Source organism: Roseovarius maritimus, from assembly GCF_043355895.2.
Lineage (GTDB): Bacteria > Pseudomonadota > Alphaproteobacteria > Rhodobacterales > Rhodobacteraceae > Roseovarius > Roseovarius maritimus.
Map to the genome: position 1 here is coordinate 898,157 of NZ_JBHFPF020000001.1, position 54,981 is coordinate 953,137.

Sequence of the window (54,981 nt, forward strand, 5' to 3'; positions counted from 1 at the left end):
CGGCAACCGTGTCGTGACGCTGGGCGATGTGGCGCGGATCAACCTGACCTTCGAGGACCGCCTCGGCACCGCCCGGTTCAACGGGCAGAACACCGTCGCGCTGCAGGTGGTCAAGCGCAAGGGCTTCAACATCATCGACACCGCCGAGTTGGTCCGCGCCACCGTGGCCAAGGCGCGCAGCCGCTGGCCCGAAGGGCTGAAGGCCGCCGTCGAGGTGGGCACCTCGAACGATCAGTCGCGCACCGTGGATTCGATGGTCAGCCAGTTGGAGGGATCGGTTCTAACCGCCATCGCATTGGTGATGATCGTGATGCTTGCGACCCTTGGGATCCGCCCGGCGCTTCTGGTGGGGTTTGCCATTCCCACGTCATTCCTGCTTTGTTTTGCACTGATGGCCGTCATGGGCATTACAATTTCGAACATCGTGATGTTCGGCCTCATCCTTGCTGTCGGGATGCTGGTCGATGGTGCCATCGTCGTCGTCGAATATGCCGATCGCCGGATCGACGAAGGGTCGGGGCCGATGACGGCCTATGTGGAGGCGGCCAAGCGCATGTTCTGGCCAGTCGTCAGTTCGACCGCGACGACGCTTTGTGCATTCCTGCCCATGCTCTTCTGGCCAGGCGTTCCGGGGCAGTTCATGGGGATGCTGCCCGTCACCCTGATCTTCGTGCTCTCGGCCTCGCTGCTCGTCGCGCTGGTCTATCTGCCGGTGCTGGGCGGCGTCACGGGTCGGCTGGAAAACTGGGTCGCCGCGCGACTCGATCAGATCGCCACCGGCTGGTGGGTCTGGCATTTGGCGCTCTTTCCGCTTGCCGTACTGGCGGTGGGGGCGGCAGGGGCTGGCATACCCTCCCTCCTGGACCTGATCCGTGGAATGTTCGGCACGCTCGACATGAACGCGATCCTCGGCTCGGTCGTGCCGACGCTGGCGTGGGCGTTTCTTCTGGCGCTTGCCACTGCCGTGCTGGCGGGGATGGGAGTGGCCGGGGTGACGGCGATCCTGCTGGGCCTCATGGCGCTGTGGCGGCGCATCGCCAATGGCGCACGCTGGCTGGGACGCAGCATGACGCCCCGCGCCTTCCGCCGTGCGCCGCGCGCCGTGCGCTCGGGCCATCGGCGCAGCCCGTTCGGCTGGGTGATCCATGCTATCGTCGCCAATCCGGTGATGCCCCTGGTGGCTTTCGGCACCATCTTCGTCATCGTCGGCACCACGCTGATCTTCTACATCAAGAACAACAATGGCACCGAGTTCTTCGTCGAATCCGAACCCGAGCAGGCCATCGTCTATGTCCGCGCGCGCGGGAATCTTTCGATCGAGCAGAACGATGCTCTGGTTGGCCAGGTCGAGGATATCGTGCTGGCGCAGACGGGCGTCGCGTCGGCCTTTGCCTTTGCCGGCGATGGCGGGCTGAACAACAACACCGGCGGCGCGCAACCGCCGCTCGACACGATCGGGCAGGTCCAGTTCGAGACAACCCCCTGGGACGAGCGCGGCACGATCACGCAGCCGTGGCTCTGGGGTCTGTGGGACCGCGAGATCAGCGACCCGGCGGTGGACGGCGACAAGATCATCGAGGAGCTGACCGCCAAGCTGGCCCGCATCCCCGGCATCAAGACCGAGATCCTCGGCCAGACCGGTGGCCCGGCCTCGGCCAAGCCCGTGCATCTGCGCCTCAAGGGCGACAACTGGCAGGATCTGCAGGCCGCGACCGCGCTGGCACGCGCGAAGTTCGAACGCACACCCGGCCTGACCCTGATCGAGGATACGCTGCCCCTGCCCGGCATCGACTGGCAGATAGACGTGGATGTCGAGAAGGCAGGCCAGTTCGGCGCGGATGTGGCGACAGTGGGCGCGATGGTGCAACTGGTCACGCGCGGCCTGACGCTGGGCGAGATGCGCGTGCCTTCCTCTGACGAGGAGATCGACATCCGCGTGCGCCTGCCCGAGGCCGACCGGGTGCTCAGCACGCTCGATTCGCTAAAGGTGCGCACGAATGAGGGGCTGGTGCCGCTCTCCAACTTCATCGCCCGTCAGCCGGTGCCCAAGCTGGCCCAGATCGACCGGATCGACCAGACGCGCTATTTCGACGTCAAGGCCGGCGTCGTGGCGGGCGGGACGGTCACCCGCTTCGGGGCCGATGGCACCGAGACCACGCGGCCACTGACTGCAAATGAGCGGATCGAGTTTCTGACCGAATGGCTCGAGTCGGACGCGCTGCCGGCCTCGGTCAGCTATGAATGGACCGGTGATCAGGAGGATCAGGAGGAATCCGGCGCCTTCCTGATGAAGGCTTTTGCAGGCGCGCTCGGCCTCATGTTCATCATCCTCTTGGCGCAGTTCAACAGCGTCTATAACGCGGTACTGGTCCTGCTGGCGGTGATCCTCAGCACCACGGGCGTTCTGATCGGGATGCTGGTGATGGGTCAGACCTTCTCGATCATCATGACCGGCACGGGCATCGTCGCACTGGCGGGGATCGTGGTGAACAACAACATCGTTCTCATTGATACCTATCAGGAATTCAGCCGCTACATGCCCCGGATCGAGGCGATCACGCGCACCGCAGAGGCGCGGATCAGGCCGGTTCTTCTGACGACGATCACCACCATGGCGGGCCTCGCGCCGATGATGTTCGGCCTCAGTCTCGATTTCGCAAATGGCGGCTACAGCTTTGACAGCCCCACCGCGCTCTGGTGGAAGCAGCTGGCGACGGCGGTGGTTTTCGGCCTCGGCATCGCCACGGTGCTGACGCTGATCTTCACCCCCTCGATGCTGGCGCTGCGGGTCTGGCTGGGCACCTATGCGGGCTGGCTGGCGCGGGCGCTGGCAGCCCTCTCGATGGGGCGGGCCAGCCGCGCGGCGCAAGACTGGTCCCTGCAACGTGCGGCGCGCCGTGTGCGTGCGCCCGAGATCATCTGGGAAGAGAATGGCAGCGCCACCGACCCCCTTGATGACAGCTATATGGAGACCGCCGAGAGCGATCTGAGCCTTGACGATCTCAAGCGTATCATCTCAGTGCGTGATGCTGGCGATAGTGACGCTGAGAGCGATCCGAACGATGATGCAAACAACACACGCAAACCATTGCGCGCGGCGGAATAACCCGCGTGCCATTGGCCTCTCGCACTCCGAACCAAGCCGATTCGGCCTTACCCGCGTGGATCTGAAGCGTTTCGACCCGCATGTAGATACGCCGCTGGCTCGGAATTACGGCACAATCGCGCCCTATTGTCTGCATGGACAAGACATTTCCAGCTTAGCGGCCCGGCTGTTTCCAATCCGGGCTGCAAAATGGAAAAAATGTGGCGCAAATGTGCAAATGCTTGTATCAGCTATAGGTGTTTCCTGGTTCCGAGGTGTGGTGATGAAATCTCTGTATAAAATCGTTCCGGCCTCGGCCGCTTTCTTGATGTTCAGCTCAGTCTCCGCCTCCGCGCAGGATCGCCGCTCGTGGTTCAACAACTGGCTGGAAAATATTCTGGGTCAGATCGGATGGGGAAATCAGACACCTGCCCATAACGTACCGGAAATCGACGCATCGTCGGGCCTGATGGCGGTGGCGGCCGTGCTGGCCGCTTTGCTGCTTACATGGGAAATTCGCCGTCGCAGAGGCTGACGCATCGGATGCGTCGAACTTTCAAGGCCGCCCTTCGGAGGCGGCCTTTTGCTTTACTAAAGATCAGATCAGCGACCAGTCTCCATACCAGAGCGCAGCCGCCGCGATGACACTGTTCGCCGCCGCATGGGCGACCACCGCATCCACCAGGCAACGGCGGCGCAGATAGATCAGGCCAAAGACGACGCCCGCCAGCCCCGCCGCGACCCAGCGTCCATGCAGCAAGGCAAAAAGCGCCGACGATACGGCGATGCCCGCGATTTTCCACAGCACGCTGTCATTCGCGAGCCGTGCCAACACGTAGCCGCGAAAGAACGCCTCCTCGATAATGGGCACGAACAGTGCCGTGCCGATCACGCGCAGCGCCACCCAAACTGCCAGCGCACCCCCAACGAGCGCGGGGGTAGACCCACCCCCGGTCCGCCAGCGCCAGCCAGATCGCGCCGACCGCCAGACCCGCGCCGATGCTAAGGGCCGAGGGCGCGCAGACCATCGCCGCCAAGGGCCGCCGCATCCACCAGAGCGCAGCCGCCATCGCTGCTACCTGCCAGGGGTAGGCCAGCGCGGGATCGGTCCAGAATGTTTGCGCCACGACCCCCGAGGCCATGAAGATCACGAAGGGCAGGATCAGCGCCGCCATCTCATCGCCCGATAGCAGGGTTCCGCGCTCCTGCCCCGCCGCGCGGTGTAACCAGCGCAGCCGCGAGGAGGTGACCAGCACCACCAGCGCCAGCGCAGTGAAGAAAAGCCACCCGGCAAAGCTGTGAAACCCGCCTACCGCCAGATCGGGCGATACATGCGCGCCGATCCAGATCAACGCCGCAATGCGCAGCACATTGAGCACCCAGCTGAGCAGCAGCGCCACGGGCCAGATGATGGCCCAGAACCGTCCCATGCGAAGCATATCGCGAAAAAGCCAGGCATATAGGGCCAGAAACGCGGTGATCAGCGCAAATCCCTCGACGCCCGAACAGCTGTCGGCAATCGCCACGACAAACCCGCCGACGCCCAGTATCTGGGTCGATGGATCGCCCACCGGCGTCTCGCCCAGCAGCCACAAGAGGGCGGCGACACCGGCAAAGGTGATTTCCGTCAGGCGCTGCCAATACCAGAGAGGGCCCGCCGCATCGGCCAACATGGGCAGTAACAACGCCCCGGCGACCAGCATCGCCAGAACGCGCGCGCGGCCGCGCATCCAGTCGCGCCATGCCTGCGCCGGGGCCAGCCAGAACAGTGCCCCGATAGCGGCGATGACCCCGCCCACCGCAAGAAAAGCGAATACCACCGCAAACGCATCGTTGAACGCGGTTTGCGGGAGGATCAGCAAAGGCAGCACCATCAGCGTCGCCCCTGCCCCGTGCAGAATAAGCCAGCGCGCATCCTGCGCAGGCCGGCTCAGCATCTGGCCAAGCGCCCGGCGTGCGGGCGTGGCGGCCCACAGATAGATCCCCAGCAGCGCGGCGAGGCAGATCAGGCTGATCGCCGCACCCCGCAGGCCGCGGCAGGCAGCTTCCATGCCGGTGAGGCGGCACTCGATCGGCGTTGCCAGTTGGAAAATTAGCGCCAGTGCGATCAGTTCGCCAACGAACAATGCGGGCAAGAGCAGCGCGCGCGCGGTCATTTGCGGCACGCACGGCGCCCTGAATGTATCGTCACCGGAGACTGGATCGTTGGACATACGTCATCCATGCCACAGATATCTGCCCAAAACATGGCAAAGTGGCAAAAAATCGTGGGTGTTCTGGCTACACGGCACGGTCTAGCTCCCGCGCTGGCGATCTGCTTTGCTCAGTGCATTCCACCAGTCCGCGTAGCTGGAGTTCTTGGGGTTAAACCCTCCCTCATCGGGTGCCTCATCACTCCACCAGACAGGGCCACGCTCGCCCAGCGCGCGCTTGGCCGCGTCCACGCCCGCGCGGGCGTCCGCCTCGGCCGCGGCATCATCTTTAGCGAGCTGAACGGCGCGGCGCGCCCTCATCAGCGCCTTGATCGCCGCGCGCCTTTCGCTGTCGCCCAGCGACGGATCCGTGCAGCGCCAGAGCCGTCCGCGCGATACGAAATAGCGCCCGTCCGGCGTCTGTGGATAATCCTTTTGCGGCATCAGGCGGCCTCGTCCGATTGCTGCCGCGCCCAGAGGCCCGCATAGCGCCCGTCCCTTTCAAGCAGCTCGGCATGGCTGCCCTGCTCGACGATGCGGCCATCATCCAACACGACGATCCGGTCGGCATCCGCCACGGTGCTGAGCCGATGCGCGATGATCAGAACGGTGCGTCCCTGCCCCGCGCGGGCCAGCGCACCTTGAATGTCGCGCTCGGTCGCCGTGTCGAGGGCGCTGGTCGCCTCGTCCAGCAAGAGGATGGGCGGATCCTTGAGCAGCGTGCGCGCGATGCCGACGCGCTGCTTTTCCCCGCCCGACAGTTTCAGCCCCCGCTCGCCCACCGGGGTGTCATAGCCATCGGGCAACGAGGTGATGAAGTCATGAATCGATGCCGCCTTGGCCGCCGCAATCACCTCATCCTGGGCGGCGCCGCCGCGCCCATAGGCGATGTTGTAGCCGATGGTATCGTTGAAAAGGACGGTATCCTGCGGCACCACGCCGATGGCGTCATGGAGGCTCTGCTGCGTTACGCCGCGAATGTCCTGCCCGTCAATACAGAACGCGCCGGCGCTGACATCGTAGAAGCGAAAGAGCAGCCGTCCGATAGTGGATTTACCCGACCCTGTGGGGCCAACTATGGCGACGGTCTGGCCCGGCTCGGCGGTGAGGGTGATGCCCTTGAGGATCTCGCGGGCGGAATCATAGCCAAAATGCACGTCGCGCAGCTCGATCCTGCCACCATTCACCTCCAACGGCGCCGCATCCGACTTGTCCGTGACGTCCGGCGCCTGATCCAGCAGGCCGAACATCTCGCCCATATCGACGAGCGACTGACGTATCTCGCGGTAGACGGTGCCGAGGAAGTTGAGCGGCATGGTGATCTGGATCATGTAGGCGTTAACCATAACGAAATCGCCCACAGTCAGCGTTCCGTTCTGCACGCCGATGGCGGCCATCACCATGACGATGACAAGCCCCGAGGTGATCAGCAGCGACTGACCGAAATTCAGAAAGGACAGCGAATAGGAGGTGCGGATCGCCGCGCGTTCATATCCCTCCATGGCGGCATCATAGCGATCGGCCTCGCGATCCTCGGCACCGAAATACTTGACCGTCTCGTAATTCAGCAGGCTGTCGATCGCCTTTTGATTGGCGTCGGTATCGCTCTCATTCATCTGGCGGCGCAGTTTCACGCGCCACTCGGTCACCTTGAAGGTGAAGGCCACATAAAGCGCGATGACAACAACGACGACGACAAGATACCAGAAATCAAATGCGGCCCAAAGGACAACGCCGACGAGGAACAGCTCGAGGATGAGCGGGAAAATCGAGAAGATCAGGAAGCGCAGCAGGAAGTCGACGCCCTTGACGCCCCGCTCGATGATGCGGCTGAGCCCTCCGGTCTTGCGCGTGATATGGTAGCGCATCGACATGCGGTGGATGTGCCGGAAGGTACGCAGCGCCACCTTGCGCAGCGCCCGCTGGCCCACGGGCGCGAAAAGCGCATCACGCATCTGTTGCAGACCGGTATTCATCAGGCGCGCAATGCCATACGCCACCGTCAGCCCGATCGCCCCCGCGCCCAGTGTCCAGGCCGCGTCCGCCGTCCCCTCGCCCGAGAGTGTATCGACCGCCGCCTTGTAGAAAAACGGCGTGGCCACCGCGATCAGCTTGGCCGCGACCAGTGCGACCAGCGCCAGGATCACGCGCCGTTTGACCCAGCCGCCCCCCTCCTTGGGCCAGATGTAGGGCGCAACGCGGATAATGGTCGCCCAGCCGGAGGCGGAATTCTGAGTGTCGGGCTGTGATGTCTGGCGCATGAAGGCCCCTTGCAGATGGCGAGGCGCTATATCTAGGCCGGGCCGGGCGAGATATCCAGTCAGGACGCGCAGGCGGCTGGCCGCAATGCACGGATTGCAACGGTGGGATCGAGTATTTTTGGAACCGTGAAAGCCTATTGCGGCAGCGTGAAGACCTGACCGGGATAGATCAGATCGGGGTCGCGGATACGGTCGGCGTTGGCCTCGAACACGCGCACATAGAGGATGCCCTCTCCATATGTCTCGCGCGAAATGGCCCAAAGCGTATTGCCCGGCTGCACCGTGACAGCGCGCACGGCTGGCTCGGGGACGGTGGTATCGGGCGCGGTGGCAGTCGGTGGCCCGGACGGCGGGTCGAGAGGATCGGCGGTACCGGCGGGCGCGGCGTCACCGGTCTGGTTCTGCAGCTGCGCCAGCAGGGCGCGGTCCTCGCGTTTGAACGGCGTCTCGACCCTGCTGGTGACGGTGCCCTCGGGGCTGACCTCGTCGATGCGCAGGGTATAGACGCCGGTATCGACCTGCGGCAACTGGGTGCGCCATGTGCCGGACCCGCTGATGCGCGAGGTCGTGATCGGCGTATTGTCCAGATAGACACGCACGAAGCCGCTGCCAGCCGCGCGACCCGAAAGCTGCACCTCGCCCGCACTCGAATAGCTGATCGCATCCAGGGCGACGCTGGACATGACCTGAGGCGCGGTGGCCAGTGTGCCGGGCGATTGCAGAACACGCACACCGCCAGCATCGGACATGAGGACCGTGGGGGTTGCGATGGCGCTTTTCTCGATCGGCTGAGGCTGGCCAAGCGCTGCCGCGACTTGCCCCGTCTCGGGGTTGGGGCCAGCGGCGATATCATCGGTGCCAGCAGGAGGCGGCGCTGCAGGGGCCGAGGCGCCAAGCTCGGGCGTCTCGCGGGAGGGCGGGCTTGCCTCACGGGTGTCTGCCGACGCTGTCTCGGCGCTGAACTCAGCGCTCTTCGGCGCATCCGGAGCGGCCTTGCGCGGCGTCCTCTCAGGCGCCCTTTGGGCAACCATATCGAGGTCAGGCTGACGCTCGGGCGCGGTTTGCGGAATAGGCGCGATGATAATCTCGGTTTCACCGATGACGGGCGCACCGCCCTCGGGGCTTGTCATGCGCAATGACAGCACCTGGGGCGCGGCACTCTGCGGCACGTCCACGAACTGCGCAAAGGCACCATCCGCGCCGGGCCGCGCTGCGGCAAGAGGCGCCCCGTCGAGCAGTAGCGCGACCTCCCAGCCGGCGGCGGCACGGCCTGCGACCAGGGCGCTGCCATCAGGCTCGAGCCGAAAGACGTCGATGCGGGGGGCGGCGGGCACGTCCGGCCCGGCCTGCGCCGGATCGGCTTCGGTGGTCTGGGCTTCGGTGGCCTGCTTATCCGCCGCTGGCGCCATCTCGGGCTGTGGCTGCGCGGCGGTGGCGTCAGGGTCAGGCGCGGGGGCAACCTCATCCGCGCGCGTCTCGGGCGGCACGCCATCCGTGCCACGTTGACCGATCACGCCCAGAAAGAGCGCGGCGAGAAACATAGCCACCAGCGCGCCCGCGCCGGCCCCCAACCAGACGCCAGAGCGTTTGCTTGCAGCGATGCTCATCCCCGGACCTCTTTCAAACGCACGATCGCATCCCTTCCATCCGGTATCTGACGCGCCGATATGGCCCGGACGCGGCTGCGCGCGGGTTGCCCGAGCGTAGCAACATGGGTAACACCCGTCAAAACTCTCCTGCGCGAAAGGGCCTTCCTGCCATGACCAGCCTCTCCATCTGTGTCTTTTGCGGCGCACGCGAAGGTGCGCGCCCGTCCTATGGCGCCGCCGCCGAAGCCATGGGCGCGGGTATCGCGCAGGCGGGCTGGCGATTGGTCTACGGGGCGGGCGATATCGGGCTGATGGGCCGCTGTGCGCGCGCGGCACTGGCCGAGGGGGGCGATCTGCTTGGCGTGATCCCGCAGCATCTGGTCGGGCTGGAGGCCAACGCCGATATCGCTGGCACCCGCGTGGTGACCGAGACGATGCATGAGCGCAAGAAGGTGATGTTCATGAATTGCGACGCCATCGCGCTGCTGCCGGGCGGGGGCGGATCGCTGGACGAACTTTTCGAGGTGCTGACTTGGCGGCAGCTGGGCCTGCACGACAAGCCGGTCGTGCTGATCGACGTTGACGGCTATTGGCAGCCGTTGATCGCGCTGCTCGAGCATGTGGTGCGCGAGGGTTTCGCCGGGTTGGACCTGTCGGAGGGCTATGTCGCCGTGCCCGACGTGCCCGCGGCCCTTGCCGCCCTGCGCGCGGCCCTGCCGCGGCGCAAGGACGTCGCGGTATAGATCGCCAGCGCGGTCCAGATGAGCGCAAAGGCCATCGCGTGCCAGAGGGTGAAGGCCTCGCGAAAGATCAGCGTCGCCACGAGGAACTGCAAGGTCGGGTTGAGGTATTGAACCAGCCCGACCGTGGCCAGCGACACCCGGCGCGTCGCGTAGGAAAAGAGGATCAGCGGGATCGCGGTGACGACCCCGGCAAAGATCAGCATGAAGGTGGTAAGGACATCCGTGCCAAAATGGCCCTGCCCCTGTGAGTGCACCACGGCAAGCCATGTCAGCGCGAAGGGCGAGAGCAACGCAACCTCGGCTGTGACGGAGACGACCGGGCCGGTCGCAAGGCTTTTCTTGACCACGCCATAAACGGCAAAGGACACCGCCAGCACCAGCGCGACCCAAGGCGCGACCTGCAGCCCGACCGACAGGATCGTGACCGCCAGCGTCGCCAGTCCGACCGAGATCAGCTGCGGGCGGTTCAGTTTCTCTCGGTAGAACACCGCACCGGCCAGAACGGCGGCGAGCGGAAAGATATAGTAGCCCAGTGAAGCCTGTGTCGCGTATCCAAAATGGATCGACGAGATGAAGACGAACCAGTTGAGTGAGATGACCAGCGCGGCAAGCGCCACGATGCCAAAGGTGCGTGGGGTATTCATCGCCGCAGGAAGTGCGCGCAAACGCCCCTGAACAGCGAGGATACCGAGGAAGAAGATTAAGCCCCAGAACGTGCGATGGCTGAGAATTTCGATGGGGGGCACATGATCGAGCAGCTTGTAATAGATGCCCGACAGGCCCCAAACCGTACAGGCCCCGATCATGGCCAGGACGCCCTTGGCCTCGTCAGTCATTGGATCGGCCCTTTCCGGCTTTGGCTTACCGGTGATGCATAGCCGAGCGCGCGAGCGTACGGAAGGGGGCGAAATGCAGGCGACACTTGGGCCGCCTGCACCTCGGGGCTTACATCTTGGCCAGATCCGCCTTGACCATCTGTTCGACCTTGTCGAGCGGATGGTTCGTCAGATCCTTGTCGATCTCGGCGATCACCTTGTTCGTCACTTCTTGGTGCAACTCGCTGCGCAGCGCGCCAAGTGTCTTGGCTGCCGCGACGATCACGATTTGATCGAACGCGCCGCGATGCGCCTGCTTGTAAAGGCGATCGGCAAGGTCCGAGGCAAAGCGTTCCTTGGCCAGCTCGTGCCAGTCGGTGTCGTCGAAGGCCGAGCGATGGCCCACGCCATCGTCCTTCATGCGACCGGGCCGATTGGCCGATTGGTCGATATCCTTGGGATTGTCCTGCTCGTCGATGCGCACAACGTTGAGGTCGGGTGCCTCGGCATCGCCGTCATTGCGCAAAAACAGCGCCTTTTCCCCGTCGCAGATCAGCACCCATGTGCCTGGTTTGAGTTCGGCCATTTACCTATTCTCCTCGGGGGCGTGTCCGGTTTCGCGGCTGTCCTGCCCGGTGACGCGGGTCGCGCCAGCCGGCTTTTCCTTGGCGCGTTTTTCCTCGTCGCGGGTGGCGACGCGGCGCTCGATATCGCCACCCTGGCGACCTTTCTGGTCGATGTCGGCGGCTTCGCCGATAATCTCCTCGGTTTCGCGGGTTCCATCCTTGGAGCGATGACGCTCTGCCATGGTATCCTCCTTTCGCGTTGACGTCTGTAAGAAAACGGAGGGGTGCGGGCGCGGGTTCCGCGCGGCGGACGAAAAAGCCCCCGGCGGAGCGATCCACCGGGGGCTGACTGATTTCGCGATGTCGCCGGGATTACATGCGGCTTGCGACGTTTTCCCAGTTCACCAGCTTGTTCAGGAAGTTGTCGAGATAGGCCGGACGCTTGTTGCGGAAGTCGATGTAATAGGAATGCTCCCACACATCGCAACCCAGAAGCGCGGTCTGACCGAAGCAGACGGGGTTCACACCGTTCTCGGTCTTGGTCACCTTGAGGCTGCCATCCTTGTCTTTGACCAGCCATGCCCAGCCCGAGCCGAACTGACCGGCGCCTGCGGCAGAGAATTCCTTCTTGAAGTCATCGACGCTGCCGAAGCTGTCCTTCAGGGCCTTTTCGACCTCGGAGGGCATCTTGCTCTCGCCGGGGCTCATCATTTCCCAGAACTGGTTGTGGTTCCACAGCTGGCTGATGTTGTTGAAGATCCCCGACTGCGCAACGGCGTTCTTGTCGTAGGTGCCCTTGATGATTTCCTCGAGGGTCTTTCCCTCCCACTCGGTGCCCGAAATCGCCTTGTTGCCGTTGTCGACATAGGCCTTGTGGTGGATGTCGTGGTGGTATTCCAGCGTTTCGCGGCTCATGCCGTTATCGGCCAGTGCGTCGTGCGAATAAGGAAGATCGGGAAGTTGGAATGTCATGGGTCTGCCCCCTTTAAGTGGAAAATCTCTACGGCCCCTAGATGGTAGCCTTGGAGGGAGAACGTCAAGGGCGCGGCGCGAGTTCCGCGCCGCGCCCCATCAGATAACTGCCCCGGCGCAAAGGCGCGCAGGGTGGTGCATCACTCGGCGAAATAGCGCACTTCGCTGCCCGGCGCCGCGGCGCCCTTGAGCAGGTCGAACACATATTGCGCGACCGAGCGGAAGCAGACGACACGCGCCTCGCCGTCGCCCGCCATCCAGACCGCTGCCGCCACCTGCGCCATGCGCGAGCGGCGGAACTGGCCCACCTTGAAGGCTGAGGAGCTGAAATCCACCGGCATCAGCTTGGCCAATGCCTCGCGCACCAGCGCATCCTCGCCTGTTATGCTGAACATGCAGCGCGCGTCCGACACATCGACCGCCATATGATGCATATCGCCGAGGCCGGAAGCGATCTCGTCCAGTTTGGTCTTGACCTGCGCATAGGGCACGATGATCAGCAATTCATCGGGCGACATCCAGGCAGAGTGGCCGCCATCGCTGACGTTGATATGGCCCGCGCCGGGCATCTCGCCGCCGATCGCGCCAAAGATGCCCTTCTTAAGCTTGGGCGCCGAGAGATCGCCGCGCAGGGTAATCATGCCTTGCAAGCCCATATCGCGGATCTGAACAAACCCCGACGCGCTGACGCCATTCAAGGCGCTGACTGTATTAGACATTCTGCTTCTCCCCATCGCGGTCAAAGAATACCGGATCGACAATCTTGGCCCGCATCACGGTGCCATCGACACGCGGGAATTCCAGCACCTCCCCCATCCGGTCCGGCCCGTTCAGCACGAGGCCCATGGCGATGCCGCGGTCCAAAGTGGGTGAATGGTAGGTCGAGGTAACCCGTCCTTGCGTCTCGCGCTGGCCGTTATCATTAGTACCCTCGGCAGTGGCATAGGCCCCATCGGGCAGCACCTTGCCATCCACCGTCTCAAGGCCGACCAGCTTCCAACGCTTGGGATCGGTCATATGGCTGCGCGCCTGCGCCCGCTTGCCGATATAGTCGTCCTTCTTCTTGGAGATTGCCCAGTTGAGGCCCAGATCCTGCGGGATGACCGTGCCGTCTGTCTCGTCCCCGATCATGATAAAGCCCTTCTCGGCGCGCATGATATGCAGCGCCTCCGTGCCGTAGGGGGTGATGTTGGCGGGCTGCCCCGCCGCCAGCAGCGCATCCCAAAGGGCGCGGCCCTCAGAGGCCTTGACCGCAATCTCGTAGCTCAGCTCACCCGAGAAGGAGATGCGATAGGCCCGCGCCTGCATCCCCGCCAGGGTGATGTCCTTCCAGGCCATGAAGGGCAGCGCCTCGGCGCTGATGTCGTCGCTGGTCAGCTTTTCCAGCGTCTCGCGCGCCTTGGGGCCCACGACAGCAATCTGGGCATACTCCTCGGTCAGGTTGGCGACATAGACGTTCCAGTCCCACCATTCGGTCTGGAGCCATTCCTCCATGTGACCGTGGATCGATTCCGCCCCGCCCGTGGTGGTGTGGCAAAGGAAGGCATCCTCGGCCACCCGCGCCACGACACCATCGTCCACGAGAAAGCCGTTCTCGCTGCACATCAGGCCATAGCGACAGCGACCCACCTTCAGCGTACTCATCATGTTGGTGTAGAGCATGTCCAGGAATTTGCCCGCATCCGGACCTTTGACCAAGAGCTTGCCCAGCGTCGAGGCGTCCAGCATGCCAAGGCTGGCGCGCGTCGCCTTGACCTCGCGCGCGACGGCCTCCTCGATGGTTTCCGGACCGCGCTGATAGGTATAGGGGCGGCGCCACTGGCCGACCGGCTCGAAATACGCACCATTCTCGACATGCCAGTCATACAGCGGCGTGCGGCGGATCGGCTGGAACCGCTCGTCGCGCGCTTCGCCTGCAATGGAGGCCATCGAGATAGGCGTGTAGGGCGGGCGGAAGGTGGTCGTGCCGGTCTGCGGAATGGGCTGACCCAAAGCATCAGAAAGGATGGCGAGGCCGTTGATATTGCTCAGCTTGCCCTGATCGGTCGCCATGCCCAGCGTCGTGTAACGCTTGGCATGCTCGACAGATTCGAAGCCCTCTTGCGCAGCCAGCTGAACGTCCGACACTTTGACGTCGTTCTGGTAATCCAGCCACGCCTTCTGGCGCTTCTTGGCGCCCGCGCCTTGCGGCATCATCCATACGGGCGACATCGGCGCCTCGTCGGCGGCCTCGACCCCGGGTGCCTTGGGTGTATCTCCCTTGTGGCCCGCGGCGCCTGCCGCCTTGACCCCGGCACTGGCCGCATCGCCAAGGATATCGGCCAGATGATAGTCCCCATTCGCCGCGCCTGCGGGCGTGACGAAGGCGTTTCCATCCGCGCCTGTCGGTGCTTTCTCCGCGTCCGGACGGAAGGCCGCCTGCGCCTCGTCCCAGATCAGCTTGCCACCGCAATGGGACCACAGATGCACCACGGGCGACCAGCCACCCGACATGGCGACCACGTCACAGGCGACCTCCTCCAGAACCGCGCCCTCGCCCGCCTGGCTGCAGATGCCGACACCAGTCACGCGCTTGCCGCCCTGAACCGAGGAAATACCGTGCCCCATCAGCACGCGGATGCCCATGGATTTCGCCTTTGCCATCAAGGGGCTGTCCTGCGCGGTGACGCGCGCATCCAGGATTACCGGCACGTCGAGGCCGTTTTCCTTGAGCGTGATCGCGGTGCGGTAGGCATCGTCGTTGTTCGTCACGATCACGGTGCGGTCGCCGACCGACACGCCGTAATCGACCACATAATCGCGCACCGCGGATGCCAGCATGACCCCGGGAATGTCATTGCCCGCAAAGCTGAGTGGCCGCTCGATCGCGCCGGTCGCGGTCACGATCTGTGCAGCGCGGATGCGCCAGAGGCGGTGGCGCGGGCCCTGCGCCTTGGGGTTGTGATCGGTAACACGCTCGTATCCGAGCACATAGCCGTGATCATAAACCCCGGCCCCCATGGTGCGGCTGCGCATTGTGACATTGTCCATCGCGGAAAGTTCCACGACAAGGCTGTCAATATAGTCGGCCACCGGCTTGCCATCCACCGTGCCTCCATCGACGGGCGCCCGCCCGCCCCAATGAGCCGTCTGTTCCAGCACTATCACCTTGGCGCCCGTGGCCGCAGCCGAGCGCGCGGCCATGAGGCCCGCGATACCGCCGCCGATGATCAACACGTCGCAGAACGCGTAGAAATGCTCATACGTGTCATTGTCGCGCTGATCGGGCGCGGCTCCAAGACCCGCAGATTGGCGGATGATCGGCTCATAGACATGCTTCCAGAACGAGCGCGGGTGCTTGAACGTCTTGTAGTAGAAGCCCGCAGGCAAGAAACGGCTGAGCTTGGTGTTGATCGCGCCGACATCGAAATCGAGGCTCGGCCAGTGGTTCTGGCTGGTGCAGCTCAGCCCGTCGAAAAGCTCGGTCGTGGTGACGCGCTGGTTCGGCTCAAAGCTGGCGCCAGCCCCCATGCCGACGAGGCCGTTCGGCTCCTCTGCTCCGCTCGCGACCACGCCGCGCGGGCGGTGATACTTGAACGAGCGCCCGATCAGCATCTGGTCATTGGCCAGAAGCGCCGAGGCGAGCGTGTCGCCGGCATAGCCCTTCAGCCGCTTGCCGTTGAAGGTGAAATCCATCCGCCGCGCCTTGTCCAGAAGGCGGCCGCCATTAGCCAGACGTGTGCTCATGCCCGTGCCTCCGCGCGTGTGATCGGCGTCGATTGAGTGTTTTTCGAACGATGAAAAGTCATGCGAATTCCCTCCAGGACCAGCCGGGCCGCTTGGCCGTTATCGCATCCTTGATTTCCTGCGGCGGCTCGGTCGTCTGGGCCTTGTAGGTTCCGTAAACCTCAAGTGTCACTGTATCGCGCGCAGCGTGAAACCACTTGCCGCAACCGTTGTTGTGGCGCCAGCGCTCCAGATGAACGCCCTTGGGATTCACCTTCGAGAAGAGGTAGTCGTGAAACTGCTCATCGGTCGAGCCGGGGCCGAAGCGCTTGAGATGCGCCTCGCCGCCGCCGTGAAATTCGGTTTCCTCGCCGGTCACGCCGCAGCAGGGGCAGGTCAGGATCAGCATGTGCAGAACTCCTTGTTGATTGCACTCGCGTCGGCGGCCATACTCCACGCATGGATATCTTGATCGGCGTATGCACCGTGATTGGAACGATCATCGTTATCGCGCTGGTCGTCTTTGCCGTATTTCGCCATGAAATCCGAAAGGAAGGTCTCCAGAAACCGCATCGCAGAACCATGCACGACACCGCCTACGGCAAGGACGAGGCCGTGACCGGCCCCGCGACGGACGCCGGTATCGGATCCGATTGACGCCGCGCGCATCAATGCGCCACCCCGGCCGCTACGCTTTCGTCGATGAAGCGGCCCTCGTGGAAGCGATCTAGCCCAAACGCGTCGGTCAGCGGCGAGTGGCCTTTGGCCATCAGTTCGGCAAAGCCCCAGCCCGAGCCGGGAATCGCCTTGAAGCCGCCCGTGCCCCAGCCGCAATTGACGAAGATGCCATCGACCGGCGTTTTGCTGAGGATCGGCGAGCGGTCGCCCGTCACGTCCACGATGCCGCCCCAATGGCGCAGCATCTTGAGGCGTGCGATCATCGGGAACGTCTCGACCAGGGCACGCACCGTTTCCTCGATATGGTGGAAAGCGCCGCGCTGGGTGTAGTTGTTGTAGCCGTCCGTGCCGCCGCCGATCACCATCTCGCCCTTGTCGGACTGGCTCATGTAGCCATGCACGGTATTGGCCATCACGACCACGTCCATGCAGGGCTTGATCGGCTCGGAGACCAGCGCCTGGAGGGACACCGATTCAATCGGCAGGCGAAAGCCGGCCATGTCGGCCAGGTGGCCCGAATGGCCCGCAACGACCATGCCCAGCTTGTCACAGCCGATCGTGCCGCGATTGGTGTTGACGCCCGTGACCTTACCATCCGACTGCTCGATGCCCGTCACTTCGCATTTCTGGATGATGTGCATGCCCATGTCCGAGCAGGCGCGCGCATAGGCCCAGGCAACCGCGTCATGGCGCGCGGTTCCGCCGCGCGCCTGCCAGAGCGCGCCCAGCACCGGGTAGCGCGGCCCGTCGATATTGATGATCGGGACCAGTTGCTTGACGCGCTGGGGGCCGATGAACTCGGTCTTGACGCCTTGCAGGGCGTTGGCATGCGCCGTGCGCTCGTAGCCGCGGATCTCGTGCTGGGTCTGGGCCAGCATCATCACGCCCCGCGGGCTGAACATCACGTTGTAATTCAGATCCTGGCTCATCGTTTCGTAGAGCGAGCGGGATTTCTCGTAGATCGCCGCCGAGGGGTCCTGCAGATAGTTCGAGCGGATGATCGTGGTGTTGCGCCCCGTATTGCCGCCGCCAAGCCAGCCTTTCTCAAGGACAGCCACATTGGTGATCCCGAAATTCTTGCCCAGGTAATAGGCCGTGGCAAGGCCATGGCCGCCCGCGCCGATGATGATCACATCGTATTTCTTCTTTGGCTCGGGCGAGGCCCAGGCGCGTTCCCACCCGGTGTGGTTACGAAACGCCTCTCGGGCGACGGCAAAGGCGGAGTAGCGTTTCATGCGCGGTCTCACTCTGGTCATGGATTCGCGGGGATGCGCGGGATGGCTCAGGGTATGCGCCGATCCGGCAAATCGCAACATACGCGGTGCGGCGCAGCCTGCCCGGTTTGCGACATTGCGGCGGCTCCGCGAACCGTATCGGCCCGCCGCCGGGTAGCCCCTGCGACATGAACGCCGTGCATCGCCCCTTTCGCCGGAGACGCTGCGCCGTTATGTGGTTTGCGACAGCAGGAGTGCCTTAATGATGTTCTGGATCATCGCCGCCGCCTTGGCATTGGGAACCAGCGCGCTGGTCGTCGCCGCGCTTTTGCGTGGCCGCGTCAGCGCGGCGCCGCCTGCGGCCTATGACCTTGAAATTTACCGGGTGCAGCTGGCCGGCGTCGAAAAGGACCTGGCCCGAGGCGTCATCACCGAGACCGAGGCGGGTCGGCTGCGCGCCGAAGTGTCGCGCCGCATTCTGGCCGCCGATACGCAGGTGCGTGCCCATGGTGCGGATGGCGGGCAGCCGCGACGCGCGGGAGTGGCCCTCTCGGCCCTTCTGGTGGCGGGGATCACGGGCGGGGCTCTTTGGGGCTACTGGTCGCTGGGGGCGCCGGGCTATCCGGATCAGCCGCGCGCTGGCCGGCTGGCCGCCTCGGATGCCGCGCGCGCCGATCGTCTCAGCCAGGCCGAGGCGCAGGAGCGGTTCGGACCCGAAGAGCAGGCTATCACGCCGCCCGAGGATTTCGCGCAGCTTATGGTGCAACTGCGCGCCGCCGTCGAGGCGCGCCCGGACGATGTGCGCGGCCTTGCCCTCCTGGCGCGCAACGAGGCGAGCCTTGGCAATACCGCCGCCGCGCGCAGCGCGCAGGAGCGGCTGATCGCGGCCAAGGGCGATGCGGCTACCGCCGCCGATCACGCCTTCCTCGCCGATCTGCTGATCACGGCGGCGGGCGGCTATGTCTCGTCCGAGGCGGAGGCGAGCCTGCGCACCGCGCTGTCGATGGACCCCGGCCAGCTTGAGGCGCGCTATTACCTTGGCGTCTATTACGCGCAGGTCGACCGGCCCGATGCCGCCTTCCGCACATGGGAGTCGCTGCTGCAGGACAGCCCGGAGGATGCGCCGTGGATCGAGCCCCTGCGCGCCCAGATCCAGGATGCGGCGGACCGCGCCGGCATCAATTACACCCTGCCGGACGCCCCTCCGTCCCTTTCACGCGGTCCTACGCAGGAGCAGATGGAGGCCGCCGAAGGCATGTCCGAGGAGGGCCGCCAGGACTTTATCCGCAGCATGGTCGACAGCCTCATGTCGCGCCTCGCCGACGAGGGCGGGCCGCCCGAGGATTGGGCACAGCTGATCGTGGCGCTTGGCGTTCTGGGCGAGACCGAGCGCGCCGGTGACATTTTGGACGAGGCGCGCGTGAACTTTGCCGACAGCCCCGAGGCGATATCCATGCTGGACGCCGCCGCCGCCCGCGCGGGTATTGACGGGAACGCAGAATGATCTTTGAGGATATCGCCGATTTTGCCGCCGCCCTGCCCCCGATGCGCGCGCTGATGGGGCTGGATCTGGGTGACAAGACGATCGGCGTCGCGGTGTCCGATGGCCTCTGGTCCGTCGCCAGCCCCATCGAGACGGTGCGCCGCCGCAAGTTCGGCCTGGATGCCGCGCGCCTTCTGGAGATCATCGAGGCGCGGCAGATCGGGGGGCTGATCCTGGGCCTGCCGCGCAACATGGACGGAAGCGAGGGGCCGCGCTGTCAGTCGACGCGCGCCTTTGCCCGCAACCTGACCCGGCTGACCGACCTGCCCATCGGCTATTGGGACGAGCGTTTGTCGACCGTTGCCGCCGAACGCGCCCTTCTGGAGGCGGATACGTCTCGCAAACGTCGCGCCGAGGTGATCGACAACATCGCCGCCTCGTATATCCTGCAAGGGGTGCTGGACCGTTTGGGCCATATGAGGAACGCGCAATGATGGATGGAACAGAGCTTCCGGGCGAGCCGCCGGTATGGACGCGCGACGAGGTGCAATCGCCCTGCATCCGTGTCTGCGTGGTGCATCCCGAGGCGCGCATCTGCACCGGCTGTCTGCGCAGCATCGACGAGATCACGCGCTGGTCCAAGATGAGCAATGACGAGCGCGCCGCCATCGTGGAAGAACTGCCGGGTCGTGCCGGCCTCTTGCGCAAGCGGCGCGGCGGACGCGCTGCCCGGCTGAAGCGCGGCAGTTAGACCCGCGCACAAGGCCCGGTGCTATTTCTTCGCGGCGGCGGTGCAGGTGATCGGCTTTGCATCGCTCATCTCGTCGCCCATGCGCGCCTCATCGCCCTTGGTCCACCATTCGGACGCACCCGAGACATAGCGCGCCCCCGAGCCAGAGATGACGCCGACGAAAATCCGCGTCTCACCCTTGAGCGGGATCAGCGCGAGGGTGTTCGAGCCTGCATTGACATATTGCACCAACAGATCGGTCCCATCGGCGCAGCTATAGGCCACCGAATTGACCGACCCGTCCGCGCCCAGCGTCAGGGGCAGCGAGAGACCCGCCTGCGCCTGCGCCACGCCGACGGCGCAAGCCAGCCCCAGCGATGCCGAAATCACGGCGACAGCGTTGTTGAAGATGTGGCGGCCAAGCATATCGATCCTCCTTGGAAAAGCTGCAATCAAGCCTAAGCACGGCGCGGTGGCGGGGCAAGAGCATGTGTCAGACTGCACTCAGCCAATCATCGCCGAGGCCACGGAATTCGGGGCGGAAATAGGCGATCATGCGGCCCTCCGGCGGGGCCACTGCCCCCTCTTGCCACGGCGCGACGCCATGCAGTGCCAGCCGGTGCACCAGCACCGCCTCGCCCGGCTGGGCGAGCAAGGTGACGCGCGCGCAGCGCTCGAACACATCGCGGCGGGCTGCCTTGTAGATTTCGGTCAGATCGACCTCGCCCCATGCCTCGGAGGCAATGCCGCCAAGCGCCTTGGCGAAGGCGCTGCGCATCACCTCGTGGCTGCCCTCCCAAACTGTCAGAGGGCTGGCCCCCTCGCCCACCGCGGTCAGAGGCAGGCCGAGGATATAGGCGTGCCGCTCTTTCAGCATCCGGGCGCGGGCCGCCCCGATCGCCAGAAGGCCGTCAACATGCGCCGCATCGCGTCGCTGGCGATAGCGAAAGGCCGCCTCACCCTCATCCTTGCGCGGTTTGGGATAGCCCGGCCATGTCACCGACACCTGCCCCGCGTGCAGCGGCAGATCCCCGTAAAGGCCCCGCGCCGCATCATATCCAGGCCCGGTCAGCGCCCCACTGCCCGCGACCGCGCCGCGCGCGTCATTTGGCAGGGTATCGACGCCCACGAACCAGGTGCCGCCGCATTGCAGCCATTGGGCGCGGTGCGCGGGATCGGCCATGCGCTCCAGCGCCGCAGCTTTCGCGGCCTCGGTCCAGCGCGCCAACCCGGCATCGTGGGCGAAGCGCACCCAGCCCGTTCGGGACAGCGTATCCGCCGCCGCGCTCACCAGCCCAGCGCCTTGCGCAGCATGTTGAGCGCGATCAGCGTAAGGAAAAGGCCGAAGACCCGTTTCAGCGGTTTGGGGTCCATCGCATGGGCCAGCCTTGCGCCCAGCGGTGCGGTGATCAGCGTCATTGCGATCACGATCAGAAACGCCGGCCCGTTGACCGCACCTAGCGTGTAGAGCGGCCGCCCCTCGGGCGCGATATCCACCATCAGAAATCCGATAACCGAGGGCACGGCAATGGCCGCGCCAAAGCCCGCTGCAGTGGCCACAGCGCGGTGAATGGGCACCGCATGCAGGCTCATCAGCGGCACACCGAAACTGCCGCCGCCGATGCCCATCAGCACCGACAGGAAGCCGACGACAGGCGACATGACGGCGCGCATAATCCCTCCGGGCATCGCCGGACCCAGCCGCCAATAGGACCGCCCGAAAGTCATGTAGATCCCGACGCAAAATGCCAAACCACCAAAAATGCCCTGCAGCGTGCTGGACCGCAGGCTGGAAGCCACGACCACGCCCAGCACCGCCCCAATGGCGATGCCCGGCGCCCATGTGCGCAGGATCGTCCAGTCGACTGCACCTTTGCGGTGATGCGCCAGAACCGAGCGCACGGAGGTAACGATGATCGTCGCCAAAGACGTGGCAAGACAGACCTGCATCAGCTGCGGCCCGCCATAGCCCAGAACGGTAAAGGCGTAGAAAAACGCCGGGACCAGGATGATGCCGCCGCCCACACCCAAGAGCCCTGCCAGCACGCCCGCAAAGGCGCCGATGGCCAGAAGCATCGCCGTCATGGCCAGCAGCAGGATGAGATCGGGCATGGCGGCGGCTCCTCGCTTGGGACGTCAGGCTTTGGGTGTTGGCGCGGACTAGACCGGGTTTGCCGGACGGGCGCAAACGGAATTTCAGACGCGCTGCGCCTCGTCCACGCGGGCCAGCGCCGCCTCGATCAGTTCAGGGCCGGCACCGGGCAGATGCGCGCCCTCGGACAGCATCCGCCGCCACGCGCGCGCGCCAGGGCGCCCGGCGAAGAGGCCCAGCATGTGCCGCGTGATCTGGTTCAGCCGCCCGCCTGACGCCAGATGCGCCTCAGCGTAATCCATCATCGCGCGCGCCGCGTCCTCGGGGCGTGTGTCGGGGCCACATTCGCCAAAGATGCGGCGATCCGCGGCGCAGAGGATCTGCGCGGGCGCGTGATAGGCCGCCCGGCCCACCATCACCCCGTCCATCCCGGCCCCGAGATGCGCCTCTACGGCATCGAGGCTGTCGATGCCGCCATTGACCGACAGGTGCAGCGCGGGGAACCGCGCCTTCATCTCATGTACCAGCTGATAATCCAGCGGGGGAATATCGCGGTTTTCCTTGGGACTCAGCCCCTGAAGCCATGCCATGCGGGCATGGATCGTCATGCGGCTCACGCCCGCCCCTGCCACGCGTTCGATGAAATCGGGCAAGATCTGTCGCGGGTCCTGATCGTCGACGCCGATGCGGCATTTCACCGTCACCGGCAGGGGTGTAACCGCCCGCATCGCGGCACAGCATTCGGCCACGAGGTCGGGTGATTTCATCAGCACCGCGCCGAACGTGCCCGACTGGACCCGGTCGCTGGGACAGCCGACATTGAGGTTGATCTCGCGATAGCCCGCTGCATCGCCCAGCCGCGCCGCCTCGGCCAACTCCACCGGGTCCGAGCCCCCCAGTTGCAACGCGACAGGATGCTCGGCCGGCCCGTGCTCCAGCAGATGCACGGCGCCGCCACGCACCAGCGCGGGCGCGGTCACCATCTCGGTGTAGAGCAGCGCATGGCGACTGAGCAGACGATGCAGATGGCGGCAATGACGATCAGTCCAATCCATCATCGGGGCAATGGACAGGCGAGAGGCTTTTGAAAGCTCAATATTTATCGTGTTATCAGTCACTTATGAGCTCGCCATTTCTGTCTCATTTGCGCCAGTTTAGCATCAGGAGCGAAGATTCTGACACTGGGCTTGATAGAATGTACCCAACAGAATTCCCATGTACCAAACGAAGAGGCAATCATGGGTTAGATCACCACATACAAGCGCAAGGATGGCAGCGCAGGTCACCTTGCACGTTTGCGAATGATGCAAGAGGCTACCTATCACGAGACGAAGATCTTTGACAGACGATCGGCGGCGGTCGCCTGGACAAAAGAGCGCGAAGGAGAACTCGCAAAACAGATGTGAGGCTTTCCGTTCGACGATCGGGACGTGAGTAATGCGATCACGGTTGCGCGCCGTTCGGGCATCATCTCGCGCTCGGCGCAGCGCGATCGAAGATGATCATACACGTTTCGGGTCGCGCTTTTCCCCAACTCGTGCGACATCCCGGGTCGTCTCGCAAAACAGATCACCGACAGGGCGCCCTTGGACACCGCCTTTCTCATCGCGCAGGAGGATAAGGGCGTCGAGACCCTGTTGTCTGGCAAGCGCCGCGCCCCGGTCGGTGCCGAGGACCATGAGCGCTGTTGCCCAAGCATCTGCCTCGGCACAGGTGCGGGCCACGACGGTGACGGAGGCAGGTGACGCGATCAAGGGTTGGCCGCGGCGCGGGTCCATGGTGTGCGACAGGCGCCGCCCCTGCACCTCGACCCAGTGACGGTAGTCGCCCGAGGTCGCCACGGCGGCATCCTGCAAGGCGAGAATCGAATGCGGCACCCGGCGCCCGGCGTCCGGCGCCTCCACTGCAATTGTCCACGCCTCGCCGTTCGGCCGCGCGCCGAGCGCGCGCATCTCGCCGTCGATTCCGACCAGAGCATCGGAAATCCCGTGGTCGCGGATCGTATCCGCCAGCCGATCCACGCCATATCCCTTGGCGATGCCGTTCAGGTCAAGTGAGATCAGTTCGGACTTGCGCACATGGCGATCCGCGATCTCCAGAACGTCATGCGCCGGGAGACGTGGGGCAGCCATGGCCGCGCGGATGTTCGCGGATGTTGCAGCCTCCGGGCCGAAGCCCCAGGCCGTCACCGCGTCGCCCATGCCGATGTCGAACGCCCCGCCCGAGGCGCGCCCTATTTCGAGGCCGAGATCCAGGACCGCGAACAGGCGTTCCGGCACCGCCACCCATTCGCCCACCGTGGCTGCGTTGAGGCGCATCAGGTCGCTGTCCGGCTTCCAGGTCGACATCTGAGCATCCACCTCGTCGACAGCCTCCTGCAGCGCCGAGCGAAGCGAGGACGTGTCGAACCCCGGCTCCGCGAAAAACAGTGCCGACCAGCGTGCCGCCATGGTCGGACCGTTCAGGACGACGCGCGCCCGCTCAGTAAACATCTTCGACATACCGCCCCTCCGCCTTAAGAACCGCAGGCGTGAGCCCGACCGGCGCAAGGATCTCGGCCAGCGCTTCGGTTACGCCCGCCGCCATGTCGCGTCCGCCGCAGACCATCACACGCGCCCCCTCGCGGACGAGCTGCGCGACCTCCGCGGCCTCGTCGCGGAGCGCGTCCTGGACGTAATGCGGTCGCGCCCCGCGTGAGACGGCCGTAACCAGCCGGGACAGACGGTGCTCTTCCTGCCAAATGGGCATCTCTTCGCCGTAGAAGAAATCGCTATCCTCATCGCGCATCCCGAAGAAGAGATGGACTTGCCGCTGGCGCGTATTGCCGCGTGTGATCCCCGCCAGCGGACCGATGCCCGTGCCGGCTCCAATCAGGATCAGGGGCGCGCGGCCCCGTCCTGGACGGAAGCCGGGGTTGCGGCGCAGGAAGACAGCCACGGTGTCACCGGGCTTTAGCGCTGTCAGTTGGCCGGAACAGAGGCCGCCCGGATGCTTCCGGACCACAATCTCGATGAAGCCGGCGCTGCGCGCGGAGGCAAGCGAATAGAACCGCGGAACGGCGCTGCCTTCCGGCAGAACACCGATCAGGTCACCGGCGGCAAAACGGGTGAAGCCGGTCCCGGTCAGCCGCTGCCAGAATGTGGCGTGCGGCAGCGCGAAGCGCAGGATCGCCGTCGGTGCCTGTACCCCGGAACCATAGTCCCGTCGCGAGACGAGAGTCAGCGTCTCGGTCTTCGGAAGGACGGGCCGGTGCGACAGTTCAAGGTCGATGCCGAGCGCCTCTCCTAGTGTGCGGCCCCAGCGCGCGAAGTCCTGCGGCGACTGGCGGTCGACCGTTTCGAGAGGCAGGAGTTCGGGCCAGCCCTTCGCCTCCGCAACCCGAGCGACCGCCTCGGCGAAGGCACAGTAGGCAGGAAAGCCTCGGTCACCGAAGCCGAGCACAGCGAGAGGCATGTCAGCCGCTCGTTCGGCGGCGTTCAGCCGGTCGAGAAACCCCTTGGCCGAAGCTGGCGCCGCACCATCGCCATAGGTTGCGGCCAGCAGGATGATCCTCTCGGCCCGGGCGTAGCGGCTCGGCGCAAAGGCCGACATCGGCCCGACGTGGACGCTCTGCCCGGTCTCGGTCAGAGCGGCGTGGAGCGTCGCGGCGAAGCCCCAGGTGCTTCCGCCTTCGCTCCCCACCAGCAGGATCGTCTCGGCGCGCCCAGCGGGTTGGTTGCCCCGGATGCGGGGCCGCCCGCGCCGTCCGGCGAGCCAGAGGAGGACGCCGGTTGCACCCATCGCCGGCACGCCGAGTGCCATGACACCGAGGACAAGCCCCAGCACCGCCGCGCCTTGACCGGTGTGCAGCATGTAGATGGTTTCCGATACACGCTCCCAACCGGCCCGGTCGGTCCATCCAAGGAGCGCGCCGGTGCCCTGATCAAGATATCCAGTGCCTTTTTTGGTCTTGAGCGTGTAGACGTCCGTGGCGTCACCCGGATAGGGAAAGCTCAACTCACGCAGCTCGGCGACAGGCGTCTGCTGCAAGGTGGCCATCTGGTCGAGGGCAACGCCCGTCCCTCCGCGCACCTCGGCCGGAAAGGCCGGCGTGGTGCCGCCATCGGGGAGAAGATCGAAGGTCGAGGCCGTCATCCACAAAGCCGTAGTGGACGATAGGACGAGGCCGATCACGGCGATGCGGGCAATCTCGACGTGCAGCCGACTCGCGAGCGGGCCGCGCAGGGGCGCGAACCAGTGCCGCCAGCCGCCCGCCCGCCGCGCGACCAGCGCCGCGCCCGAGAGCGAGATAACCAGCATCGCCGCCGCCCCGGCGGCCATGGCGATACGCCCCCAATCCCCAAGGAAGAGCGAGCGGTGCAGGCTCGTAAGCCAGCGAAGAGCCTGGTTCGGGTCGGCCGAGGCCGTGCCCTCACCGGTAGCGGGGTCGATCACCGCAGCGCCCGGTGCGCCCTGGTCGAACCAATAGGCGATGATCCGACCCGAAGGCGACCGGCGAATCTGTTCGACCCCCGGATAGACCGTTTGTATGCGGTCCGTGAGGGTAGCCACGTTCAGACCGGTCTCCGCTTGCGGCGCGGCGAGCCGCTCGGCTGCCGGAAATACCGACAGCACCGCGCCGCTCAAGCTGAGAACGGTGATGAGAGCCAAGGCAACAAGACTCGGCCAGCGATGGAGTGCACGGATCATGGCCTGTTCCCTCACATGTCGTAAGCGAAGCTGACAATGTAGCGGCGGCCGCGCACGGCCGCGCCGGCACCTTGGGTGGTCAGCGGCACTGCGACCTCATTGGGACTGTCAGGCATGTCTTCGACAGCCGCGTCGATGTGGAGGGTATAACCCGCATCGAACAGCGCATCGGCCAGATCGAGGGTGATCTCGAGCGTCCGACCCGCACCTACGCTGGCGCCGGTGATACCGTTCACTTGCGCAGTGTCGCCGCCCGTGGCGCGATACCAGTCGCGCAGGTGCTCGTAGTATTTGGATTTGCCGCCGGCCATCCAGAGGCTGCCGGCATAGGCGCCCGACGTGTCGGTGACGTAGATCGCGACATAGGCGCCGTCACCTCCGTAATTGTCGAGGGTCGTGGTGAGCGTCACCGGCCGCGCCATGGCAAGGCCGGGAATCGTCAGCGCGGTTGTGAGCGCAAGCGTTGCAAGAGGCGATTTCATAAGATTGGTCCTTGTTCGGAGAGTCGCTGCGGGGAGGCTCAGTTCACCTGAACCTTCGGCGGGGCGCCGCTGCCGAAGAGTCCGTTCTGCGGCGGCTGGGCGGTGCCGGCGGCCGCAGGATTGCGGGCACCGCTGCGGTCGGCGTCCTCATCCTCGTATTCCATCTCGACGACTTTGAGCGTCGCCGGATCAAGTTTCACCTCGATTTCCCGGCCGTCTTTGTCTCGGCCCTCGATCTCATAACAGCCGTCGTCGATCTCGATCTCGCGGACGGTCCAGCCATTATCTTGGGCCAGTTTCGTCACAGCCTCGCGCGGCTGCCAGTCGGCCATCGGCACGCGGCAGTCATCACTGGCAAATGCCGCGCCCGCGGGAATGATCGCAAGCAGTGCAATAGTGGTCAGGGAATTTTTCATGGGTCGGTCTCCTTTCATCCGATGATGCCAATCTGGCAATGCCACCTGAGCGCTTCCTGACGGTAACGGCCAAATGGCTTCAGGTTGATGTCAGGAAACCCGGTTCATTCAGCCTGTCGGAAGAAACGCCGAATCGTGGCGCTCGACGTGAGCGGCACTTGCGTATGAGCCAACGCCCCAAGAAGAGGGCGAAACACGCCCAGACCCCTTCTGAAAGTCTTGCCGATGATCTCGGTTGCGGTGCGGATCGAGACCACCGGGTTTGCAAAACCGAAAACGCAGCTTCTCGCCGATACCTGCGCCATCCGTCTCGGAAGCTTCGACACCGAGATGCAACCGGCCGAAAAGGATGACCGCTTCGAGCCCGAGACTTTCATCGACGATGATCCGCGAAATAAAAGCCGAGAGGGGAAAGGGCCGCATCATGCTCTCGTCGACGCACGGTTTGTCGGGCCGATAGATCGATCCCCTCTGCAGCAGCGGCGGAACGCTCGGCAGTGCTGAATACCGCCGCAGGAACTTTGCGCACAGCAGAGCCGCGCTGGCGGCCGTGCCCTGATCATCTGACGCGGCTTTGCCGGGACACATGCACAAGGTATCTGCGCCGCGCCAGCTCCGCGCTCGACTTCGCGCTCGTCAAGGCGACAGCCCAATACGGGACATTACCCTCCGGCAATTCGGGGCTCAGGTCCGCAAATCAGCCCCCTTCTCCCCTGATGGCTCAAACTAAAGAAACGATCTGAGAGCTTGCCGACGGCGTTTGGGATGTCGCTTCATCCTGCCGTCAGGCACGAAAGAAGCTGCTTTCGGAGCGGGGAGAATTCGATGACAGGTAAGATCCTTGGCCGAAATCAGGCGACATCGCCGGGGGATGGCGCGCGTTTGTCACCGGTGACCATGGCGCGGGCGAGATTCTCGCGGTGGCGGAAGGAGGCGAGCAGAACGCCCGCGACATGCAGCGCCACCAGCAGCAAGAGCAGGTTGGCCAACGCCTCGTGCACCTCTTCCAGCGCGTCCTCGCCGCTACCGCCCGTCCGGCCCTCGTCGGCGTAGGCCGGTGCCACGATCTGCGGCAGGTCGGGCAGCAGCGCGATGCGGTCGGGGTCTTCCATGAGCCAGCCGGTGAAGGCGGTCGCCAAGAGCGTGAAGAGCAGCGCCGCGATCATCGCAGCGCCGACCGGGTTGTGCCCGAGATAACGGCGCTCGCGCCGCCCGAGCATCGCCCGCAGATAACCAAGCGTCGCTGCGGGCCCCCGCAGGAACTGTCCGAACCGCGCATAGCGGCTCCCGACAAGGCCCCAGACGAGGCGAAACGCAACAAGGCCCGCAACGACATATCCGGCGATTTCATGTGTGGTCTGCCATTCGTCCGCCGTCAGCCAGGCCAGCGTGAAGGCGCCGACCAGGCTCCAATGAAAGATCCGCACCAGCGGATCCCAGACCTGGATTTCTGCCTCCACCCTGCCCTCTTGTGGCGCGGCCCGTTCGGTCATCGTCTCAGTCATGGCTCCGCCCCTCCCGGTCACGGTCCGAATGATCGTCGTCCTCATATTCGAACTCGATCACCTCCAGCGTGGCCGGATGGATCGTCACCTCGATCTCGCGCCCTTGGGCGTCATGGCCCTTGATCTCGTAGCAGCCGTCGTCGATCTTTATACGGCGCACGATCCAGCCATTCTGCTCGGCCAGGCGCGCAACGGCGTCCCGCGGCTGCCACTCCGCCATCGGCACGAAGCAATCGTCGTCCGCCAGTGCTGCGCCCGCGGGCAGAAACACGAGAAAGCCGAGAGTTGTCAGTGTCTTCTTCATGGGCCAAACTCCTTGTCATGGCCGATTGCAGCACAGAATGAACGGTAAAGCTGACGGCAAGCTGAAGCACTGGGCACCCGGCGGTCAGTTTGGCGTCAGATAACGGTGGCACGAAAGACCGCGAAACGAGAAAGGCGAGGCGTCATGCGTATCCTGCTGATCGAGGACGATACCGTGCTGGGCGCCGCCGTGCGCGACCAGATCGCGGGCGACGGACAGTCCGTGGACTGGGTGACACGGCTCGATGCGGCGCGCGATGCGATGGCCGTGACGGGCTTCGATCTGATCCTGCTTGACCTGATGCTGCCGGATGGCCGCGGCATCGCCTTTCTGAAATCGCTTCGCGCGCGCGGCGACGTGACCCCCGTGATCATCCTGACAGCGCTGGACCAGGTCACGGACCGGATCGAGGGCTTGAACGCCGGGGCCGACGACTACCTCGTCAAACCGTTCGACCTGGCCGAACTGTCCGCGCGGATCGGCTCGGTCGCGCGCAGATACACGGGCAACCCGAACCCGAACATCACCCACGGCGGGCTCGACATCGACCTTGGCGCGCACAGCATTCGCCGCGACGGCAGGCCGGTGCATCTGACGGCACGCGAATGGGCCTTGTTCGAGGCGTTTCTCGCCCGGCCGGGACAGTTGCTGTCCAAGACGCAGCTCGAAGACAAGCTTTACGCCTTCGGCGCCGAGGTGGAGAGCAACACCATCGAAGTGCATGTCAGCCGACTGCGCAAAAAGTTGGGGAGCGCCATCATCAAGACTGAGCGCGGCATGGGATACAGGCTGGGCGCTCCATGACGATCCCGCGCAGCCTTCAAGGGCGGCTCGCCCTGTCCATCGGGGCGGTGCTGACGGTTCTGTGGATTGCCGCGGCCTCGGTGACGGCGATGATCCTGAACCGCGAGTTGAGCGAGGTTTTCGATTCCACTCTGCAGGAAACGGCGCAACGGATCCTGCCGCTTGCCGTCGTCGATATCATCAGCCGCGACGAGGATCACTTGACGCAACGCCTGGCGCCGTTGCGCGCGCATGACGAGTTTTTCACCTATATCGTGCGCGACGCCGATGGGCATGTGCTCTTGCAGTCGCACGCCGCCGACCCTTCGATCTTTCCCGCCTGGGAGGGTACTGGCTTCACGCAGAGCGCAATCCACAGATTTTACAGCGAGGCAACCTTGCAGGGCACGGTGCGGATCACGGTGGCAGAACCGCTGGAGCACCGTGTCGCCCTCGCGCGGGAGGTTCAGTTGGGGCTGGGGCTGCCGCTTCTGGTGGTCCTCCCACTGGCCGTCCTGGCCATTATCTTTGCGGTGCGGGCAAGCCTCGCGCCGCTTCGGCAGTTTCGCGAACGGCTGAGCGCGCGCAGTGCGCAAGACCTCTCGCCCGTTCCAGCGAAAGACCTTCCGGCCGAGATCGCGCCGATGGCGCAAACGCTGAACGACGTGCTGGAGCGTCTAAATGCCGCTTTCGAGGCGGAACGCAGCTTTGCCGCCAATGCCGCGCACGAGTTGCGCACCCCGCTGGCCGGGGCTATCGCCCAAGCGCAACGGCTGAAGACCGAGACGGCGGACCTCGCCATCGAAGCACGGGCCACCGATATCGAGGAAACGTTGAAAAAGCTCACCCGTCTTTCCGAGCGACTCCTGCAACTGGCGCGCGCGGAAGGTGGACGGCTGCGGCTCGATCACGCCTCGGACATGCGGCCGGTGGTTCGCATCGTTGTGGAGGATCTGGAGCGGACAGCGCCGGGTAGGATTCTGCTGTCACTGCCGCAAACGCCGGTGATGTCCGACCTTGACCCCGATGCCTTCGCCATCCTTTGCCGCAATCTCTTCGAGAACGCACTGCGCCACGGAGATGAAAGCGCGCCGGTCGAGGTAGTGCTGTCCGCAGGCAGGACCCTGACCGTCAGCAATGACGGCCCCGCCCTGCCGCCCGGAATACTGGCGCACCTCACCGACCGGTTCGAGCGCGCCGACGGGAAGGGCGATGGCAGCGGGCTGGGTCTGGCTATCGTGAGGGCCATCGCGGCGGGGGCCGGGGCCGAACTGACGTTGCGATCTCCGGTTCCGGGGCAGACGCGCGGGTTCATGGCCGTGTTCCACTTGCCGAACTGAAAGCATGCCGTCGTTGTCGGCAGAAAATGTCGTGGCATTGCGCAAGGTTATTGCGCTACGATACAATGGATAGTAATCAGTTGCTATCTTTTGGGGTGTTTAAATGAGTGCGACCAGAAAATCAGCGGCCGAACGCCGAAGGGAAATCGTCGAGGCGACCCTGCGCTTGTTGGCGGAAGTTGGAGAGGGCCGTCTGTCCACGCAGGCAATTGCCGATCAAGTCGGCATCACGCAAGCCGGGCTTTTTCGGCATTTTCCGACCAAGAATGACTTGTGGATCGCCGTATTGACGGAAATCGAGCGTCGTGCGCGTCGTTCATGGATTCGGGCGAGTCGGGAATGCGATCCTGCCGTTCTTCGGCTTCGGAAGATACTGCTGTCACAGCTCAGGTTGATCGAAAACTATCCGGCGATTCCCATACTGCTGTTTTCACAAGGGCGGCTCGCTGCCGAAGATGCCGTCCACCCGATACACATGCGCATCATGACGGCACTGCGTCTGCGTATCCTGGAAGAACTTACCATGGCAGTTGAGGCGTCCGAACAGCGCGCACAAATCGATACGCTTGACCTGGAATCCTTGCTGATGGGTACGCTTCAGGATTGCGTTCTACGCTGGTCCCTGATGGGCCGTAAATACGATTTGATTGCCGAGGGCGATCGACTGATCAGGTTGCAACTGCGCCTGTTCGGGCTGGAAGCGGGGGCCGGATCGTCGTGAAGTTACCTCGTCTCTTGCGGCTTCTCCCCCCGGTCGCCGTCGGTATCGGCGTCGCCGCATGGCTCATCTCGATGGCCCAGCCGCCGGTCCGCATAGCGCACTCCAAACGCAGCGTCGTCGCGCAAACCGTAATTGCAGCGACAGCGCCGATGCGGATCGAGATAAGCGGATACGGCAATGTAGAGGCGGCACGCAGTTGGGAGGCAGTTGCCGAAGTCGCCGGAACGATCATCTGGCGGAATCCGGACTTGGATGCCGGCAATATCGTCGCGCAAGGTGCCACGGTCCTGCGGATTGATCCGTCTGCCTACGAACTGGCGGTGGCGCAAGCCGAGGCCGATCTGGCGGCACTGGAGGCCGACGCCGAGCAACTGACCGTCGACGAGGCGAATACCGGCCGCCTATTGGCGCTGGAGAAGGATCGGTTGAAGCTGGCCGAGGCCGAATTGGCACGGATCCGCGATCTGGCCGGGCGCGGTGTCGCGGCCCAGTCGGCGCTTGACGCCCAGGAGCGCACGACATTGCAGGTGCGCCGAGGCGTGGAAGAGCTGCGCAATGAAGAGGCGCTGATCCCCTCGCGCCGCGCGCGGCTCGATGCGCAGATGGCAAGGACACAAGCGGTTCTGGCCCGCGCACAGCGTGATCTGGACAAGACCGAGATCAAAGCCCCGTTCGACCTGCGCGTCGCCAAGGTGCATGTGGAACGGCACCAATACGTCAGCGCGGGTCAGACGCTGGTGATCGCCGACGACATCGGCCGTGCCGAGATCATCGCGCAGATCCCGGTGGATTCGTTCCGCCGCCTGCTGGGAGCGGCGGCCAACGGTACCCCGATGACCCCGGCAACCATGTCCGAACGCTTCGCGGCCGTCTCGGCCGAGGTGCGGCTGGTCTCCGACCCGTCGCAGAGCTGGACCGGACAGCTGGTTCGGGTGGAAAGCGCGCTTGACCCGCAGGCCCGGTCGGTTCCGGCGGTGATCGCTGTTGACGACCCCTATGCCGGGGCAAACCCGCCGCTGCACCTGCCGCTGGTGCCGAACATGTATGTCGAGGTGGTTCTCACCGGACCGGAGGGCCCCGCGAGTGTCGTCCTGCCGGGCAGCGCGATCCATGAGGGGAACCTGGTCTATCTGCGCGACGACGAGGGGCGGCTGGAGCTGCGCAAGGTGGCGGTCGCTTGGCGGCAGGCGGGGCGGGCGGTGCTGAACGACGGCGTGGCAGCCGGTGAAGAGGTGATCCTGGACGATCTGATGCCGGCGATTCCAGGCATGCTTGTCACGCCGGTGGAGGGGCCGGAATGATCCGCTGGTTTACCGAACATCCCACCGCTGCCAACCTGTTGCTGGTGTTGATCTTCGCGGCCGGCCTCATGGCTGCGCCGACGCTGAAGCGCGAGACCTTTCCCGATTTCCGCCCCACTGAGGCGGAAATCAGCGTGATCTACCGCGGCGCCACCGCGGAGGAGGTCGAGGACGCGATCTGCCGCCGGATCTGGGACGCAGTCGAAAGCGTCGAGCACCTCGACGAGCTGACCTGCACCGCGCAGGCCGGCATCGCGCGCGCGGCAGCCACGATGGACCCGGCGGGTGACGCCGCACGGTTCGTCAACGATCTGCGGACCGAGGTGACGGCCGTGGACGATTTTCCCGACGCTGCCGACCCGGCTATCGTGCGCCAGCTGCACCGCACCGATAATGTCACCTCCGTTGCAGTGGCGGGTGACCTGCCGCCCGCACATCTGGAACGCTACGCGGCGGAGCTTCAGGACAGGCTGTCAGCCTTACCCGGTGTGGCCAAGGTCACGATGTCGGGCTTTGGGGAGCGGCAGTTCCGCATCACCGTGCCGCGTGCGGTGATGGAGCAGCATGGGCTGACGGCGGCGGGGCTGGCCGCGACCATCGGCGCGCAGAGCATCGACCGCCCGCTCGGTACGCTGGAGACGCCAGACCGAGAAATCAGCCTACGCTTCACTGATGAGCGGCGCAGCGTCGCCGGACTGGCCTCTCTGGTCGTGCTGTCGAAACCGAACGGCGCCGAACTGACGCTGGGTCAGATCGCGGCGGTTTCAGAACGCTACAGCCCGGAAGAGGAACGCGCCTTCCTCGATGGGCAGCGCGCGGTTTTTCTGCAGGTGGACAAGGCGCTCGGCGCCGACGCGCTGCGGGTCTTTGACCGGGTGGAGGAAGTGGTAGCGATGGAGCGCGCCGCCCTGCCCGATACACTACGGCTCGAAATCGTCAAGGACATGACCAGCATCGTGCGCGACCGGCTGACGATGCTGGTGGAAAACGGGATCATCGGCCTGGTTCTGGTGATCGCGGTGATGAGCCTGTTTTTCCGCCCCGGCTTCGCGATCTGGGCGGCCATGGGCCTGCCCGTGGCCTTCATGGGGGCCTTCGCGGCAATGGCGCTTCAGGGGCTGTCTCTGAACATGATGACGCTGGTGGCGCTGCTGATGTCGATCGGGATCGTGATGGACGATTCCATTGTGATCTCCGACTCCATCGCCGAGGCAGCGGCGGGCGGCGCCTCGCGCATCGAGGCGGCGATCAAGGGCACGCTCGCCGTGATGCCCGGGGTGCTGTCATCCTTCGCCACCACCATCGCGGTCTTTGGCCCACTGGCCTTTCTGGCGGGCGAGTTGGGGGCGATCCTCGAAGTGATCCCCATGGTGCTGATCGCGGCGCTGGCCGCCAGCCTGGCCGAGGCGTTCTGGGTGCTACCTCATCACCTCAGCCATGGGCTGAAGGGCGCGGAGAAGCCGCCCTCGCGGTTCCGCGCCGGTTTCGATGTGCGGTTCGAGCGGTTCCGCGAGCGGCGGATCGGCGGGCTGGCGGATATGGCGATCCGCTGGCGCTATCTGGTGACCGGGCTGACCATCGCGGCGCTGATCTTGACCGTAGGGCTTCTGGGTGGCGGCTATCTGAAACGCGAGGCGATTCCCGCCATCGACGGCGACGTATTGGAGGCGCGCATTCTCATGCCGCAGGGCACGCCCCTGGCGCGCACCAGCGAGGTAGCCGACCGGGTGAGCGCCGCGCTGGCGCGGGTCGATGCCGTCCTGGCGCCGGATCAGCCCGGCGGCGCGGCGCTGGTGAACTCCTTGCAGACGCGCTTCAACTACAATGCCACAGCGGGTGAATCCGGGCCGCATGTCGCCACGATCAGCGCCGATTTGCTGGGTGCGGAAACCCGGACCGTGACGCTGGACCAGATCGTGACGCTTTGGCGCGAGGAGATCGGCGATGTGCCCGGCGCAATCGCGATCCTTCTGACCGAGCCGAGCATCGGACCACAAGGGATTGCCATCGAGATCCGGCTATCTGCCCCCGACCTCGATCGCCTCGCCAGTGCCGCCGACGGTCTTCTGGCAGAGGTAATGAGTTATGTCGGCGTCTTCAACGCCACCCATGACCTGCGCTCCGGCAAGCCTGAACTGCGCCTGCGCATCGCCGAGGGCGCGACCGGACTGGGGCTGACCGCGCGCGACTTGGCCGACCAGATCGGCGCGGCCTATCTCGGCCGGGTGATCTCCACCGTGCAGCAGGGCGACATCGCCCATGAGATCGAGCTGGAGCAATCCGCCGAGGACCGGGAGTCCCGCGACGATCTGCGCGACTTCACCATTACCCTGCCCGATGGCAAGCCGGTGCCGCTCTCGACCGTGGCGCAGGTTGAAGAGGCGCGAGGCTGGTCGGGGATCACCCATGTCGATGGGCAGCGCACCGTGACCGTGCAGGCCGATGTCGACACGCGGATCGGCAATGCGGACGCCATCGTGTCTGAATTGTCGAACAGCTTCCTGCCACGGCTTGCGACTGACGTCCCCGGCCTGACCTTCGAGGTTGCCGGGCAAAGCGCCAATTCTGCCGAAACCGTCGGCTCGATCCTGCGCGGCTTCCTGATCGGGCTGATCGGCATCTATGTGGTGCTGTCCTTCCAGTTTCGCAGCTATGTGGAGCCTGTGATCGTCATGCTGTCGATCCCGCTCGCGTTCATCGGCGTGGTGATGGGGCATCTGATCATGGGCTACAACATCTCGATGCCGTCGCTGATCGGCGCCGCGTCGCTGGCCGGCATCGTGGTCAACAACGCGATCCTGCTGGTGCAGGTCATCAAGGCCCGGGCCGCCGAGGGGATGGACCTGGCCCGCGCCGCGGGCCAAGCCAGCCGCGCACGGTTTCGCCCGATCCTGATGTCGGTCTCGACCACGATGATGGGCCTCGTGCCGCTGCTGTTCGAGACCAGCACCCAGGCGCAGACCCTCAAGCCGCTAGTGATCTCAGTCGTCTTCGGCCTGTTCTCGGCCACCATCCTCGTGCTGATCGTCCTGCCCGCCTTCTACGCCATACTCGGTGATCTGGGACTGGCGCGGGCCGGGCGCAGCACGCGTTCGGGTATCTCAGACAAAGAGGGGGCGACATCCCCATGACCAAAACACCCGCCGACCGCCACCCGCATGCCTTCCCGGGAAGCCCGTTTCGATGATCGAACACGTGCACCACGATTGCAGCGACGGGTATGGTTCGGCTTTGGATCGTGCTCGACACGCTGCGGCCCGATCTGGTCGCGGCGGTGCTGTCCGGTGTCCGGTCGGCAACCGGACCCACGCTCGGATGGTACTATGTGCTGCACGTGACGGTCATGCTTGCGATCGTCCGCTGGCTCGGTCTTGGTTATCAAAGAAACCGGTGGCTGATCACGCGCTCCGCTCTTTATCTCCTCATCGGCAAACGTATCTACGGCTGGCGCGGCGATCTGGTGAATACCTTCGCGGTCGTCAGCACAGTCTCTGGGATTGCGACGACTCTCGGACTCGGCGCACCACGGATGAATGCGCGCCTCCACTGGCTGACCGACATCGACAATTTGATCGGCCACCAGGTGACGATCATCCTGTTTATCACCGTTTTGGCCATCTTCTCATTCGCTTCCGGAGTGCGTCGCGGGGGATGGTGGCTTTCGTGGGCGTCTTTGGTCGAAATGGTCATCGCGCGGATTTAGCGCGGGCGCAGATTGCGCGATTTCGTCTTCACCGTCCTTTTGGCGCCCACCCTTTTCAGCCCGATCTGGATAGGCGGGCTCGATACAAGTCACGAAGGAGAACATCATGTCGATCGATACAGTTTGCAAACTGCACGGACACTTCGCGCGCGGATCTATTCCACGGACACCACCCGAAGGCCGCCGCAAAAGAGGCTGGTGTTCGGCAGAGAACATCGGCGCTCCCCTATTGCAATGCCTGAAAACCGCGCTCCTGGCGATTGCCATTCTGATCGCCCTCTGCGTCAGAAGCGACGCGCAGCAATCGCTTTCAGCGGTTGAAATCCAGGATCAGATCGTCGGCCACAGTTTCCAGGGCAGGAAGGGCATCCTGTCGGTCTCGTTGCACTACGCCGAAGACGGAACGGTCACCATGCGCTCGCCGCTTGGTAGCGGAACAGGACGCTGGACCCTGCCGGGCGACCAACTCTGCGTTAAAATGGAAACCGGGCCGAAGAAGGCAAACGAGTGCCTGGCATTCACGCGCCAACCGGACGGAACCTATCGCGCTTCCAATGGCTTGCGGCTGACCCCGGTGAAATAAGCTGCTCGCGACGGAAGCGCCCGAGAAGGCACCCGAGCGTTGCAAGCATCAGTCGGTTGTTCGAATGACCATCACGGCAATGTGCGATATCGGAACTCTTCGTCTGTCGCCTTGCCGCTCTGCTCGATGTCCCCGCTCGCTTCATCTCTTCACGCGCTCGAAAAGCGCGGCCTCCAGATCTTTCGCGATACGCTCTGTGCGGGACATTAGATAGTTCGCCGCCGCCGGCGTCGGGGCCGTCTCGTCAAGCGTAGCGCGAAAGAGCGCAAGCCATCGCGCGAAGTCCTGCCGCTCGAGATCGTGCAGGTTTCGATGCGCCGCGACCAGATCGCCGGAATAGGCGTCGGTATGCAAGGCAACCGAGGACCAGAATGCCGCCATCCGCGCCACCTGCTTCTCGCCGCCATCTCCATCATATCTCGCGCAGATTTTTGCCAGTTGCCGGTCGGCAGCGACGCGCGCTGCGAAAAATCTGGCCATGCGCGAGATGTATTCCTCGTCGATTCCCATGACCTCCGCCGCCTGCCGCAGTTGGAGGCGCGTCTTGGCGGGATAGTCTTGTTCGACACCCAGCAATCCGCTCATTTCATACCTCCCTCGTGGCAAGTTCAAACTTGAACCGATGGCCTGACGGCGCTGATGGCCTCGTCCTTCCCTACCATCAACGCCGCCATGCCGCCACGATCCGCAGTGATTGGGGGCCTTCCTGCGATCGCGGTTTCCTTATTCGGCCAGCAATGGAAAACGGTCCGTAGCGTATGCGGCGTGACAAGCCGTACAGGCCTCGATCATGCGGCCGAATTCCGCGTGTTGCGCATCCCGGTCGCCATCACGCCCGGCTTGGGCGAGGTCGGCCGAGAGTTGATGAAACGCCCGATCCTGCGCCACGAAGTCTTCGGGAACAGCGGCCATAAGATCCTGCTTGTCTTCCGGTGTCATGGATTGCTGGAGGATGAAACTGTCGTGAATCTGCTGGGCCAGACTCGCGACGCGGGCGTCGTCTCCGGCGATCAGAGCCGAAAGGATATCCTTGCTGGCCTGCTCGATCGACAACATCTCCTTGCGCAGCAAATCACGCAGCTTCGGCGTCAGGTCCGGTGAAACGGGGGTAGCCTCCTGCGCCGTCCCTGGAAGCCCGACGATCAGCAAGAGCCCGACGGCCAGAGAGGATAGCACAGCCCGTATCGGCTTTGTCTTTCTATTGGTTTCCATCATTAGTGATTTCCTTCCTGTTCTTGTGTCCATCTGGTTTCGGGCCGTTCGTTTTTTTGGGGCGGCGGGCAAAAATTCGTCGGCTCACGGACCGCCGCGCCGACGATGGCACCCCAGATCACGGTGCGCAGGCTCATCGCCGCGACGGTGCGCATCTCATAAGCCCCCCCGAGCAACAGGTGAACCCCGAAGGCGATCATGACCAGGATCGTGGCGGCGAGAATTGCGATCGACAGTTGCAACGCCCACCACCGCCCCAGGAACAGGCCGATACCGGCCGCCACATAGGCAAAGCCCGCGACAAAGTTGAACCACAGAACGAAGGGTACCGCATCGCCCACCGCCGCACGCGCCTCGGCCCCACCGAACAGCGCCTGCCCACCTGCAATTACCGTCAGCAGCCCGAAGAAAACGGCAATGATCGCCGCAATCACAATGCTCCATCGCCTGTCAGCCATTCTTCGCTATCCTTCCGGTGGTGGTGGAGGAGTGCGCACGCGCTCCTCTATTTCTGTAATACATATGTCCCCGGCGCATCGGCGACGGGTGGCTGGCCTTCGCGGCCCATGCGCGGCGGAGCGACCGTCGCCACCGACTGCGCATCCAGCCACTCGCCCCACGGTTTCCACCATGATCCGTCCTGTTCCGGTGTCTCCCTGATCCACGTCTCGGGATCCACATGAAGATCCTCGGCCTTACGGCTTCTTACTCTGTAGGTGCGCCGCGGATGGTCCGGCGGGGTCACGATCCCGGCGTTGTGCCCGCCGCTGGTCAGCGCAAATGTCACGTCCGTGTCGCTCAGCATGTCGATCTTGAAGACCGATTGCCAAGGGGCAACGTGGTCCCTGATGGTACCGACCGCAAAGATCGGCACTCTGATATCAGAGACGTGAACCGGCCGACCCTCGACCTCGAACCGGCCCTCGGTCAGATCGTTTTCGAGGTAGAGTTTGCGCAGATACTCCGAGTGCATCTTATAGGGCATGCGTGTGGCATCGGCGTTCCATGCCATCAGGTCGAACATCGGCTGATCCTCGCCCATCAGGTATTCGCGCACCATCCGCGACCAGATCAAATCGTTAGAGCGCAGCATCTGGAATGCCCCCGCCATCTGGGTCGTGTCGAGATAACCCTGTTTCCACATGACACTGTCAAGGAAGGCAAGCTGGCTTTCGTTGATGAACAAGGCCAGCTCGCCCGGCTCCGAAAAATCGACTTGGCTGGCCAGCAGGGACAGCGAGGCCAGTCGCGTATCGCCGTCGCGCTCCATCGCCGCTGCCGTGATGGATAGCAGCGTGCCGCCCAGACAATAGCCGATACCCTGGATTTTCTGGTCGGGGATGATGTCGCCGATCACGTCCAGCGGCTCCAAGATGCCGAGGCGCCGGTAGTCATCCATCGTCAGGTCACGGTCGCCTTCATCAGGGTTCTTCCACGAGACCATGAAAACCGTGTGCCCCTGGTCGATCAGCCAGCGCACCATCGAATTCTGCGGTGAGAGATCGAGAATGTAGTATTTCATGATCCAGGCCGGAACGATCAGGATCGGTTCCGCGCGGACCTTGGTGGTGCGCGGGCCATACTGGATGAGTTCGATCAATCGGTTGCGATAGACGACCTTGCCCTTCGTCACCGCAACGTCCCGGCCCGGCTGGAAATCCTCTGTGCCGGCAGGGGGCGCGCCGGTTATCGTCCCCTGAATATCGTGAAGCAGTTTCTGCATCCCCTGCACCAGGTTCAAACCCGCTTCGTCGCGTGTTTTCCTGAGAACTTCGGGATTGGTGAGCAGGAAATTGGACGGCGAGACCATGTCGAGCATCTGGCGCGTCAGGAATTGCAGTTCACGCTCATGCTCGGCGGTGACGCCGGGCACGTCGGTGACGACACTGTGCCACCATTCCTGCTGCAGCAGGAAGCCCTGATGGATCAGGTTGAACGGCTTCATCTGCCAGGCATCGTCAGCGAAACGGTTGTCCTGCGGCAGCGGTTCGATACAGCGTTCGGCATTCTCGACTGTGCCCGCGCAATCGAGCGCATAGCGGATCTGACGACGGGTCTGTTCGCCGGCCTCTTCGACCAGCTGCAACTGCTTGCCCGGCGCAGCCGTCATATGCGTCGCCCAATCGAACCACGCGCCCATCAGAGCGGCCGGCGACAATCCGTGCGTGAAGCGGGACAGCCAGACCTGCGTGGCGTGGTCGAGCGTCTCGTGAATTGTCGAGGGGGCTTCGGAAACGCGTTCGGCGTCTGAGCCCCGCCCCGTCGCATCGACGCCGATCCTGCCCACCTCGCGGGCGGCGGCAGCGGCAGCACGGTTTGCCTTTCTGGCTGCCGTCTCGGGCTTGGGCTCGGGAGCGGCTTTGTCGGAATGGGGAGACGTGCGGACTGCACGCAGCGTCACCGCGGATTCTTTTTCTTTTCGTTCCATCGATTCCCCTCCCTGGACATGCAGCACCGGTCCGCTCGGCAGCTCAACTTTTGGAGTTGTTGAAAGTGCTCGAATCAAGATAGTAATTGATTACTATGAAATTTCAAGCCATGATGCGAACCGCCACTTCGGAGACCACAAGGGGGCCAACATGTTCACGGGCAAGATCAACATTGTGGCAGGTTTTCTGTTTCTTGCACTCTTCATGCTGTATGGGTTCGTTCTCATCTTCCTGCGCGATTTTGCGCCAGGAAAGGAGCAGTGGATCGCGGATTACGCACTAGGCAAGCATTTCGAATCACGCTTGGCACATGTGCATGGCAATCTGTTCGCCCTGATCAATATCGCGGTCGGCCTCGCTCTAGTGACTCTTCCGATCCCAGCAGGCGCGAGGCGCTGGACGTCGGGACTGACGCTTGCCGGGATGCTTATGTCGCTGGGTATCCTGACCGAGGTCATGTTCGGTGTGCCGCCGATTCTTGTCATTGCAGGTGGAATATCCATGGTTCTGGCTATGGTGTGGATTACCGTTTCGATCTGGAAGATGGAGATGACCGGGTGGCAATGGAGTGCCCCACTGAACTGATCCACCAACTGGGATAGTATTATCCCGTTTCAGGAGGATCAGAGATGGCTGGAAAGCGAGACGAACCCCGAGGCGTTGTGCTGAAGCTTCGACAGGTTGAAGCACTGCAACGGCCGGACATGAGGAGCCCCGCAAGAAACTCAATCGTTCGATCGGTATTAAACCCAACCAGCAACGACCGCGTTCTTGCAAAGCGAAGGATGTAAAATTTCCGCCGTCCATACACTGACACGAGCGGCCCGACGTGGACATTCATAATGAGTGATATGCTGCGGCGCATCTGGCAGACGACCGCAGTTCGGAAGATGTACAGCACATTTTTCAGTCTGAGCGCGGCTGAGGGCCGGTATGGATTTGGAATGTGCTTTGGTGTGGTATGAAAAGAGATGCGCCGATGAGTGGCTAATGTTATCGCGAGATCTTCAATACCCCCATGGACAAGCTCTCTGTTATGCGCGCCTTTCGCCGGATCGTTGAGCGCGGCAGCTTTGCGCGGGCGGCGGAAGATCTCGGCGTCTCGCCCGCACGCCTCAGTCGTGAGATCAAGCTGCTCGAAGAGAGCCTCGGCAGTTCACTGGTCACTCGCACAACACGGTCGATGTCCCTCACGGATACCGGGCGGCTTTACTACAACGAAGCAATGAGTATCCTTGATGCCGTGACAATGGTCGAGGCCCGTATCCGCGGAGGTGCAGGCGCGGTGCGTGGCCACCTCAAGATCAACGCCCCAAGTTCTTTCGGGCAGACCGTCATATCCCCAATTCTGCCGGAATTTCTCGACGCTTACCCCGATCTCAGGCTCACGCTGTCGCTTGACGACAGGGTGGTCGACATGGTCGAGGGCGGGTTTGACCTCTCGATCCGCATCCGTGCCTCGATGCCGGACTCGGCCCTGGTCGCGCGCAAGATCGGCGCCATGCGGCAACGCATTTTCGCATCGCCCGCCTATCTGGACCGGGCCGGGGTGCCGGGGGCTCCAGACGACTTTTCCGGCCACAGGATCGTGGGCTACCTTTTGGCCGATCACCTGACCACATGGAACCTTCAGGGGCCTGCGGGCACGGCAACGATCGATCTCGATCCCCCGGTGCGGGTCGGAAAACAGCCTTGTCCTGCGCGATCTTCTGATCGCGGGCCATGGCATCGGCACATTGCCTGATTTTGTCTCACACGCGGCAGAAGCAGAGGGCGCACTGGTGCGCGTGTTGCCGGACTGGGAACTCCCCGCGCCAGACATTTACGCCGTGACGGCATCGCGTCTGGGCATGGATGCAAGGGTCACAGCATTTCTCGACCATCTCCGAGTCGCGCTCGGGCGCTGACATTCTTCAACCAGCGTAAAGAATGAAGTGACAGCGGGACGGTTATTCGTGCGCTCCGTTTCAGCGATCTTCTCAAGCATTGAAACCCAGATGCCTGTGAGGAAACCATGACCCGAGTTGTTGTGTTCTACTATTCCAGCTATGGCCATGTGTGCACCCTTGCGCAGGCCGAAGCCGACGGCGCCCGGTCCGTGCCCGAAACCCATGTCGATTTGCGCCGTGTTCCTGAAACTGTCCCGGAAGACATTCGTCAGAAGGCCGGGTTTGTCGCCGACGACACGCCGGTGGCTTCGCCGGCCGATCTCGAAAACTACGATGCTATCATTTTCGGGACGCCAACGCGCTTCGGCATGATGGCCGGACAGATGAAATCCTTCCTCGACCAGGCCGGCGGACTCTGGGCGCGCAACGCGCTGGTCGGCAAGGTCGCTGGTGTCTTTGCTTCGACCGGCTCCCAGCACGGCGGCCACGAGGCAACGCTACTCTCAACCCAGATCCCTCTGCAGCATTTTGGCATGCTAATCGTGGGCCTGCCTTACAGCTTCGCGGGCCAGACGACAGCCGAGGGGATTATCGGCGGCGCGCCCTACGGCGCGGGCACCATTGCCGGAGCGGACGGCTCTCGGGATCCAACAGCGATCGAGTTGGCCGGCGCGCGCTTCCAAGGCGCTCACATCGCCCGGATCGCCGCCCGGCTTGCCGGGGCCGATCTGAACGAGGAGGCCGCGTAATGCCCAGCCTCACTATCGAATTCTTCCACGATGTCGTATGCTGCTGGTGCTTCAACATCTCGTCGCGGATGCGTGCCCTGAGCGAGGAATTTGACCTCGACGTCAGGCACCGGACATTTGTCCGGCAGGCCAGTCGGGCCGAGATGGCAGAGCGCTGGGGCACGCCGGAAGACGCCCGTGCAACGATCCTCGATCACTGGTCTGTGTGCCGAAAGGTCAGCGACCGGCGCGACCTCGTCAATATCGAGCCCATGCGGTCGGCGCCATTCGACTATCCGCACGGTCGGACGGCCGCGCTGGCCTGCAAGGCCGCGGAACGACTCGGCGGGCAGTCCGCTCATTGGGACATGTTCGACAGACTTCAACTCGCCCATCTCAGCGAGGCCCGGGACGTTGCCGACCCCGAAACCGTGCACGGCATCGCCCTTGATATGGGGTTTGAGGCCACGGCCTTTGTCAAGGTCTTCGACGACCAAGCCACCACATGTGCGGTCGAAGTCGACCGCGAGCACGCCCGCACGCTGCAAGTGCGCTCCGTCCCGACGCTGATCGTCCGCGAGACCGGCGCTCGCCTCGTCAACGGTCCGCGCGAGGACCTTGCCGCACAGCTGCGGGCCGCGCTGCGCCCGGCCGCATGAAAGGACCGACCCATGATCTTCCTGTTTCGTCGCCCCGGCGAACGCCGTCGGCTCACCCTACGCGGCGTACCGCGCGACCTTGAACCCACCTGATGCGCGACATCGGGCCACCGCCCTGGCCCGATCGCCCGCGCTTGCCCTTTCATTCGCTCTGGTGAGCGAACAAACCGGAAAATGCGTCATGCCCAACAAATCCCCCATGCCTCACATGCCATGCGGAAAGATCGCCGCCGGAAAATCAACTTTGGCAGCCCATCTCGGGAGCTTGCCCGGAACGGTCCGGATCGCCGAGGACGACTGGTTCAACGCGATCTTTGCCGGCGAGCTACATTCGATCACCGACAACGTGTGATGCTCCGCGCACCTGCGACGGTCAATGGGGCCCATGTCGCCGCGTTGTTGAACGCCGAGGTTTCCATCGTCCTGGATTTCCCGGCCAACACCGTTGAGCAGCGCAACTGGGTGCGCGGAATACTCGAGACAACATGTGCGCCTCACCAACTTCACCTTCTTGCCGTGTCGAACGAAGTCGGCATGGCACGGTTACGAGACCGCAACCGCCAGGGCGATCACCCGTTCGCGGTATCCGAGGCCCAGTTTCATCAGTTGTCCAGTCACTTTGTATCGCCGTCGCCCGACGAGGGCTTTGACATCGTGCGGCACGAGAGCGGTGCGTGATGACGCCAGATCCGTCTGCCACTCTCGCCCGAAGACCCGCGCTTGCCTTTCGCCTGCCCCGACAAGCACCTGAAAAGGAGAAATCCCATGTCACGTACCACCGACATCTTCCTGACAGCACTCGCCCCTGCCATCTGGGGGAGCACTTACCTCGTCACGACCGAAGCCCTTCCTGACGGCTACCCGGTCACCCTTGCCGCACTCCGTGCCCTTCCAGCCGGATTGTTACTGCTTGCCCTCACGCGCGGCTTGCCGTCGCGTGGCTGGATCGGCCGCGCCTTCCTGCTCGGCAGTTTCAACTTCGCGCTCTTCTGGGTCCTGTTGTTCGTAGCCGCCTACCGGCTGCCCGGCGGAGTGGCGGCAACGCTCGGCTCGTTGCAGGCGATGGTTGTCATCGTAATGGCGCGCCGATGGCTTGGAACACCGATCCGGACGGGCGCGATCGCCGCCGCGGCAATAGGGGTGATGGGTGTCGCGCTTCTGCTTATAGGCCCGGAAGCCGAGCTCGATTCCATCGGAATATTCGCTGGCCTGGGCGGGGCTGCCTCCATGGCGGCAGGCACGGTTCTCAGCCGAAAATGGCAGCCCCCCGTCTCGGCCCTCACTTTCACGGCCTGGCAATTGACGGCCGGGGGACTGATCCTGTTGCCAATCGCCCTGATCGCGGAGCCGCCCTTGCCACCACTCTCTCCTGCCAACGTCGCTGGTCTCGCGTGGCTTGGGCTCATCGGTGCGGCTGCGACCTACGCGCTCTGGTTTCGGGGCGTTGCGCGACTTGAGCCGGGCGCGGTTTCCATGCTGGGAATGATGAGTCCGGTGTCGGCAGTCATTCTTGGGTGGCTCTGGCTGGGACAATCCCTGTCGCCGCTGGAGGTTCTGGGCGCCGCAATCGTTCTCAGCTCGGTCTGGGCGGGTCAGCGCGCGAACCGATCAGGGCCGCCAGCGCCTGCGGACCTTGCCCCCTGGCCTCGGCGCGGGACCGCACTCTGATGTTCGAGAGCTGCGGATCAGGCCAAACCCTCGGCCAGCACGTCGAAAACCACTCGCAGGCGACGGGACCGGGCGATGTCCCGGTGTGCCACCAGCCAGATCGGAAAGTTGATCGGTTCGAACCCTGGCACTGCGCGTGCCACCCTTGGGTCGGCGTCGCCGATCCGGTCGTCGAGGATGCCGATCCCCATGCCCCGGCGCACCATCTCCCACATCACGGTGAAGTTGCGGCAGCGATAGGGGAAATTGGCCTCGGTCAGCGCGAAGCCTTGCGCGTTGAGCAGGGCCATCAGGCTGCCCTCGCCGTCGATTTCGATGAACTCGGCATCCGCGAAATTCCCGGCTTGTCCCGGCCGTCCGAGCCGATCAAGATAGCCAGGTGCCGCATAGAGCCGGGCCGAAGCGTCGCGCACCTTGCGGGCGATCAGCTCCGGCTCCGTGGGGCGGATATTGCGCACCGCGATGTCGGCTTCGCGCCGCGACAGATCCGACAGGTCGTTCGAAACCACGACCTCGATTTGGATGCCCGGTTGGGCGGCGTGGAAACGGGCAAGGATCGGCGGCAGCAGATAGCTGGCATAGGCATCCGAGGCCGAGATCGCAACTTCCCCCTCCAGTGCCTCTGTCTGCCCCCAAGCCGCAAGCGACAGGGCGCGGGCGCCTTCGCCCATGAGACGCGCATGCTCCAGCAATTCGTGTCCGGTCGACGTCAGGCGCAGCCCGCGCCCTGTGCGCTCGAACAGCGCCACACCAAGTTCGGCCTCCAGCGCCTCGACCTGACGGCCAAGCGTCGGTTGCGCCAGCTTCAGCGCCCGCGCCGCGGCGGAGAGCGACCCCTCCTCGGCGGTCACGAGGAACGCCCGGGCCCGGTTCCAGTCAAAGGTGACGCTGCGCCAATCCATACATTTCCGCATACCAGATCGGCAGGACCGGTCAATTCGCGACTCAAATGAATGACTCTATGACGGGGCAATCCCGTCTCATTGACCGCAAGGAGTGCCCCCTATGACCGCGTTTGAAGTTCCCTCAAAGGCCTATGCCCGACTGACTGGGGCGCTTTACCTGATCATCGCTTTCGCGGGCGGCTTCTCGATCCTCTATGTCCCGGGCGCATTGAACGTGGTTGGTGATCCGGGCGCGACCTTCGACAATATCGCGCACCATCGCGGGCTCTTCTACGCCGGACTTGCTGGTGATGTCGTGACGATGGTGACCGAGGTTCTGGTGTCGGTGATGCTTTATTTCATGTTTCGACCGGTAAACGCGACGCTGTCGCTCGCGGCGTCCTATGCGCGCCTGATGATGGTTGCGGTGATGGCGACAATGCTCTTCTTCCATGCCGGCTCTCTGGCGCTGGCCGACGAAACGGTGCCACTGGACAGCTTCTCAAAGGCCCAACGGTTCGAGTTGGCGGGCCTGTTGCGTCATATTCATGACGCGGGCGTTTGGATCTGGCAGATATTCTTCTGCCTGCATCTCATTTTGCTCGGCACGCTGGTTGCGCGGTCCGGCTTCTCTCCGCGGCTGCTGGGTGTCGGCTTGATCGTCGGTGGCACCGGCTATCTTGTCGACAGCGTCCAGATGTTCGCCTTTCACGACGCGGGCTTGTTGGAGGCGGTGAAAATCGCGCTGCTGTTGATCGTCACGCTGGCCGAAATCGGCTTTGCCGTGTGGCTTCTGGTTCGCGGCCCGCGCCCTATCGCCCCAAAAAACGTCCTGGCAGCTTGATCTCTGACCTCGGGGAGTTATTCCATGTAACGCATCTGCATCACTGGCAAGCTGAGCCATTACATGGGCGAGCACGCGCTCCCCCGCAGCTGCAAGGTCACCGGCGTCTGCCGCCCGGAAAGCGTGGACAAGGTCGCCCGCTTCGGCGACTGCATAACCGTTTTTTCCTGGTCTCACCGACGATTGGACAGTCATCCAACCGGCCACACAGGGCTGGGACCATGTACTCTGCGTGCGGGCACCCTGAGGCGTGCTGAGTGTTTTCCTACGGATGGTATATCGGCCGGAACGGCAAGGACAGTTACAACTGAAAACTGCGCACCGTCGCGGCGGACTTCGGAAGAGTCGTCCGGATTCTGCGGTTTGCCGATCTCGACGACCAAATTCGCGCAACGGACCTGATCTTCGCCTCCGAGCGCTACTGGACGGCGGTGCAGGGCTCGAATCTGGCTGAACGCGACAGCGAGGGCTGCTCGTGTGGGCGTACTATGTCGGTGATCCGCACTTGGCCAGCCATCTTACCCGGCGCTCGAACCATGCCCTGTTCATGGTCGCTGTTCTGATCGACCCGGTTCTGAGCCGCGAAGCCCCCGCGATCGCCGGCCGCAAATGCCCGTCCGTCCAGACATTGCAGACGGCTCTTGCGGCGGGATGATCGCCTACGTGGCTGATCCGATGCGATCAAAGGCATGATTGCGGCTCGCATCACCACACAAGACGATTTGTGACGAGCAAGTTTTGGGCTTTGAAAGAGCTACAGTGACTATAGATTCAACATGGCATTCGGATTTCTGGATCGGCCTTCCATCATGGAGCGGCTTTCATTTCATTCCGCCTGTATCATCATTGGGCCCGCGAGGATCAGGGCGATCAAATCGGCCTGCCGGTTGGTGCCGGTTTTCTGGAACAGGTTGCGCATGTGAAATGAGATCGTCGTCTGCGACACGCCTAGCTCCGCTGCGACATCGGCCGCACGGGTGCTGCGGGCGAGCGCGCCTGCGACCCGCGCTTCGGTCGGAGTCAGGCCGAACAGGTCCATCAGCAGCGTTCCAGGAACGCGCTTCCGCTGGTCCGGGGCAGAAAGGAACAGCGCGACATGAGGTTGATCGGGTGGCGCGCCTCGTGCCACGGCCAGTGAGCAGAAAAGCACCGGGACGGATCTGGCATCCTGGGGTCGGTGCAGCATCACGCCGACGACGGTCTCGTTCCCGGCCTTCGCACTGTCCAGCGTCTCACGCAGGGCGCGTTGCAATTCCCGATCACACGGTGGATCGGGGGATCTCAACACGTCTGGCCCCGTCTGGATGAAATCCGGGTCGCTACCCATTTCATGAGCAGCGCGGTTGATATGAACCGGTCTGCCTCGCCCGTCCAGCAAGACAACCCCGAGCGAGATGAGGTCGAGCGCCGCTTCGACCCCGCCGCTTACACCGCCACCGGACAATCCCGCCAACGCCTGGCGCAGCGTTTTCATCTCGCCGTCATGACGGCTACGGATACGATCGACTTGGCGCAGGCGAGCTGCGACGGTAGCCAGCATCAGGTCGTAATCGATAGGTTTGACCAGATAATCGTCAGCACCCTGACGTTTGCCCTCAATGACCTCGCGGGGATCCGACAAGGCCGTCAGGAAGACGAATGGCGTGGCGCTCAGTTCGGGGCGCTCGACGCGCAACCTGCGCAGGACCTCATAACCGTCCAGACCAGGCATCGTGATGTCACAGAGCACCAGATCGGGCGCGGTTCCGGCCAACAGGTCCAGTGCAGCCTGACCGTCCCTCGCAGCCAGGGTGCGATATCCGGCCTCTTGCAATTCTTCGACGAGATCGCGCCGCAGCGCCTCTTCGTCCTCGACAACCAGGATCAGGGCGGAACGCATCATGTCTGGGCCTCTTTGCACTGGGGCAGTGTCACGCGAAAAGTCACGCCGTCGTCATCCGACAGCAAAGTGACGTCGCCGCCTTGCATGCGTGCCAGGGTGCGCGCCATGAACAACCCGATGCCGGTGCCTGCGACGCCTACGCTGTTCGATCCGCGGTGATTGCGCTCGAACAGACGCTCGCGATCTTTCGGAGGAATGGGGTTTGCAGTATTGTGAACATCGCAGAAAAGGCTTTCGCCGTCGCCGTGCAGGGTCACGAATAAGGTGGTGTCGGGGGCGGCGTATTTATCGGCGTTGGACAACAGGTTTTCCAGAATCTGTTCGGCCAAGGCCGGATCGCAGAACACGGTGGCCTGTCCGGGGTTGGCCTGCCTGATCTCGATCCGCCGGTCCGGCGCAGCGTCGCGCTGGCGGTTGCAGACGGAATGTATAATCTCGTTCAAGTCGCACTCCTCTCGGCTGGCACCGATTTGGCCCGCGTCCAGCCGCGCGGCGTCCAGCGTACTGTCCACCAGCCGCGTGAGGCCGGCGATGGCGGTGCGGGCGCGGCCCGCACGTTCAGCCATTTCACTGGTGTCAGCGTTCGGGCCGCGCCGGATCAGGCGTTGCAGTGCCGAATCCGCCACCGCCAGTGGTGTGCGAAATTGGTGCGACACCATTGCGGCGAAGTTGCGATAGAGATCGGCCGCTGACCTTTCGCGTCTGAGCGCGCTATTCAGATCGCGCGTGCGCTCGGAGACCAGTTCTTCCAGACGGTCGCGGTCCTCGGCGTCCTTTTGCTGGGCCGCATGGCGGTCGGATGCATCATGCATGAACAGGATCGCACCAACAAGCTCACCGTCGTTGCGCATCGGAAAAAACCTTAGATCGACATGAAGCGGCGTGTCCTGCCCTCGGGAAAACAGAGGTTGAAGGGTCAGCCGTGAGGTTTCTCCGGCAAGGGCGCGCGCCAAGCCATCCCGCACCTGCGCGATATCAAAGAAGCCAGCGACCTCGGACAAGCGGCGCCCCACGGCTTGCTCCGCCGTTTTGTCCATCATCTTTGCCATCGCATCGTTCCACAACGAGCACTTTGCATCCCTGTCTACCGCGAGGATACCTTCCCCGCTGGACGAGATCAGCAAGCCCGAAAAATCCCGCTCGCGCCGCAACATGTGATTGCGCGCACGCGATTGCCGCAGCGCAAGGACCAGTGTGACCGTCAGGATGCCCCCCGCGACCATGATCCCGATCAGCGACAGAATGTTCTGATGTAGCTGTTTGCGGTAGGCCTCCAGCCGCCCGCCGAGTTCGTCCCATTCCGCGATCATCGACGCGTTGGCCGCCCGGCCCAGGACCGTCGTAAAGGGTACCAGCGCTGAGCGCAGACGCGGGCCATCGGCGTGCGTGAACTCGTCAATCATCGGCGCAATCGTGACAAGGGCGTCGGTCAGCCGGTCCAGATCTTCGCCAAATCCGATTTTTTCGACGAAACGGCGTTGCGGACCGTCATTAAGCAGGGAGATCCGGCCGGACAGGATGTCGAACCAGAGTGCAAGATCGTCCTGCCCGGCCTCCCCCAGTTCAGCCAGCGCAACTATCTTGGTCAGGCGCAGGGCGGCCACGTCGCTTTGGTGAAAGACCCAGAGCATGTTCTGTTCCGCGCCGACACGCATGGCGTTCTGGACGGCGAACATACGCACGAGCGAAAATGACAAAAGACCGGCGAACACAAGGACGGCGGCCAGCGGCAGGATCAGCCAGAGGCGGCTGAGCCGTCTCATCGCACATCAAGTCGAGAGAGCTGCCAGACCCAGCGATAATCATAGCGGATATCCTGCAATGCCTCGTGATCGTCGCGGGGATAAACGATCCAGAGCGGCCCCTTATCCTCGCGCGTCAGCGCCTTGCCATCCATGGTAGTAGCGACGACCACGTCATAGTCGTAGAAATCGCTCATGGGGATGTCGACGGCATATTCGTTCAGGGCAATTGCCATCACCTGATCGCCCTCGGCATTCAGGCTATCCAGAAGATCCCGCATCAGAACGCCCGAGAAGGCGTGGACGCCGTCGGTCACGACAGTCGAGGTGTTGATCGTGACAGACGGCAGGGTTTGCAACGTGGCGCGATCCAGCGCGGCGGGGCCATCCGCGATGCGGCCCGTCACCTCAAGGATCACATCACCCTTATCTGCCATGGCTATTCCGCTCATCAGCATCAAACCACTCAGAGCCACTTGCGCTTGCCTCAGCATGTCCATTCTCCCAGATCGATCCGGTAGCAGTTCACCAGCACGCGCTCGTTTGTGCAAACAACTTACGCAGGGAAATCTTTGGCCGCCCCCTCTGAACGAACGGGGCGGATTGCGGTCAGGTCATGTGAACATCCCGCCCAAATCCGCGAATGACGCGAGCAGAGCCAGAGGACCGGAGAGAACGTATGTCGGCAGTCAAAAAATCCGCCCTCTCTATCTGCGCCGCCGGGCTGGTCGCTCTGGCCAGTTGCGGCACGCCCGAGTACCGGGCCGAGCGCAAGCATTGCGAGGCGGAGTGGCTGCTTAAGATCCCGCCGGTATACCGCCAGGAGGCCGTCACGAAATACCGCAGCGAAGAGCGCCCGACAGGCCGATCGACCTGCACGACCACGGGAACGGTGACGAATTGCCAACAGGTCATGGAGACCGTGTCGATCCCCTACACCGATATCGAAACGGTCGACATCAAGGCGCGGCAGCGCAATCCGCAGATCGACTCCTGCGCCGCACGGGCCTGCGCGGCGAGGTATGGCAACAGCACATGCGAGACGTGATGCATCGGGAATATGCCGGCAGGACCGGCACCAGAATTTCAAAGAGCAATTTTCAGCAAGGACTTTTTCATGTGGGATTTTAGCATAGGCGGTGCGCTGGGGATGATGGTGCGAACCTTGCCATTCATCCTTTTGCGCATCGCCGTTTATTTCGGGATCACGCTGGGATACATCCTGGTCACGGGCGTCGGGGCCGGTGTCGGATGGGGTGTCGGTGGCTTCGGCGACGAGGGGTTTCGCGCCAGCAGCACGATGTGGGGCGGCTTTGCGGGCTTCGGCATCTTCGGCGCGATAATGTATTGGGCGCGCGAATACATCCTCTATATCGTCAAGGCCGGGCATATTGCGGTGCTGATCGAGCTGATCGACGGCAAGCCGATGCCCGAGGGGCGCAGCCAGATCCACCACGCGACGGCGGTGGTCAAGGAACGATTTGCAGAGGCCAGCGTCCTTTTCGCCATCGACCAGCTGATCAGGGGCGTCATCCGGGCCATTACCGGGCTAGTGCGCGGTATCCTGACCATCTTGCCGATCCCCGGTGTGCAACAACTGGGCGGTATCCTGTCCGCATTTCTGAAGGTCGCGGTCGGCTTCATCGACGAGGTCATCCTCGCCTATGCGATCCGCACCCGGTCTGACAACGCCTGGATGTCGGCCAAGGAAGCGCTGGTGCTTTACGGGCAGAATTACAAGGTGATGCTGAAAAACGCGGCTTGGCTGGCGATCATCGTCTATGGACTCAGCTTTCTGGTGTTCATTGTCATGCTCGCCCCCGCGGCGCTGGTCGTCTACTTCATGCCGGGCGCATGGGCGGCCGGGGGCGTGGTCTTTGCCCTGCTGTTTGCCTGGAGCGTCAAGGCCGCCCTGCTGGAACCCTTTGCCATCGCCTGCATGATGCAGGTCTTTTTCAAGACGATCGAAGGCCAGCAGCCCAACCCCGACTGGGACGCCAAGCTGGAGCAGATGTCGGCCAAGTTCCGCAAGCTGAAAGAGCGGGCTTTGGGTGCAGGCCAGCCTGCGACGGCGGATGAGCCCGGCGCGCGTCCGGCATAGCGCGGCCCGCCTCGCCCCGACAGAAGAAAGGAGATTGCAATATGAAATCAGCTACATCTGCATTGTGCTGGCCATGGCCAGGGTGGCGGGCTCCGCCGCGGCGATTGCACCGAGCAGGACGGTCATGTCTTTGTTTTCGCTCAGTGCCAACAGCAGGAAGCGACAGGTACGCTGGATCTTTGTCAGCACGGACCGGGCCATGATCCGAAACTCATGTACTTCGTATCGAACGTCGTGCGCGACGCGGCGGCGGACCGATCGTCACTGGGCAGTCTTTTCTACCACGTGATCGACGCACAGCATGACATCGCGCTGAACGGCACCTCGTCGAGGTGCTTTGACACGCCTGCGCTGGCGCGCACGCACCACGCGCAACCGATCAAGCGCTACCGCAAAAATTTTGAAAACGTGGTGGTCCAAGGACGTGACCTTGGGCCGCGATTAATCGATCGGTCATCCGCTCGATCACCGGCGCGCAGCCTTGTGGAGGAGGTTTTTCCTATGCTGACAGTATCCAGACATCTCATGGCCTTTGCCATGCTGCTGTTACCCTCCTCCGGCGCGCTGGCGCAGATGGATGGGCATGGCCCGGATGCCTGGCAGGTCACTGGGGTAGCAGCGGATGATGTGCTGAATGCTCGGACCGGACCCGGAGCCGACTATCTGGTGATCGGTGCCTTCGCGCCTGATGCCACTGGCTTGCAGATGGTCACATGCGTTCCGTTCCTGACCCGCCAGAAATACTGGGAGCTGACGGACAGTCAGCGCAGCGACCTTCCCTCCCGGTGGTGCCTGATGCAAAGTGCTGATCTTCGCACCCAGGGCTGGGTCGCGGCGCGGTTTCTGGCCGAGGACACGTCGGCAGCCTACCAGCCTGCCGCCGATCCGCTGATCACAGAAGCAGTGTCGCTGGTGCGCCATGTCTATGACCTGCACCAAAGCGCCGAAAGTCAAAGCGCGATCGGGCCGCTGCATCACTCCGTGGCGCGGA

The 54,981-nt window shown here is 63.8% G+C and carries 60 protein-coding genes (2 of these 60 only partly in view); 27 read left to right on the plus strand and 33 right to left on the minus strand.

What is annotated here, in order from left to right; genetic code table 11:
- On the plus strand, positions 1–3,106 hold the 3' portion of the coding sequence (locus ACEWPM_RS04435) for an efflux RND transporter permease subunit (RefSeq protein ID WP_393963441.1). 740 nt of this gene lie to the left of the window's left edge; only the last 3,106 of its 3,846 coding nucleotides appear in the window; its start codon lies off the left edge, out of view; it ends in the stop codon at positions 3,104–3,106.
- Between the two features lie 55 nt (positions 3,107–3,161).
- Positions 3,162–3,620, plus strand: coding sequence for a VPEID-CTERM sorting domain-containing protein (locus ACEWPM_RS04440; protein WP_393963440.1), 459 nt, complete (start codon positions 3,162–3,164; stop codon positions 3,618–3,620).
- A 63-nt stretch (positions 3,621–3,683) separates the two neighbouring features.
- On the opposite strand, the gene ACEWPM_RS04445 is transcribed toward ACEWPM_RS04440, so the two are convergent.
- The 5 genes from ACEWPM_RS04445 to ACEWPM_RS04465 all read right to left on the minus strand — a co-directional run bounded on the left by ACEWPM_RS04445 (position 3,684) and on the right by ACEWPM_RS04465 (position 9,145).
- Positions 3,684–3,956 carry a CPBP family glutamic-type intramembrane protease gene (locus ACEWPM_RS04445; RefSeq protein WP_393963439.1) on the minus strand — a complete coding sequence of 91 codons (273 nt, stop codon included), beginning with the start codon at positions 3,954–3,956 and terminating at the stop codon, positions 3,684–3,686.
- On the minus strand, positions 3,898–5,298 hold the full coding sequence (xrtE, locus tag ACEWPM_RS04450) for an exosortase E/protease, VPEID-CTERM system (protein WP_420767998.1): 1,401 nt from the start codon (positions 5,296–5,298) through the stop codon (positions 3,898–3,900). The genes ACEWPM_RS04445 and xrtE overlap by 59 nt, the downstream gene beginning before the upstream one ends.
- 81 nt (positions 5,299–5,379) lie before the next feature.
- Positions 5,380–5,721, minus strand: coding sequence for a hypothetical protein (locus tag ACEWPM_RS04455; RefSeq protein WP_393963438.1), 342 nt, complete (start codon positions 5,719–5,721; stop codon positions 5,380–5,382).
- Positions 5,721–7,538: an ABCB family ABC transporter ATP-binding protein/permease gene (locus tag ACEWPM_RS04460; protein WP_393963437.1), complete on the minus strand. Its 1,818-nt coding sequence runs from the start codon at positions 7,536–7,538 to the stop codon at positions 5,721–5,723. Before ACEWPM_RS04460 ends, ACEWPM_RS04455 begins: the two co-directional genes overlap by 1 nt.
- Before the next feature lie 134 nt (positions 7,539–7,672).
- Positions 7,673–9,145 carry a LysM peptidoglycan-binding domain-containing protein gene (locus tag ACEWPM_RS04465; protein WP_393963436.1) on the minus strand — a complete coding sequence of 491 codons (1,473 nt, stop codon included), beginning with the start codon at positions 9,143–9,145 and terminating at the stop codon, positions 7,673–7,675.
- Positions 9,146–9,297: 152 nt separating this feature from the next.
- Here ACEWPM_RS04465 and ACEWPM_RS04470 point away from each other — a divergent pair, with 152 nt between their 5' ends.
- Positions 9,298–9,870 (plus strand): LOG family protein, encoded by a 573-nt coding sequence (locus ACEWPM_RS04470; RefSeq protein WP_393963435.1) that lies wholly within the window; start codon positions 9,298–9,300, stop codon positions 9,868–9,870.
- On the opposite strand, the gene rarD is transcribed toward ACEWPM_RS04470, so the two are convergent.
- From rarD to ACEWPM_RS04505, 7 genes are all read right to left on the minus strand, one after another.
- Positions 9,789–10,706, minus strand: coding sequence for an EamA family transporter RarD (rarD, locus tag ACEWPM_RS04475; RefSeq protein WP_393963434.1), 918 nt, complete (start codon positions 10,704–10,706; stop codon positions 9,789–9,791). The two genes, ACEWPM_RS04470 and rarD, sit on opposite strands and share 82 nt — an antisense overlap.
- Before the next feature lie 109 nt (positions 10,707–10,815).
- Positions 10,816–11,271 carry a baeRF12 domain-containing protein gene (locus ACEWPM_RS04480; protein WP_393963433.1) on the minus strand — a complete coding sequence of 152 codons (456 nt, stop codon included), beginning with the start codon at positions 11,269–11,271 and terminating at the stop codon, positions 10,816–10,818.
- Positions 11,272–11,493, minus strand: coding sequence for a hypothetical protein (locus ACEWPM_RS04485; RefSeq protein WP_393963432.1), 222 nt, complete (start codon positions 11,491–11,493; stop codon positions 11,272–11,274).
- A 130-nt stretch (positions 11,494–11,623) separates the two neighbouring features.
- Positions 11,624–12,223 (minus strand): superoxide dismutase, encoded by a 600-nt coding sequence (locus ACEWPM_RS04490; protein ID WP_393963431.1) that lies wholly within the window; start codon positions 12,221–12,223, stop codon positions 11,624–11,626.
- 140 nt (positions 12,224–12,363) lie between these two features.
- Positions 12,364–12,942: a sarcosine oxidase subunit gamma gene (locus ACEWPM_RS04495; protein ID WP_393963430.1), complete on the minus strand. Its 579-nt coding sequence runs from the start codon at positions 12,940–12,942 to the stop codon at positions 12,364–12,366.
- Positions 12,935–15,949: a sarcosine oxidase subunit alpha family protein gene (locus tag ACEWPM_RS04500; RefSeq protein ID WP_393963429.1), complete on the minus strand. Its 3,015-nt coding sequence runs from the start codon at positions 15,947–15,949 to the stop codon at positions 12,935–12,937. The genes ACEWPM_RS04495 and ACEWPM_RS04500 overlap by 8 nt, the downstream gene beginning before the upstream one ends.
- A gap of 58 nt (positions 15,950–16,007) precedes the next feature.
- Positions 16,008–16,337 (minus strand): sarcosine oxidase subunit delta, encoded by a 330-nt coding sequence (locus ACEWPM_RS04505; RefSeq protein ID WP_393963428.1) that lies wholly within the window; start codon positions 16,335–16,337, stop codon positions 16,008–16,010.
- Positions 16,338–16,387: 50 nt separating this feature from the next.
- Here ACEWPM_RS04505 and ACEWPM_RS04510 point away from each other — a divergent pair, with 50 nt between their 5' ends.
- Entirely contained in the window at positions 16,388–16,585 is a 198-nt protein-coding gene (locus ACEWPM_RS04510) for a hypothetical protein (protein ID WP_393963427.1), read from the plus strand.
- Positions 16,586–16,596: 11 nt separating this feature from the next.
- Here ACEWPM_RS04510 and ACEWPM_RS04515 read toward each other — a convergent pair whose 3' ends face one another.
- Entirely contained in the window at positions 16,597–17,841 is a 1,245-nt protein-coding gene (locus ACEWPM_RS04515; protein ID WP_393963426.1) for a sarcosine oxidase subunit beta family protein, read from the minus strand.
- Between the two features lie 241 nt (positions 17,842–18,082).
- Here ACEWPM_RS04515 and ccmI point away from each other — a divergent pair, with 241 nt between their 5' ends.
- The 3 genes from ccmI to ACEWPM_RS04530 are packed head-to-tail and all read left to right on the plus strand — an operon-like array spanning position 18,083 to position 20,054.
- A complete protein-coding gene (gene ccmI / locus ACEWPM_RS04520; RefSeq protein ID WP_393963425.1) occupies positions 18,083–19,324 on the plus strand; it encodes a c-type cytochrome biogenesis protein CcmI in 1,242 nt (413 codons plus the stop codon).
- Positions 19,321–19,797, plus strand: coding sequence for a Holliday junction resolvase RuvX (ruvX, locus tag ACEWPM_RS04525; RefSeq protein WP_393963424.1), 477 nt, complete (start codon positions 19,321–19,323; stop codon positions 19,795–19,797). The genes ccmI and ruvX overlap by 4 nt, the downstream gene beginning before the upstream one ends.
- A complete protein-coding gene (locus ACEWPM_RS04530; RefSeq protein WP_393963423.1) occupies positions 19,794–20,054 on the plus strand; it encodes a DUF1289 domain-containing protein in 261 nt (86 codons plus the stop codon). The genes ruvX and ACEWPM_RS04530 overlap by 4 nt, the downstream gene beginning before the upstream one ends.
- A gap of 21 nt (positions 20,055–20,075) precedes the next feature.
- Here ACEWPM_RS04530 and ACEWPM_RS04535 read toward each other — a convergent pair whose 3' ends face one another.
- From ACEWPM_RS04535 to ACEWPM_RS04585, 11 genes are all read right to left on the minus strand, one after another.
- Positions 20,076–20,459 carry an MliC family protein gene (locus tag ACEWPM_RS04535; RefSeq protein WP_393963422.1) on the minus strand — a complete coding sequence of 128 codons (384 nt, stop codon included), beginning with the start codon at positions 20,457–20,459 and terminating at the stop codon, positions 20,076–20,078.
- A gap of 67 nt (positions 20,460–20,526) precedes the next feature.
- Entirely contained in the window at positions 20,527–21,324 is a 798-nt protein-coding gene (locus tag ACEWPM_RS04540) for a hypothetical protein (RefSeq protein WP_393963421.1), read from the minus strand.
- Entirely contained in the window at positions 21,321–22,145 is an 825-nt protein-coding gene (locus ACEWPM_RS04545; protein ID WP_393963420.1) for a sulfite exporter TauE/SafE family protein, read from the minus strand. Before ACEWPM_RS04545 ends, ACEWPM_RS04540 begins: the two co-directional genes overlap by 4 nt.
- 84 nt (positions 22,146–22,229) lie before the next feature.
- Positions 22,230–23,183, minus strand: a complete 954-nt coding sequence (gene dusA, locus ACEWPM_RS04550; protein WP_393963419.1) for a tRNA dihydrouridine(20/20a) synthase DusA — start codon at positions 23,181–23,183, stop codon at positions 22,230–22,232.
- A 444-nt stretch (positions 23,184–23,627) separates the two neighbouring features.
- Complete coding sequence (locus tag ACEWPM_RS04555; RefSeq protein ID WP_393963418.1) at positions 23,628–24,626, minus strand: FAD:protein FMN transferase; 999 nt, start codon at positions 24,624–24,626, stop codon at positions 23,628–23,630.
- Positions 24,607–26,814, minus strand: a complete 2,208-nt coding sequence (locus ACEWPM_RS04560) for a PepSY domain-containing protein (RefSeq protein ID WP_393963417.1) — start codon at positions 26,812–26,814, stop codon at positions 24,607–24,609. Before ACEWPM_RS04560 ends, ACEWPM_RS04555 begins: the two co-directional genes overlap by 20 nt.
- An 11-nt stretch (positions 26,815–26,825) precedes the next feature.
- Positions 26,826–27,296: a DUF2271 domain-containing protein gene (locus tag ACEWPM_RS04565; RefSeq protein WP_393963416.1), complete on the minus strand. Its 471-nt coding sequence runs from the start codon at positions 27,294–27,296 to the stop codon at positions 26,826–26,828.
- A 38-nt stretch (positions 27,297–27,334) separates the two neighbouring features.
- The gene (locus ACEWPM_RS04570) at positions 27,335–27,712 is read right to left on the minus strand and encodes a PepSY domain-containing protein (RefSeq protein WP_393963415.1); all 378 of its coding nucleotides are present in this window, start codon (positions 27,710–27,712) and stop codon (positions 27,335–27,337) included.
- A gap of 108 nt (positions 27,713–27,820) precedes the next feature.
- A complete protein-coding gene (locus tag ACEWPM_RS04575; RefSeq protein WP_393963414.1) occupies positions 27,821–28,300 on the minus strand; it encodes a hypothetical protein in 480 nt (159 codons plus the stop codon).
- Between the two features lie 263 nt (positions 28,301–28,563).
- A complete protein-coding gene (locus tag ACEWPM_RS04580) occupies positions 28,564–29,217 on the minus strand; it encodes a cytochrome b/b6 domain-containing protein (RefSeq protein ID WP_393963413.1) in 654 nt (217 codons plus the stop codon).
- Positions 29,210–29,521 carry a PepSY domain-containing protein gene (locus ACEWPM_RS04585; RefSeq protein WP_393963412.1) on the minus strand — a complete coding sequence of 104 codons (312 nt, stop codon included), beginning with the start codon at positions 29,519–29,521 and terminating at the stop codon, positions 29,210–29,212. Before ACEWPM_RS04585 ends, ACEWPM_RS04580 begins: the two co-directional genes overlap by 8 nt.
- A 144-nt stretch (positions 29,522–29,665) precedes the next feature.
- On the opposite strand from ACEWPM_RS04585, the gene ACEWPM_RS04590 reads away from it, so the two are divergent.
- From ACEWPM_RS04590 to ACEWPM_RS04620, 7 genes are all read left to right on the plus strand, one after another.
- Positions 29,666–30,325: a response regulator transcription factor gene (locus tag ACEWPM_RS04590; RefSeq protein ID WP_393963411.1), complete on the plus strand. Its 660-nt coding sequence runs from the start codon at positions 29,666–29,668 to the stop codon at positions 30,323–30,325.
- A complete protein-coding gene (locus tag ACEWPM_RS04595) occupies positions 30,322–31,644 on the plus strand; it encodes a sensor histidine kinase (RefSeq protein ID WP_393963410.1) in 1,323 nt (440 codons plus the stop codon). The genes ACEWPM_RS04590 and ACEWPM_RS04595 overlap by 4 nt, the downstream gene beginning before the upstream one ends.
- A 103-nt stretch (positions 31,645–31,747) precedes the next feature.
- Entirely contained in the window at positions 31,748–32,365 is a 618-nt protein-coding gene (locus ACEWPM_RS04600; protein ID WP_393963409.1) for a TetR/AcrR family transcriptional regulator, read from the plus strand.
- Positions 32,366–32,436: 71 nt separating this feature from the next.
- Positions 32,437–33,666: an efflux RND transporter periplasmic adaptor subunit gene (locus ACEWPM_RS04605; RefSeq protein ID WP_393963408.1), complete on the plus strand. Its 1,230-nt coding sequence runs from the start codon at positions 32,437–32,439 to the stop codon at positions 33,664–33,666.
- Positions 33,663–36,797: an efflux RND transporter permease subunit gene (locus ACEWPM_RS04610; protein ID WP_393963407.1), complete on the plus strand. Its 3,135-nt coding sequence runs from the start codon at positions 33,663–33,665 to the stop codon at positions 36,795–36,797. The genes ACEWPM_RS04605 and ACEWPM_RS04610 overlap by 4 nt, the downstream gene beginning before the upstream one ends.
- Positions 36,798–36,904: 107 nt before the next feature.
- The gene (locus ACEWPM_RS04615; protein ID WP_393963406.1) at positions 36,905–37,369 is read left to right on the plus strand and encodes a BCCT family transporter; all 465 of its coding nucleotides are present in this window, start codon (positions 36,905–36,907) and stop codon (positions 37,367–37,369) included.
- 106 nt (positions 37,370–37,475) lie between these two features.
- The gene (locus ACEWPM_RS04620; protein ID WP_393963405.1) at positions 37,476–37,952 is read left to right on the plus strand and encodes a hypothetical protein; all 477 of its coding nucleotides are present in this window, start codon (positions 37,476–37,478) and stop codon (positions 37,950–37,952) included.
- 141 nt (positions 37,953–38,093) lie between these two features.
- Here ACEWPM_RS04620 and ACEWPM_RS04625 read toward each other — a convergent pair whose 3' ends face one another.
- The 4 genes from ACEWPM_RS04625 to ACEWPM_RS04640 form a co-directional block, all read right to left on the minus strand.
- Positions 38,094–38,537: a group III truncated hemoglobin gene (locus ACEWPM_RS04625; RefSeq protein ID WP_393963404.1), complete on the minus strand. Its 444-nt coding sequence runs from the start codon at positions 38,535–38,537 to the stop codon at positions 38,094–38,096.
- Between the two features lie 138 nt (positions 38,538–38,675).
- Positions 38,676–39,167 (minus strand): cytochrome c, encoded by a 492-nt coding sequence (locus ACEWPM_RS04630; RefSeq protein ID WP_393963403.1) that lies wholly within the window; start codon positions 39,165–39,167, stop codon positions 38,676–38,678.
- Positions 39,167–39,598: a hypothetical protein gene (locus ACEWPM_RS04635; RefSeq protein ID WP_393963402.1), complete on the minus strand. Its 432-nt coding sequence runs from the start codon at positions 39,596–39,598 to the stop codon at positions 39,167–39,169. The genes ACEWPM_RS04630 and ACEWPM_RS04635 overlap by 1 nt, the downstream gene beginning before the upstream one ends.
- Before the next feature lie 71 nt (positions 39,599–39,669).
- The gene (locus tag ACEWPM_RS04640) at positions 39,670–41,670 is read right to left on the minus strand and encodes a PHA/PHB synthase family protein (protein ID WP_420768000.1); all 2,001 of its coding nucleotides are present in this window, start codon (positions 41,668–41,670) and stop codon (positions 39,670–39,672) included.
- A gap of 73 nt (positions 41,671–41,743) precedes the next feature.
- Between ACEWPM_RS04640 and ACEWPM_RS04645 the strand changes: the two genes are divergently transcribed.
- From ACEWPM_RS04645 to ACEWPM_RS04680, 8 genes are all read left to right on the plus strand, one after another.
- Complete coding sequence (locus tag ACEWPM_RS04645) at positions 41,744–42,178, plus strand: hypothetical protein (RefSeq protein WP_393963400.1); 435 nt, start codon at positions 41,744–41,746, stop codon at positions 42,176–42,178.
- 433 nt (positions 42,179–42,611) lie between these two features.
- Positions 42,612–43,337 carry a LysR family transcriptional regulator gene (locus ACEWPM_RS04650; RefSeq protein ID WP_393963399.1) on the plus strand — a complete coding sequence of 242 codons (726 nt, stop codon included), beginning with the start codon at positions 42,612–42,614 and terminating at the stop codon, positions 43,335–43,337.
- Positions 43,306–43,500, plus strand: coding sequence for a LysR substrate-binding domain-containing protein (locus ACEWPM_RS04655; RefSeq protein ID WP_420768005.1), 195 nt, complete (start codon positions 43,306–43,308; stop codon positions 43,498–43,500). Before ACEWPM_RS04650 ends, ACEWPM_RS04655 begins: the two co-directional genes overlap by 32 nt.
- A 107-nt stretch (positions 43,501–43,607) precedes the next feature.
- Positions 43,608–44,231 (plus strand): NAD(P)H:quinone oxidoreductase, encoded by a 624-nt coding sequence (gene wrbA, locus ACEWPM_RS04660; RefSeq protein WP_393963398.1) that lies wholly within the window; start codon positions 43,608–43,610, stop codon positions 44,229–44,231.
- Positions 44,231–44,869: a DsbA family oxidoreductase gene (locus ACEWPM_RS04665; RefSeq protein WP_393963397.1), complete on the plus strand. Its 639-nt coding sequence runs from the start codon at positions 44,231–44,233 to the stop codon at positions 44,867–44,869. Before wrbA ends, ACEWPM_RS04665 begins: the two co-directional genes overlap by 1 nt.
- A gap of 181 nt (positions 44,870–45,050) precedes the next feature.
- Positions 45,051–45,221 (plus strand): AAA family ATPase, encoded by a 171-nt coding sequence (locus ACEWPM_RS04670; RefSeq protein WP_393963469.1) that lies wholly within the window; start codon positions 45,051–45,053, stop codon positions 45,219–45,221.
- Positions 45,167–45,547, plus strand: a complete 381-nt coding sequence (locus ACEWPM_RS04675; RefSeq protein WP_393963465.1) for a P-loop nucleotide/nucleoside kinase family protein — start codon at positions 45,167–45,169, stop codon at positions 45,545–45,547. The genes ACEWPM_RS04670 and ACEWPM_RS04675 overlap by 55 nt, the downstream gene beginning before the upstream one ends.
- A gap of 87 nt (positions 45,548–45,634) precedes the next feature.
- Positions 45,635–46,537, plus strand: coding sequence for an EamA family transporter (locus ACEWPM_RS04680; RefSeq protein WP_393963396.1), 903 nt, complete (start codon positions 45,635–45,637; stop codon positions 46,535–46,537).
- A 17-nt stretch (positions 46,538–46,554) separates the two neighbouring features.
- On the opposite strand, the gene ACEWPM_RS04685 is transcribed toward ACEWPM_RS04680, so the two are convergent.
- Positions 46,555–47,439: a LysR family transcriptional regulator gene (locus ACEWPM_RS04685; RefSeq protein WP_393963395.1), complete on the minus strand. Its 885-nt coding sequence runs from the start codon at positions 47,437–47,439 to the stop codon at positions 46,555–46,557.
- Between the two features lie 103 nt (positions 47,440–47,542).
- Between ACEWPM_RS04685 and ACEWPM_RS04690 the strand changes: the two genes are divergently transcribed.
- Positions 47,543–48,265, plus strand: coding sequence for a DUF4386 domain-containing protein (locus ACEWPM_RS04690; protein ID WP_393963394.1), 723 nt, complete (start codon positions 47,543–47,545; stop codon positions 48,263–48,265).
- Positions 48,266–48,770: 505 nt separating this feature from the next.
- Positions 48,771–48,920, plus strand: coding sequence for a hypothetical protein (locus ACEWPM_RS04695; RefSeq protein ID WP_420768001.1), 150 nt, complete (start codon positions 48,771–48,773; stop codon positions 48,918–48,920).
- Positions 48,921–49,091: 171 nt separating this feature from the next.
- Here the strand turns inward: ACEWPM_RS04695 and ACEWPM_RS04700 are convergent, their stop codons facing one another.
- From ACEWPM_RS04700 to ACEWPM_RS04710, 3 genes are read right to left on the minus strand one after another with little or no spacing between them, the layout of a single operon-like run.
- Positions 49,092–50,147 carry a response regulator gene (locus ACEWPM_RS04700; RefSeq protein ID WP_393963392.1) on the minus strand — a complete coding sequence of 352 codons (1,056 nt, stop codon included), beginning with the start codon at positions 50,145–50,147 and terminating at the stop codon, positions 49,092–49,094.
- On the minus strand, positions 50,144–51,910 hold the full coding sequence (locus ACEWPM_RS04705) for a sensor histidine kinase (RefSeq protein ID WP_393963391.1): 1,767 nt from the start codon (positions 51,908–51,910) through the stop codon (positions 50,144–50,146). The genes ACEWPM_RS04700 and ACEWPM_RS04705 overlap by 4 nt, the downstream gene beginning before the upstream one ends.
- A complete protein-coding gene (locus ACEWPM_RS04710; protein WP_393963390.1) occupies positions 51,907–52,326 on the minus strand; it encodes a putative pterin-binding protein in 420 nt (139 codons plus the stop codon). The genes ACEWPM_RS04705 and ACEWPM_RS04710 overlap by 4 nt, the downstream gene beginning before the upstream one ends.
- A gap of 242 nt (positions 52,327–52,568) precedes the next feature.
- Here ACEWPM_RS04710 and ACEWPM_RS04715 point away from each other — a divergent pair, with 242 nt between their 5' ends.
- Positions 52,569–52,937, plus strand: coding sequence for a hypothetical protein (locus ACEWPM_RS04715; protein ID WP_393963389.1), 369 nt, complete (start codon positions 52,569–52,571; stop codon positions 52,935–52,937).
- Between the two features lie 69 nt (positions 52,938–53,006).
- Complete coding sequence (locus ACEWPM_RS04720) at positions 53,007–53,990, plus strand: hypothetical protein (RefSeq protein ID WP_393963388.1); 984 nt, start codon at positions 53,007–53,009, stop codon at positions 53,988–53,990.
- Positions 53,991–54,041: 51 nt separating this feature from the next.
- Here the strand turns inward: ACEWPM_RS04720 and ACEWPM_RS04725 are convergent, their stop codons facing one another.
- Positions 54,042–54,191: a hypothetical protein gene (locus tag ACEWPM_RS04725; protein WP_393963387.1), complete on the minus strand. Its 150-nt coding sequence runs from the start codon at positions 54,189–54,191 to the stop codon at positions 54,042–54,044.
- A gap of 12 nt (positions 54,192–54,203) precedes the next feature.
- Between ACEWPM_RS04725 and ACEWPM_RS04730 the strand changes: the two genes are divergently transcribed.
- Positions 54,204–54,981, plus strand: the 5' portion of a protein-coding gene (locus ACEWPM_RS04730; protein WP_393963386.1) for an SH3 domain-containing protein. It continues 272 nt past the right edge of the window; only the first 778 of its 1,050 coding nucleotides appear in the window; its start codon is at positions 54,204–54,206; the stop codon falls past the right edge of the window.

Coding starts and splice junctions, on each gene's coding strand:
- xrtE (WP_420767998.1), bottom strand. CDS start 5,298: ATGTCCAACGATCCAGTCTCCGGTGACGATACATTCAGGGCGCCGTGC.
- ACEWPM_RS04455 (WP_393963438.1), bottom strand. CDS start 5,721: ATGCCGCAAAAGGATTATCCACAGACGCCGGACGGGCGCTATTTCGTA.
- ACEWPM_RS04460 (WP_393963437.1), bottom strand. CDS start 7,538: ATGCGCCAGACATCACAGCCCGACACTCAGAATTCCGCCTCCGGCTGG.
- ACEWPM_RS04465 (WP_393963436.1), bottom strand. CDS start 9,145: ATGAGCATCGCTGCAAGCAAACGCTCTGGCGTCTGGTTGGGGGCCGGC.
- ACEWPM_RS04470 (WP_393963435.1), top strand. CDS start 9,298: ATGACCAGCCTCTCCATCTGTGTCTTTTGCGGCGCACGCGAAGGTGCG.
- rarD (WP_393963434.1), bottom strand. CDS start 10,706: ATGACTGACGAGGCCAAGGGCGTCCTGGCCATGATCGGGGCCTGTACG.
- ACEWPM_RS04480 (WP_393963433.1), bottom strand. CDS start 11,271: ATGGCCGAACTCAAACCAGGCACATGGGTGCTGATCTGCGACGGGGAA.
- ACEWPM_RS04485 (WP_393963432.1), bottom strand. CDS start 11,493: ATGGCAGAGCGTCATCGCTCCAAGGATGGAACCCGCGAAACCGAGGAG.
- ACEWPM_RS04490 (WP_393963431.1), bottom strand. CDS start 12,223: ATGACATTCCAACTTCCCGATCTTCCTTATTCGCACGACGCACTGGCC.
- ACEWPM_RS04495 (WP_393963430.1), bottom strand. CDS start 12,942: ATGTCTAATACAGTCAGCGCCTTGAATGGCGTCAGCGCGTCGGGGTTT.
- ACEWPM_RS04500 (WP_393963429.1), bottom strand. CDS start 15,949: ATGAGCACACGTCTGGCTAATGGCGGCCGCCTTCTGGACAAGGCGCGG.
- ACEWPM_RS04505 (WP_393963428.1), bottom strand. CDS start 16,337: ATGCTGATCCTGACCTGCCCCTGCTGCGGCGTGACCGGCGAGGAAACC.
- ACEWPM_RS04510 (WP_393963427.1), top strand. CDS start 16,388: ATGGATATCTTGATCGGCGTATGCACCGTGATTGGAACGATCATCGTT.
- ACEWPM_RS04515 (WP_393963426.1), bottom strand. CDS start 17,841: ATGAAACGCTACTCCGCCTTTGCCGTCGCCCGAGAGGCGTTTCGTAAC.
- ccmI (WP_393963425.1), top strand. CDS start 18,083: ATGATGTTCTGGATCATCGCCGCCGCCTTGGCATTGGGAACCAGCGCG.
- ruvX (WP_393963424.1), top strand. CDS start 19,321: ATGATCTTTGAGGATATCGCCGATTTTGCCGCCGCCCTGCCCCCGATG.
- ACEWPM_RS04530 (WP_393963423.1), top strand. CDS start 19,794: ATGATGGATGGAACAGAGCTTCCGGGCGAGCCGCCGGTATGGACGCGC.
- ACEWPM_RS04535 (WP_393963422.1), bottom strand. CDS start 20,459: ATGCTTGGCCGCCACATCTTCAACAACGCTGTCGCCGTGATTTCGGCA.
- ACEWPM_RS04545 (WP_393963420.1), bottom strand. CDS start 22,145: ATGCCCGATCTCATCCTGCTGCTGGCCATGACGGCGATGCTTCTGGCC.
- dusA (WP_393963419.1), bottom strand. CDS start 23,183: ATGATGGATTGGACTGATCGTCATTGCCGCCATCTGCATCGTCTGCTC.
- ACEWPM_RS04555 (WP_393963418.1), bottom strand. CDS start 24,626: ATGTCGAAGATGTTTACTGAGCGGGCGCGCGTCGTCCTGAACGGTCCG.
- ACEWPM_RS04560 (WP_393963417.1), bottom strand. CDS start 26,814: ATGATCCGTGCACTCCATCGCTGGCCGAGTCTTGTTGCCTTGGCTCTC.
- ACEWPM_RS04565 (WP_393963416.1), bottom strand. CDS start 27,296: ATGAAATCGCCTCTTGCAACGCTTGCGCTCACAACCGCGCTGACGATT.
- ACEWPM_RS04570 (WP_393963415.1), bottom strand. CDS start 27,712: ATGAAAAATTCCCTGACCACTATTGCACTGCTTGCGATCATTCCCGCG.
- ACEWPM_RS04575 (WP_393963414.1), bottom strand. CDS start 28,300: ATGTGTCCCGGCAAAGCCGCGTCAGATGATCAGGGCACGGCCGCCAGC.
- ACEWPM_RS04580 (WP_393963413.1), bottom strand. CDS start 29,217: ATGACTGAGACGATGACCGAACGGGCCGCGCCACAAGAGGGCAGGGTG.
- ACEWPM_RS04585 (WP_393963412.1), bottom strand. CDS start 29,521: ATGAAGAAGACACTGACAACTCTCGGCTTTCTCGTGTTTCTGCCCGCG.
- ACEWPM_RS04590 (WP_393963411.1), top strand. CDS start 29,666: ATGCGTATCCTGCTGATCGAGGACGATACCGTGCTGGGCGCCGCCGTG.
- ACEWPM_RS04595 (WP_393963410.1), top strand. CDS start 30,322: ATGACGATCCCGCGCAGCCTTCAAGGGCGGCTCGCCCTGTCCATCGGG.
- ACEWPM_RS04600 (WP_393963409.1), top strand. CDS start 31,748: ATGAGTGCGACCAGAAAATCAGCGGCCGAACGCCGAAGGGAAATCGTC.
- ACEWPM_RS04605 (WP_393963408.1), top strand. CDS start 32,437: ATGGCCCAGCCGCCGGTCCGCATAGCGCACTCCAAACGCAGCGTCGTC.
- ACEWPM_RS04610 (WP_393963407.1), top strand. CDS start 33,663: ATGATCCGCTGGTTTACCGAACATCCCACCGCTGCCAACCTGTTGCTG.
- ACEWPM_RS04620 (WP_393963405.1), top strand. CDS start 37,476: ATGTCGATCGATACAGTTTGCAAACTGCACGGACACTTCGCGCGCGGA.
- ACEWPM_RS04625 (WP_393963404.1), bottom strand. CDS start 38,537: ATGAGCGGATTGCTGGGTGTCGAACAAGACTATCCCGCCAAGACGCGC.
- ACEWPM_RS04630 (WP_393963403.1), bottom strand. CDS start 39,167: ATGATGGAAACCAATAGAAAGACAAAGCCGATACGGGCTGTGCTATCC.
- ACEWPM_RS04645 (WP_393963400.1), top strand. CDS start 41,744: ATGTTCACGGGCAAGATCAACATTGTGGCAGGTTTTCTGTTTCTTGCA.
- ACEWPM_RS04650 (WP_393963399.1), top strand. CDS start 42,612: ATGGACAAGCTCTCTGTTATGCGCGCCTTTCGCCGGATCGTTGAGCGC.
- wrbA (WP_393963398.1), top strand. CDS start 43,608: ATGACCCGAGTTGTTGTGTTCTACTATTCCAGCTATGGCCATGTGTGC.
- ACEWPM_RS04665 (WP_393963397.1), top strand. CDS start 44,231: ATGCCCAGCCTCACTATCGAATTCTTCCACGATGTCGTATGCTGCTGG.
- ACEWPM_RS04670 (WP_393963469.1), top strand. CDS start 45,051: ATGCCCAACAAATCCCCCATGCCTCACATGCCATGCGGAAAGATCGCC.
- ACEWPM_RS04680 (WP_393963396.1), top strand. CDS start 45,635: ATGTCACGTACCACCGACATCTTCCTGACAGCACTCGCCCCTGCCATC.
- ACEWPM_RS04685 (WP_393963395.1), bottom strand. CDS start 47,439: ATGGATTGGCGCAGCGTCACCTTTGACTGGAACCGGGCCCGGGCGTTC.
- ACEWPM_RS04690 (WP_393963394.1), top strand. CDS start 47,543: ATGACCGCGTTTGAAGTTCCCTCAAAGGCCTATGCCCGACTGACTGGG.
- ACEWPM_RS04700 (WP_393963392.1), bottom strand. CDS start 50,147: ATGATGCGTTCCGCCCTGATCCTGGTTGTCGAGGACGAAGAGGCGCTG.
- ACEWPM_RS04705 (WP_393963391.1), bottom strand. CDS start 51,910: ATGAGACGGCTCAGCCGCCTCTGGCTGATCCTGCCGCTGGCCGCCGTC.
- ACEWPM_RS04710 (WP_393963390.1), bottom strand. CDS start 52,326: ATGGCAGATAAGGGTGATGTGATCCTTGAGGTGACGGGCCGCATCGCG.
- ACEWPM_RS04715 (WP_393963389.1), top strand. CDS start 52,569: ATGTCGGCAGTCAAAAAATCCGCCCTCTCTATCTGCGCCGCCGGGCTG.
- ACEWPM_RS04720 (WP_393963388.1), top strand. CDS start 53,007: ATGTGGGATTTTAGCATAGGCGGTGCGCTGGGGATGATGGTGCGAACC.
- ACEWPM_RS04725 (WP_393963387.1), bottom strand. CDS start 54,191: ATGGCCCGGTCCGTGCTGACAAAGATCCAGCGTACCTGTCGCTTCCTG.